Source organism: Paractinoplanes ovalisporus, assembly GCF_016834655.1.
GTDB lineage: Bacteria > Actinomycetota > Actinomycetes > Mycobacteriales > Micromonosporaceae > Actinoplanes > Actinoplanes ovalisporus.
In genome coordinates this window covers 1-57671 of record NZ_JAENHP010000005.1, presented here as the reverse complement: position 1 = coordinate 57671, position 57671 = coordinate 1, and the positions used below count along the sequence as shown (strand labels likewise).

Below are 57671 nucleotides of genomic sequence, written 5' to 3'. Positions count from 1 at the left end.
ACCCGAAGTTGCAGGCCTGCTTGCGGATGAAGTTGAAAGGTTCCTCGTACGCGTTGGGACGGGCCCCCAGCCGGTCGCGCTGCCCCTCGGCGTACGCGTAGGCACTGCTGAACTTGACTTTGATCTCGTTGTCGCCGTCGCGCAGCAGGGGGCTGACGTCGAAGCGGTAGCCGCGGTGCATGTTGGCCGTCGCGCCGACGACCGACCCGTTCAGTTCGATCGCCGCCACCGTGTCGAGGCCGGCGCAGACCAGGTCCGTACGACCGCCGGGGGTGGCCACGAACGACGTCGTGTACTCCCAGTCGGTGCGCCCGATCCAGGCCAGTTTCGTCTCGTTGGCGTCCAGGTACGGATCGTCGATCCGCCCGGCCCGCAGCAGGTCGGTGTGCACGCATCCGGGCACGGTGGCCGGAACACCGGAAATGTCGCCTCCGGTGAGGGTCCAGCCTTCGTGCAGGGGTCGGTACGAGGTCACGGTTCTCCTTCTGCGCGGGCCCGGGCGGGCGGTCAGGACTTGACGGCGCCTTCCATGATCCCCCGGACGATCTGCCGTCCGCCGATCAACAGCAGGACGATCAGCGGAACTGTGGCGATGAACGCACCCGCCAGCACCCGCCGGTAGATCACGTAGTTGCCGCTGGCCAGGTCGGACAGGGCGACCATCGAGGTCGGGAAGTCGGTGCCGTTGAGCTGGATCAGCGGCCACTGGAAGTCGTTCCAGGCCATGACAAAAGTGAGCAGGCCCAGCACGGCGAGCGCCGGCCGGATCGCCGGCAGCACGATGTTCCAGTAGACCCGCATGTTCAGCGCGCCGTCGATACGGGCCGATTCCACCAGTTCATCCGGTACGGCGTGAGCGATGAACTGCCGCATGTAGAAGACACCGAACGCGCTGACCAGGCCGGGGGCGATGACCGCGAGCAGGGTGCCGTTCCAGCCCAGCTTGCCCATCACGATGTAGAGCGCGACGATGCCGAGCTGGCTCGGCACGGTCAGGGTCAGCACGACCACCACCAGCAGCGCGTTGCGGCCCCGGAACCGCAGTTTGGCGAACGCGAAGCCGGCCAGCGAGCAGAAGAACAGCGTGGAGAGGGTGATGACGGCCGACACCAGGACGCTGTTGATCAGTGAGGCCGCGAAGAAGACCTCGTTGAGCGTGAAGACCTCGCTGGCGTTGGTGAGGAACTCCGCGCCCGGGATGACCGACGGCGGGATCTGGGCCACGGCCTCGTCGGTGCTCGTCGAGATGACGAACATCCAGTAGACCGGGAAGGCCGAGAACAGCAGGACGACCCCGAGGCTGACGTACGTGAGCCAGCTCCCCCGGGTGTCCTGCGGCGCGCGATTGACGTACGTCCTGGTCATCGGTCACCTCCGATGCGCCGGGTGAGCAGGGTGTTGATGCCGGCGACGATGAGAATGATCAGGAACAGCGCCCACGACATGGCGGCCGCGTACCCGAGGTCGAGGTCCTTCCAGCCGACCTTGTAGATCAGCTGGGCGATGGTCTGGAACTGGTGGGCCGAGCCGCCGCTGGCCGACTGCGGGTTCTCGTCGAACATCATCGGCTCGTTGAACAGTTGCAGCCCCCCGATGGTCGACAGGATCACGGTGAACACCACGACCGGTTGGATCATGGGTACGGTGATCCGCCACAACTGCCGCCACGGCCCGGCCCCGTCGACCGCCGCCGCTTCGTACACGTCTTTCGGGATCGCCTGCATCGCCGAGAGGTAGAGCAGCGCGTTGTAGCCGATCCACTTCCAGTTGACCATCGTGGCGATGGCGATCCAGGCGCTCCACTTCTGCGCCCGCCAGTCCAGCGGGGTCTCCTCGCCAAAGCCGACCAGCGACAGGAACCAGTTGGCCATGCCGTTGTCGCGGGCGAAGAAGATCGCGAAGACCAGGGTCGAGGCGACGACCGGCGTGAGGTACGGGAGCAGGATGCCGATCCGCCAGAACGTGTTGCCCCGCAGCTTGCGGTTGAGCAGGTTCGCGATGATCAGAGCGATCAGCAGCTGCGGGACGGTGGAGAGGATGAAGATGCCGAACGTGTTGCCCAGCGCGTTCCAGAAGTCCTCGTCGGACAGCAGCCGGGAGAAGTTCGCGAAGCCGGCCCAGCCGGTCAGGGTCGGGTCGTCCAGCCGCCAGTTCCGCAGCGCGACGACCCCGTTGAAGATCAGCGGGAAGACGCCGAAGATCCCGAACAGGATGAAGAACGGCGAGATGAAGATGTACGGGACGGTCTTGTTGTCGAACCGGTAGAGCCAGCTCCTGGTTTTGACGTTCTTCGGCGGCGGGGCTTGGCGATGCGACGCCGGCCGGAGCTCGGTGAGGGACACGGCCACTCCTAGGGAAGAGCGGGGCGGCCGGCGGCCGCCCCGCTTCTCGAAAAAAGGATCAGGCTTTACCGGTCTTGGCGACCTTCTCGGCCTGCTTGACCGCCTCGGCCCAGGCCGCATCCGACTTGAGCCCGCCCTGCTGCACCCGCGTGATCACGTTCTCCACGGCCACCCGGGTCGGGCCGTTCTTCTTGCCCAGGTACTGCGGCTTCAGGCCGGCCGCGGTGGCCGCGAAGATCTGGCCGGTGGGCGCGTTGCTCATGAACTCCTTCTTGTAGTCCAACACCGCCGGGTCCTTGTAGAGGTCGGGCTGCGAGGGCAGGTTGCCGACCGTCTTGAAGACCTCGATCTGCTGCTCCGGCTGGACCATCCACTTCACGAAGTCGACCGCGGCGTCGATGTTCTTGCCCTGCGACGGCACGGTCCACCACGAACCGCCCCAGTTGCCGCCGCCGCCCGGGATCGCGGCGATGTCCCACTTGCCCTTCTGGTCGGGCGCGGTCTCCTGGATGTGGCCGAGCATCCACGCCGGGCAGGCCAGCACGGCGAACTGGTCCTTCTTGAAGCCCTGGTTCCAGTTGGGCTGGAAGCTGGCCAGGTTGGCCGAGATGCCGGCGTCGATCGCCTTCATGCTCACGTCGAACGCGACCTTGGGGCCGCCGTCCATCTGCAGCTGCTCCTGGTCGTTGTAGAAACCGACCGGCTGCTGGGCGAGCACGGGGTTGAACATGTTGGTGCCGGAGTCGACGAACTTCTTGCCGGTCTTGGCCACGTACTTCTTGCCGACCTCGATGAACTGGTCCCAGTTGCTCCAGAGCTTCGAGACCTCCTCGCGGTCGGTGGGCAGGCCGGCCGCCTTGAACAGGTCGGAGCGGTAGCACATGGCCAGGCCGCCGACGTCGGTGCCGAGGCCGATCTGCTTGCCGTCGGCCGACATGGACGCCTTCCACTTCCAGTCCAGGTACTTCGACTCGTAGTCGCCGGCGCCCTTGTCGAGCAGGTTGACGAACTTGTCGGCCTGGTTGCGGAACTGGACGATGAAGCCCTCGTCGACCGCGGAGATGTCCGGGGCGCCGGTGCCGGCGACCAGCTTCTTCTGCAGGTCCTCGTGCTGGGCGTTGAACTCGCCGGTGTTCAGCACGATCTTGACGTTCGGGTGGGCCTTCTCGTACTCGGCCTTGAGGTTGTCGAGGCCCATGTCGCCCCAGAACGCGACCTTGAGCGTGATCTGCTCGCCGCTCGCGCCGTTGCTCTTGTTGTCGCCTTCGAGATCACGCCCGCTACAACCAGCGATGACCAGGGTTGCCGCCAGGCCGGCCGCGACCGCGCCCCATGTCCGTCTCATCGGTGCCTCCATGCCGGAGAGTCTGTGCTTACTGAACGACTTACTGAACCGGGTAAGTTGTGGAGACGCTAAGCCGCCACTCGATGAGTGTCAATACCGTGTTACATCGGTGATCTGTCATCGTTGTCAGTGGACGTTAAGTGGGGCGAAACCGACTTAAGCCCCCATCACTGTTTACAAAGTGCGGTGTGTCGGCCAACACTTAACCGATCAAGACACGCCTCCGACGTCCGCCGATCCCGGCGTGGTTCCGCGTGAGAGCGCTCTACCGATTCCGGCACCGGTAAACTCCGCCGGTAGGCTCGGCAGGAACAGAGGAGACCGAGTGAAGCGGCCCACGATCGCCGACATCGCGCGGCGGGCGGGCGTGTCGAAGGGCGCGGTGTCATACGCGCTGAACGGCCAGCCCGGCGTCTCCGAGGCGACCCGGCAGCGCATCGTCGCCATCGCCCAGGAGATCGGCTTCAACCCCAACAGCGCCGCGCGGGCGCTGTCCGGAGCGAGCGCGCGGGCCGTCGGCCTGACCCTGTCGCGGCCGGCCCGCATCCTGAGCATCGAGCCGTTCTTCATGGGCCTGATCAGTGGGTTCGAGGCCGAGCTGGCCGCCCGGTCCTACGCGCTGACCTTGCAGGTGGTGGCCACCCCCGAGCAGGAGGTCGAGGTCTACCGCCGCTGGTGGGGCGAGCGCCGCATCGACGGTGTGATCGTCACCGACCTCCGCGAGAACGACGTCCGCATCCCGGTGCTGCAGCAGCTGCAACTGCCGGCCGTCGTGATCGGCGGCCCCGGTGACACCGGCAAGATCGCCCAGGTGTGGTCGGACGACGCCGGCGCGATCACCGAGACCGTGCGCTATCTGGTGGCGCTGGGCCATCGGCGGATCGCCCGGGTCAGCGGCCTGCCCGGTCTGCTGCACACCCAGACGCGCACCCGGGCCTTCAACGACGTCTGCGCCTCACTCGGCCTGAACGAGGCCCTGACGGTGCCGTCGGACTACACCGGCGAAGAGGGCGGCCGGGCGACGCGCCGGCTCCTGATCGGCGCCGACCGCCCCACCGCCATCATCTATGACAACGACGTGATGGCCGTCGCCGGGCTGGCCGTCGCGCAGGAGATGGGGCTGGCCGTGCCCGGTGACCTGTCCATCGTGGCCTGGGACGACTCTCCGCTGTGCAGCCTCGTGCACCCGCCGCTGACCGCGCTCTCCCGCGACATCGCCGAATACGGCGCCCACGCCGCCCGTGAGCTGCTGGCCGCCATCGACGGCAAGCAGGTCAGCAACGTCGAGGCCGGCACGGCCCACCTGACGCCCCGTGGGAGCACGGCACCGCCGCGTTAGCTCCGGCTTCGGCGTGTTCCGTCCCCGGCCCTTCGCCGCCGCCCCGCTAGGAGCGGTGGGTCTCCAGGTAGGCCTCGATGCGCTCGGCCGGGGCCGGACGGCCCAGCGCGAAGCCCTGACCATAGAGGCAGCCGGCCTTGGCCGACCGCTCGATCTGTTCCGGAGTCTCCAGCCCCTTGGCGACGATCTCGAGGCCGAGGCGGCGCCCCAGGCTGACCACGACGTCGATCACCGCCGGGCCGCTGCCGGCCGTCGCCTCGGAACCCGAGTTGGACAGCGACGTGTGCAGCTTGAGCATGTCGACCGGCAGGCGGCGCAGGTGCGACAGCGAGGCCTGGCCGGCGCCGAAGTCGTCCAGGGCGGCCCGGACACCGAGTTTGCGCAGGCCGGCCAGGGACGCCACGATGGCCGGCACGTCCTCGGCGACCCACGTCTCGGCCACCTCGACCACCAAGCGCTCGGGGGCCACGCCGTACCGTTTGAGGGTCGTCGCCACCCGGTCGGGGAAGCGGGCGGTCAGCAGCTCGCGGGGTGACACGTTGACCGACAGCCAGAACCCGTTGTCGCCGCCGGCCCAGTTCGACAGATGCTTGCAGGCGGAGTCGAGAACCCACTCGTCGAGCTCGGCCGAGATGCCCACGGCCCGGGCGATCGGCAGCAGCTCGTGCGGCAGGATCGTGCCCAGCTGCGGGTGACGCCACCGCAGCAGCGCCTCGACGCCGACCGGCTGCTCGTCGCGCAGGTCGACCACCGGCTGGAAGACCAGGTCGAGCTCGCCCCGCTCGGCCGCGCCCAGCAGCTCGCGCTCGAGGTCCATGCGGCGGTTGAGCTTCATCTCGACGTCGGGGTCGTACCACTCCACCCGGTCGAGCCCGAGCTGGCGGGCCCGGCGGCGGGCCAGGTCGGCGTGCCGCAGCACCTCGTCGGAGTCGCTGCCGCCGGCCAGCTCGGCCAGGCCGACACTGGTGTGCACCTCGACGATCGTGCCGGGTAGCTGGTGCGGTTCGGCCAGCACGGTCGCGATGCGGGTGGCCAGCGCGTACGCCAGCACCGCGCCGTCGGCCGTGAGCACGGCGAACTCGTCACCACCGAGGCGGGCCGGCACGTCCTCGGCGGCGAGCAGGCTGCGGATGCGGCGGCCCACCTCGATCAGCACGGCGTCGCCGGTCTCGCGGCCCCGGCTGTCGTTGACCTCGGCCAGGCCGTGCAGGTCGATCACCAGCAGCGTGCCCTGCCGGCCCGGGCGGCGGCGGTAGGCCAGCAGGTCACGCATCAGCGCCCGCCGGTTGGCCAGGCCGGTCAGCTGGTCGGTGTAGGAGAGTTTGTGCAGCGTCCGCTCGAGGTGACGCCGCTCCCCGATGTCGCGCACGTGCACCACCAGGGCCGCCACCTCGGGCACCCCGCGCTGGTCGGTGATCGTCGACTCGGTGTCGCGCCACAGCTCGGCGCCGTCGCGCATGCGGGCGGTGACCAGGGCCGGCGGCCCGTCGGCGTGTTCGCCGGCCAGCACCAGGTCGATCACCTCGCCCGCCGCCTCGGCGTCGTCGGGGTGGATCAGCTCGTGGAACGCTCGGCCCACGACCTCGTCGTCGTCGAGACCGAACAGGCGGGACGCGGCCGGGGACTGCCAGGTGATCCGCAGGTTCTCGTCGAGCACGAGGGTGAGGTCGGTGGCGCCGGCGACCAGGGAACGGAAGTGGGCCTCGGCGGTCTGCAGCTGACCCGCGTACCGCCGGATGTCGTGCACGACCAGAAGCTCGCGCATCGCCAGTACGGCCACCATGGCGATGCCGAGGATGATGCTGGTGGGGTCGAACTCGCGGGCCACGATCAGGTGCCAGACCGCGGCCACCACGCCGACCGCGGCCGGCACGGCGAGCAGCGGATAGCTCGCCAGATATTGGTCGGGGTTGCGCGGCTCTAGCGGCACGGCGGGCAGGTCGCGGCGGGAGCCACCCTCGGCCGTCAGCGCCAGGCCCAGCACGATCGGCAGCCCGAAGGCGGCCAGCATCGGGCCGCCGGCGCCCGCGGTGAGCATCGTCGCGATCGCGGCCAGCCCGCAGAGCACCAGGATCGCCCCGACCCCGCAGCGCACCGCCGGGCGGCGGGCCGGCCAGCCGCGCAGCATCGCGACCAGCACGATCGCGATGCCGGTGGAACCGATCAGGGTCACCGGGAGTCCGCCCGGATGTGTCGCCGTTTCCGGAGTGAGCAGATAGCCGGCGAAGGCCAGGCTCACGCCCAGCCCGAGCCCGTCGAAGGCGCGGCGGGAGTGGACGGCCCAGCCTTTGCCCGAGCCCGGCAGCAGCAGCGTGCCGACCGCGTAGCAGGCGGCGGCCAGGCCGAACGCGATGGTCGCCCACACCGCGGCCCCCGGCGGGGAGAGCAGCGTGACCAGGGTCGCGAGGGCGGCCGCGAGCGCTCCCATCCCGACAAAACCGGCGCCGCGGCAGGCCACGAACGTACGGTCGGCGTGGTGGATGGAAAGCGCGGCCCGCACGAGGAAGCCGGACGCCAACAGCGCACTGCCACCAGCCCCGACGACCAGGGCGACCGCCGGCGGCAGCAGCCCGGCCACACCCGCCAGCAGCACGAGGGCCGCCGTCACGGGCACACCCAGGAACCACGCCCGGCCGTGGGGCCGGGCGGCGGGCGTGGGGGGCGTTGCTGCCACGTCGACGGATCCTCTGTGATGCTCGTCGGACAGGGGTGGGGGTCGATGGAGAAGCTGCACCGGACAACGAGCGTCCCCCGAACAGGTTACGGCCGGGTAGTGCACCTGCGCATGCTCGGATCGTCGGCTATGGACACGGCTCGGTCAAACGGAGCCGCCCGCGACCGAGGGCAACACCTGGATCTCGGAGCCGGCCGAGACCGGGGTGTCGAGGCCCGCGCCGCGCCGGGCGTCCTCGCCGTCCACATAGATGTTCACGTAACGGCGGACGGCACCCTGCTCGTCACGCAACCGCCGGGCCAGGCGGGGCCACCGCTCACCGACCTCGGCCAGCACCGCCCCGAGGGTGCCGCCGGCGGCGATCTCGAGCCGCGACCGGCCGCCCGCCTCGGCCCGCAGCACCCCCGGAACCAGCAGCACCGGCATCAGACCGCCACCGCCCGCACCGTGAGCACGTCGGGCAGGTGCGAGACGACGGTCGTCCACGTGTCGCCCTCGTCGTTGGTGGCGAAGACCTCGCCGCACCGCGTGCCGAAGTAGACACCGACGGGATCCCGGTCGTCGGTGCACATCGCGTCGCGCAGCACGACCGGGTAGTACGGCCCGTCGGGCAGCCCCCGGTGCTGCGCCTCCCACTTCTCGCCGGCGTCGGTGGAGCGGTAGACCCGGCACCGCAGCTCGGTGGGGTGCCGCTCGCTGTCGGCGGTGAGCGGGAAGTTCCAGACCGTGCCCGGGCGGCGCGGGTGGGTGACCATCGGGAAGCCGAAGTCGGAGGGCAGGGTGTCCGCGATCGACTGCCAGCTGTCGCCGCCGTCGGCCGAACGGTAGACACCGTGGTGGTTCTGCGCGTAGAGCCGCTCCGGGTCGCCGGCGTCGCGGGCCACCCGGTGCACACACTGGCCGAACTCGGGCCACGGGTCGGGGAAGAAGTAGGCCTTGATGCCCTGGTTGGCCGGGGCCCAGCTCTCGCCGCCGTCCTCGGAGCGGTAGACCCCACCGGTCGACATGGCGACGAGCAGGCGGGACGGGTCGTCGGGGTGGGGCAGGATCGTATGTATCGCCTGACCGCCGAAGCCGGCGCCCCACTGCGGGCGGTGCGGATGGTCCCACAGGCCACGCACCAGCTCGAACGACTGACCGCCGTCGGCCGAGCGGAACAGGGCCGAGGGCTGCGAGCCCGCGTAGACCACGCCGGGCTCGTCGGCGTGGCCGGGCACGATCTGCCAGACCCGCTCGACCGCCGCCCCCGCCTCCTCCGGGAAGGCGATCGGGGCGGTGTCGGGCTCGTGCCAGGTCTCGCCGAGGTCGTCGCTGGTCGCGATGCTCGGGCCGAAGTGGGAGTTGTCGACGGCGGCCAGCAGACGTGGGCGGGGGCCGCGGGTGTCCACGCCGACCGTATAGATCGCCGTGCCAGGGAAATGGGCCGGACCGACTTGCCAGGTCCGGCGTTCGTCGTCGCTCGAGGCCAGGAACAGGCCTTTCTGCGTACCGATGGCCAGCAGGACTGTCATGCGCAAGATTATGCGCCGAGGACGCGTGGGAGGATGGCGGCGTGCGTTCCCAGCCCCTCCTTCGCGTCCGCAGAACCGGCGCCCTCATGGTCGCCGCCGCGATCGCGTTCGTCGGCGGCATCCCGCTCACCGGCGAATCGCCGTGGTTCGCCGTGCTCCTGCTGATTCCGGCCGCCGTCTACGTCTGGGCCTGGCGTGCCGGCACCGACGTCTACCCGGGCGAGCTGCGTGTCCGCGCCCTGTTCGGCAGCACCCCGGTGCCGTGGGACCGGATCAGCGAGCTGGCGCCCGGTCGTCGCGGGCAGATCTCGGCGCTGCTCGACAACGGCAACATCATCCGGCTCACCGCGGTCACGACCGGCAATCTGCCCCGGGTGCTCGCCGCCGGCGGTCAGGAGATCGGCCACTCCGACCAGCCTCCCAGCTGACGTCGCTACCCTGGGGTGCGTCGAGTCTCGAGGAGGTCGAGTGATCGTGCGTTCCCGCCGGGTCCGCGGTGTCTCGGTGGCACTCGCCGCCGTGCTGGGTCTCGCCTCGGCGTGCAGCTTCGGCCCGCCCGATCCCGACCAGCAGGGCGCCCCGCCCAACCTGCCGAAACCCTCGACCGACGCCTCCGACGGGGCGCCGCAACAGGGTGAGGGCAGCCAGGAGGTCGCGGTCACCGTGCTCGCCAAGGGCCTCGACGTGCCCTGGGGCATGGCTTTTCTGCCCGACGGGTCGGCCCTGGTCACCGAGCGCGACACCGCCCGCATCCTCAAGGTCGGCCCCGGCTCCGACGCCGAGGGCCTGACCGTCACCGAGGCCCAGCGGCTCAACGAGGTGCAGGCGGCGGGCGACGGCGGCCTGCTCGGCGTGGCGGTCTCGCCGAAATACCAGACCGACAAGACGATCTACGTCTACTACTCCACCGCCAAGGACAACCGCGTCGGCAAGCTGGTGCTGGGCGGGCGGCTGACGCCGATCCTCACCGGCATCCCCCGCTCGACCGAGTTCAACGGCGGCGCGCTCGCCTTCGGGCCCGACGGTCTGCTCTATGCGGGCACCGGCGACGGCACCCCGACCGGCACGCAGGCGCAGAACCCGAAGAGTCTCGGCGGCAAGATCCTGCGGATGACCACGGCCGGCAAGCCCGCGCCCGGCAACCCGGTGAAAGACAGCCTGGTGTGGAGCTCGGGCCACCACAACGTGCAGGGCATCGCGTGGGACAAGACCAAGCGGATGTACGCCAGTGAGAGCGGCCAGAAGAAGTCGGGCGAGCTCAACGTGATCGCCAAGGGCAAGAACTACGGCTGGCCCAAGGCCGACGGCCCCGGCAGCGACGCCAAGCTGACCAATCCGATGTTCAGCTGGCCGGTCGCCAACTCGGGCTGCGCCGGCGTCGCCACGCTGGAACAGACCGTGGCCACCGCCTGCCTGCTCGGCAAGCGGGCCTACCTGCTCAACGTGACCGGCAACGGCACCGTCCTCGGCGCCCCACAGGAGGTGCTGACCGGCGAGTACGGCCGGCTGCGCAGCATGGTGGCCGCACCCGACGGGTCGCTCTGGGTCGGCACGTCGAACCAGGAGGACGAGGGCGACCCCGCGCCCGACGACGACCGGATCATTCGGCTGGTCTTCTCCGACGGTGGCGCCGGCCGCAGCTGACGGATGCCACGGTGGGAGGGACCACGGTTTGACGGGCGGAAGGGCGGGGCAGGTGAGCCGACGATGACCGAGCAACCGCCCTCGAAGGCGACAAAGTGGCAGCGTGCGGTGTCGGCGGCGCGTGCGGTGCGGCGCAGCCGGTGGACCCGGCGGATCCGGATCGGCGCCGTGATCGGGCTGATCAGCGTGGGCGGCGCCGTCGTCGGCACCATGCTGTTCGCGCACGCCGACGTCAACGTGGGGCCGTTCCGCGCCGAGATGTCGATAAACCCGTCGATCTTCGGCGGCACCGAGGTCGACCTGCCGCCGCTCGGCTCACTGCACCTCGACAGCCACGACGGCCCGATCCACCTCAAGGTCAACCTGGCCGCGCTCGACCAGAACCGCACCGAGGCCCTGATCGACGACCCGGCGGCGATCAGCCGGGCCGGTGAGAACGCGGTCGACGACGTCCGCGAGGGCGTGATCCGGCTCGGCGTGCGCACGCTCGGCATCGCCGTGATCAGCGCGCTCGTGCTCAGCGCCCTGATCTTCCGCAACGTCCGCCGGGTCGCCGCCTCGGGGGTGACGGCCCTGCTGGTGACCGGTGGCAGCCTCGGGCTCGCGGCCACCACCCTGCGCCCCGACTCGATCGCCGAACCCCGCTACGAGGGCCTGCTGGTCAACGCGCCGGCCGTGGTCGGTGACGCGCGCCGGATCGCCGACAACTACGGGCGATACTCCGAGCAGCTGCAGCAGATCGTCAGCAACGTGAGCCGGCTCTACACGACGGTGTCGACGCTGCCCGTCTACGAGCCGGCCGGCAACACCACCCGCATCCTGCACGTCTCCGACCTGCATCTGAGCCCGGCGGCGTACGGGCTGATCCGCACCGTGGTGCAGACGTTCGACATCGACGCCGTGATCGACACGGGCGACCTGGTCGACTGGGGCAGCACGGCCGAGACCGGGTACGCCTCCTCGATCCCGTCGATCGGCGTGCCGTACATCTGGGTGCGGGGCAACCACGACTCGGCGTCGATCCAGGCCGCGGTGGCCCGCCAGCGCAACGCGATCGTGCTCGACAACAAGATCACCACGGTGGCCGGGCTGACCATCGGCGGCATCGGCGACCCGGAGTTCACGCCGGACAAGAGCGAGACACCCGCCGCCGGGGACGCCGACGACCCTTCGGCGTCGCCGCTCTTCCGGGCCGGCACCCAGCTGGCCGACACCATCCGCGCGTCGGACAAGCCGGTCGACATCGCGCTGGTGCACGACCCGGCGATGGCGCAGCCGCTCTCCGGGGTGGTGCCGCTGGTGCTGGCCGGCCATCGGCACCAGCGTTCGGTCGAGTTGCTGCCGGCCCCGACTCCGGCGCCGTCGGCGTCACCCTCGGCCGCGCCCTCCGCGGGTAGCGGCGACGAGGCGGCGATCGCCACCCGGCTGATGATCGAGGGCTCGACCGGCGGGGCCGGGCTGCGCGGGCTCGAGAAGGAGGAGCCGACGCCGCTGAGCCTGTCGGTCCTCTACTTCGACGAGAACCGGCAGCTCAAGGCGTACGACGACATCCGGTTGGGCGGCACCGGCCAGTCCAACGTGGAGATGCAGCGCAACGTGATCGGCGCGGACGTCCAGGAGACGCCCGCGCCGTCGCTCTCGCCGACCTCATAGCGCGAGTCGGCGCGCGCCGCTTTCTCAGCCGCGCGCGCCGTGTTTCTCAGCTCGCGCCGAGGCGCTCCAGGATCAGGTCACGGACCGTCTTGGCGTCGGCCTGCCCGCGCGTGGTCTTCATGACCGCGCCGACCAGCGCACCCGCCGCCGCCACCTTGCCGTCGCGGATCTTGGCGGCGATGTCGGGGTTGGCGGCGATCGCGTCGTCGACCGCCTTGGTCAGCGCGCCCGTGTCGGAGACGACCTCGAGGCCCCGGGCGGTCATGACGGCCGCCGGGTCGCCCTCGCCGGCCACGACGCCCTCGAGCACCTGACGGGCCAGCTTGTCGTTGAGCTTGCCCTCGTCGACCAGCTTCTGCAGCGCGGCGACCTGGGCCGGCGTGGCGCCCACGGCGGAAAGCTCGACACCGGTCTCGTTGGCCCGGCGGGCCAGCTCACCCATCCACCACTTGCGCGCACCGGCGGGCGAGGACCCGGCGGCGATGGTCTCTTCGATCAGCTCGACCGCGCCGGCGTTGGCCACCGATTCCATGTCGGTCTCGCTGATCCCCCACTCCTCGCGGAGCCGGGCCCGCTTGCTGCTCGGCTTCTCGGGCAGGGCGGCCTTGAGCTCGGCGACCCAGGCCGGGTCGGGCGCGATCGGCACCAGGTCGGGCTCGGGGAAGTAGCGGTAGTCGGTCGCCGTCTCCTTCGAGCGCCCGGAGCGGGTGTCGCCGGTCGTCTCCTGGAAGTGGCGGGTCTCCTGGAAGATGCGGGTGCCCTGGTCGAGCAGGCCGGACTGCCGGATGATCTCGGAGCGGACCGCACGCTCGACCGAGCGCAGCGAGTTCACGTTCTTGGTCTCGGTGCGGGTGCCCCACTCCTCGCCGGGCTTGTTGAGCGAGGTGTTCACGTCGCAGCGCAGCGAGCCCTGCTCCATCCGCACGTCGGAGACGCCGAGCGAGCGGATGATGTCGCGCAGCTCGGCGACATAGGCCTTGGCCACCTCGGGGGCGAGCGCGCCCAGGCCCGGCACCGGCTTGGTGACGATCTCGACCAGCGGGATGCCGGCCCGGTTGTAGTCGACCAGGGACTCGGTCGCGCCGTGGATGCGGCCGGTCGCGCCGCCGACGTGCAGGGTCTTGCCGGTGTCTTCCTCGAGGTGCACCCGCTCGATGCCGATGCGGTAGCTCTTGCCGCCGACCTCGACGTCGACATAGCCGTCGACGCACAGGGGTTCGTCGTACTGCGAGGTCTGGAAGTTCTTCGGCATGTCGGGGTAGAAGTAGTTCTTCCGCGCCATGCGGCACCACTCGGCGATGTCGCAGTTGAGCGCCAGGCCGATGCGGATGGTCGCCTCGATGCCCGCGCGGTTGGCCACCGGCAGCGCCCCCGGCAGGCCCAGGCAGACCGGGCAGACCTGGGTGTTGGGCTCGGCGCCGAAGTCGGTGCGGCAGCCGCAGAACATCTTGGTGGCCGTGCCCAGCTCGACGTGCGTCTCGAGGCCGATGACCGGCTCGTAGCGCGAGACGGCGTCCTCGTACGAGGGCAGCGCAGTGGTGGTCATGCCGATGCCTCCAGCGTGGGTGGGGTCAAGGTGCCGACCGCCGACTCGAGGGCGGCGGCGACCCGGTACATGCGGTCGTCGGCCATCGTCGGGGCCATCACCTGGAAGCCGACCGGCAGGCCCTCGGAGAGACCGCACGGCACGGAGATCGCGGGACCGCCGTAGAGGTTGGTCGGGATCGTGAAGAGGTCGGCCAGATACATCTGGTAGGGGTCGCTCGTGCGCGAGCCGAACGGGAACGCGACGAACGGGGTGGTCGGCGAGACCAGCACGTCGGCCTTCTGCCACGCGGCCTCGAAGTCGCGCGTGATCAGCGTGCGGACCTTCTGGGCCTGGCCGTAGTAGGCGTCGTAGTAGCCGCTGGACAACGCGTACGTCCCCAGGATGATGCGCCGCTTGACCTCGGGGCCGAACCCGGCCTCGCGGGTCAGCGACATGACCTCTTCCAGCGAGCGGCTGCCGTCGTCGCCCGTACGCAGGCCGTAGCGCACACCGTCGAAGCGGGCCAGGTTGGAGGACGCCTCGCTGGGGGCGATCAGGTAATAGGCCGGCAGGGCGTACTGGAAGTGGGGGCAGGAGACCTCGACGATCTCGGCGCCCAGCTTGACCAGCGCCTCGAGCGACTCGTGGAACGCGCTCAGCACACCGGGCTCGGAACCGTCGCCGGCGAACTCCTTGACCACGCCGAGCTTGACGCCGCTCAGGTCGCCGCCGGCGCCGAGACGGGCCGCGCCGATCACGTCGGGCACGGGCTGGTCGATCGAGGTGGAGTCGCGCGGGTCGTGACCGGCGATCACCGAGTGCAGCAGGGCCGCGTCTTCGACGTTGCGGGCGCAGGGGCCCGGGGTGTCGAGCGAGGAGGAGAACGCGATCAGGCCGTAGCGGGAGGTTCCCCCGTACGTCGGCTTGGCCCCGACCGTGCCGGTGACCGCGCCCGGCTGGCGGATCGAGCCACCCGTGTCGGTGCCGATGGCCAGCGGAGCCTCGTACGCCGCCAGGGCCGCGGCGCTGCCACCGCCCGAGCCGCCCGGGATGCGGCCGAGATCCCACGGGTTGTTCGTGGGCCCGTACGCGGAATATTCGGTGGAGGAGCCCATCGCGAACTCGTCCATGTTGGTCTTGCCGAGCATCACCGTGCCGGCCACGCGCAGCCGCTCGACGAGCGTCGCGTCGTACGGCGGGCGCCAGCCCTCGAGGATCTTGGAGGCGGCCGTGGTGGGCACGCCCTTGGTGGCGATGACGTCCTTGACAGCGATCGGCACACCGGCCAGCGGGCCGCTGACCTCGCCCGCGTCCACCTTGGCGGCCGCGGCGAGCGCGCCCTCACGGTCGACGTGCAGGAAGGCGTGCACCCGCTCGTCGACGGCGTCGATGCGGTCGAGGTGGGCGGTGGCGACCTCGACGGCCGACGCCTCCTTGTCCGCGATCGCCTTGGCGAGCTGAGCCGCCGACATCTTGGTCAGGTCAGACACGGCGTCAGTCCTCCTCAGCCAGGATCTGCGGAACCCGGAACCGGCCCTCGTACGCGTCGGGGGCGCCGGACAGCGCCTCTTCCTGCGTGAGGCTCGGGACCGGAACGTCGTCGCGGTACACGTTGGTCAGCGGCACCGAGTGTGAGGTGGGCGGGATGTCGTCGGCGGCCACATCACCGATCCGGGCCACGGACTGGAGGATCACGTCGAGCTGCCCCGCGAACCGGTCCAGTTCCTCCTCGGTCACGGCGAGCCGCGACAGGCGCGCGAGATGCGCTACCTCTTCGCGGGAGATGGCGGCCATCCTGCCCTACTTTCTCGAATGCAGTCGCTGACCGTACGAGTCTATTTCGCCCCTCGTCCGCGCCGACGCCCGGGACAGCCGGGTCACCCGGACGTCGCTCGGATGGCGTAATTTACGTTGAATGCACGTTTAGCGGCTCATGCCGATTTGATAACAGCGAGGCCGTTTCATGGTGAATTGCCCATGTGGATCTATCGTGGGAACGGTCGGTTGATCGAGGCCCTGGTGGAGGTCGCATGGACGGCCCTGGTGGAGGTCGCATGGACGCCGCACGCCCCCGCGACCCCGCGCTGAGGGCCCGGCAACGGCGGGCTTTCGCGGTGACCGGGCTGCTCGTGGCGGTGATCGATGCGGCCCTGTGGGCATATTCCGGCGCGCTGCCGGCCGCGTACTGGATGATGGGCGCTTTGGCCGTGGTGGTCGACGCGCGGCCGTACGTGGTGGCCAACCGGCGCGCGAGCTCGGTGATCCTGCCCTCCATCTGCTTCACCTTCGCCATCGCGCTGGCCTGGGGTTACGGCCCGGCGCTGGCGGTCCAGCTGATCGCGGTGACGGTGGCCGGGTGGCGCCTGCGGCATCCGGGTCAGCGCACACTGCACCTGGCCGTGCAGCACGCGGTCGCGCTCGGGGCGGCGTCACTGGTGGTCGAACTGGTCTCGCTGCACATAGGGCCCGGTCTGGACTGGGGTGACGCGCTGCTCACGGTGGCGGCGGCCGGAGCGTGGATCGTTGCCCGCTACGGCTTGGCGGCGCTCGTGGCCCGGTCGAGGGCCGACCGTCCCGGAGCACTCCAGCGCTTGCGCCGCCTGCGACGCTTCGGGGTGGAGTTGCTCGCCACGGCCGCGTTGCTGCTGCTCGGACCGGTCGTGCTGGCCACCGCCCAGGTCGGGCTCGCCTTCGTGCCGCTGGTGCTGCTCGCCCTGCACGCCGTGCACCGCATGGTCCGCTCGTCCGGCGAGTTCGAGCGGGCGGCCCGCGTGGACGCGCTGACCGGCCTGCCCAACCGGCGCGCTCTGCACGCGGCGGTGCAGTCGCAGGCTCAGGGGCGGCGGCTCGCGCTGTTGCTTCTCGACCTCGACCGCTTCCGTACGGTGAACGACGCGCTCGGCCACGGCGTCGGTGACCGCCTGCTGGTCGAGGTCGCGCGGCGGCTGGCCGAGGTGGTGCCCGCGCACGACCTGGTGGTACGCCTCGGCGGCGACGAGTTCGCGGTGCTGGCCACCCGGGTCGACGGCCCCGCGACTGCCCGCCGCATCGCCGATCATCTGGCCGAGGCGGTGAACCGGCCGTTCGCCCTCGACGGCACGCCGGTCGACGTGACCGCTTCGATCGGGATAGCCCTGCAGCGGGAGCCCGGCGGCGACGGCGCGACGCTGTTGCGCGAGGCGGAGGCCGCGATGTACGACGCCAAGCAGCGCGGGGACCAGGTCGCCGTCTACGGTCCCGACGCGCCGCACCACACGCCGGACCGGTTGGCTCTGCTGGCCGACCTGCGGCACGCCCTGAGCGGCGGCCCCGGTTCGGGTTGTGGCGCTGCCCCCTACGACTCGTCCGTCTCGGGTCCAGGCGGCGGCTCCGGCGGCTCCGGCGGCTCCGGCGGCTCCGGCTTGGGTTTCGGCGGCTCCGGCGGCTCCGGCGGCTCCGGCTTGGGTTTCGGCGGCTCTGGCGTCTCCGGCGGCTCCGGCTCGGGTTTCGGCGACGCTGGCGTGTCCGGCTCGGATTTCGGTGGTGCCGGCGTCTCCGGCCCGGTTGGCCGCGGTTCCGGCGGCTCCCGCTCGGACGTCTCCGGCGCCGGCGGGCACGGCTCGGTTGGCCGCGGCTCGGGCTCCTCCGGTTCGTCCGCCTCTTCGGACGGGATCATGCTCTTCTACCAGCCGCAGATCGCCATCGCGACCGGGGCGGTGGTCGGGGTGGAGGCGTTGCTGCGGTGGCGGCATCCCGAGCGCGGCCTGGTCGGTCCCGAGGAGCTGATCCGGGTGGCCGAGCCGACCCCGGTGATGCGTCTGCTCACCGGCCGGGTGCTGCACGACGTGGTGGCCCAGCTGTCCTCGTGGCGCGACGCGGGCCGCCCCCTGCGGGCAGCCGTCAACGTGAGCGTGCGCGACCTGCACGCCGGCGACATCGCCGATCGGGTCGACGACCTGCTGAGCCGGTACGACGTCCCACCCGACCTGCTCCAACTGGAGATCACCGAAAGCGCGCTGATGGCCGACCCGCACCGGGTGCTCAGCACGATCACCCGCCTGGACCGCATGGGCATCGCCATCTCGCTGGACGACTTCGGCACCGGCTACTCGTCGCTCCAGCACCTGCGCCGCCTACCCCTGGCCGAGGTGAAGATCGACCGCTCCTTCGTCCTGGGCATGGCCACCGACCACGGCGACGCCGCCATCGTCCGCTCGGTGATCGACCTGGCCGAGGCCCTGGGCCTGCGCGCGGTAGCCGAGGGCGTAGAGGACGAGCGCACCTGGCGATTGCTCGCCGAGGCCGGCTGCCACGCGGCCCAGGGCTGGTTCCACGCCCGCCCCATGCCGGCCGCCGACCTGACCGATTGGCTGGCCCGCTACCGCCCCCTACGCCCCACAGTCCCCCAGCCCACCCAGTAGCCAATAGCCCACGGTCTCCGCGTCCTCCACGGCGGCGACTTTCAACGGCATCCAGCCACGCAGTAGCTCAAGCGCCGGTCAGCTCTCGGAACCGATCCCAGCGCCCTCGGAGCAGCTCAAGCGCCGGTCAGCTCTCGGAACCCGATCCCAGCGCCCTCGGAACCGACGCGTCCGTCAGCCGTCGGAGCCGATCTCGGCGACCTCGCGGGCGGCGTCCGGGCCGTCGGCGAGCAGGACGGCGAAACCCTCCTCATCGAGCACCGGCACCTTCAGCGACAACGCCTTGTCGTACTTGCTGCCCGGGTTGTCGCCCACCACCACGAACGCGGTCTTCTTCGACACCGACCCGCTCACCTTGCCCCCACGCGACGTCACGGCTTCGGTGGCCTGATCGCGCGAATGCGTCGACAGCGTTCCCGTCACGACGAGCGTGAGACCTTCGAGCGGCCGCGGACCCTCGTCGACCCGCTCGTCGGCCATCTTGACGCCGGCCTCACGCCACTTGCGCACGATGTCGCGGTGCCAGTCCACAGCGAACCACTCGCGCAAACTGTCGGCGATCGTCGGCCCGACACCCTCCACGGTCGCGAGCACGTCAGGTTCGGCCTTGGCCTTCTTCGCCTTGCCCGAGCCGTCCTCCTCATCCCCCGCCGCAGCACCGCCGTCGCTCGCGTCATCGCCGCCGGTCGCGTCGCCAGCCGCAGCACCGCCATCACCCGCAGCACCACCGCCAGCCGCAGCGCCACTGTCAGCCTTGGCGCCGTCGGGACGGTCGCCGCTGGTCTCGGCGTGGTCGGCGTCTGCGGGCGCAGTCTCAGCGGCGGCAAGCGTGCCGGCCGCCGCAGCGACGACCGACGAATCGCGCGCGGCAGCCGAGACCGCAGAGGCCTCTTCCACGCTGCCCGGCGTGGCGGCCACGATCGCCTCAATGGCCTCCATCGACCCGAACTGGCGAGCCAACGCCTGCGCCGCGGTCGGACCCACGTGCCGGATCGACAACGCCACCAGCACACGCCACAGCGGACGGTCCTTGGCCCGTTCGAGATTTTCGAGCAGCTTCACCGCGTTGCTGCCCAGGCTGCCGTCCTGGTTGACGAAGAACGGCGACTGCCGCAGCTGCTCCTCGGTCAGCGAGAACAGGTCGCCCTCGTCGCTGATCACGCCGGAGTCGAGCAGCGCCTGGCCGGCCTTGTAACCCAGCACCTCGATGTCGAACCCACCGCGCCCGGCCAGATGGAACACCCGCTCACGAAGCTGCGCCGGGCACGACCGCGTGTTCGGGCAACGGATGTCGATGTCGCTCTCTTTGGCCGGCGCCAGCTTGGTGCCGCAGGCCGGGCAGTTCGCCGGCATCACGAACTGACGAGCGTCGTCGGGGCGCAGATCGATCACCGGGCCCAGCACCTCGGGGATCACGTCGCCCGCCTTGCGCAGCACGATCGTGTCGCCGATCCACACGCCCTTGCGCTCGACCTCACGCGCGTTGTGCAGCGTGGCCAACGCGACCGTCGACCCGGCCACCTTCACCGGCTCGAGCACCGCGAACGGCGTCACCCGGCCTGTGCGGCCCACGTTCACGTCGATGTCGAGGAGCTTGGTCGTGACCTCCTCGGGCGGGTATTTGAACGCGATGGCCCACCGCGGCGCCCGCGAGGTCGAACCGAGCCGGCCCTGCAGCGCCACCGAATCGATCTTGATCACGACACCGTCGATCTCGTGCTCGACGTCGTGCCGGTGCTCGCCGTAGTAGGCGATGTATTCGCGGACACCCGCCAGGTCGTCGACCAGCTTCCACCGGTCGCTCGTCGGCAGCCCCCACTCCTTCAGAGCCTCGTAGGCATGCGACTGCGACGTCGGCGTGAACCCGACCCGGGCGCCGATGCCGTGCACCACCATGCGCAGCCCGCGCGAGGCGGTGATGCGGGGATCCTTCTGCCGCAGGCTGCCGGCGGCCGCGTTGCGTGGATTGGCGAACGGCGCCTTGCCCTGCTCGACCAGCGACGCGTTGAGGTCGGCGAACGCGGACACCGGGAAGTAGATCTCGCCGCGCACCTCGAGCAGGTCGGGCGGGTTGTCGCCGGCCAGCCGCTCGGGGATCTCACGGATCGTGCGCACGTTGGGCGTGACGTCTTCCCCCGTACGCCCGTCGCCGCGCGTGGCGCCACGGACGAGACGACCTTTCTCGTACGTCAGGTTGATCGCCAGACCGTCGACCTTGAGCTCGCAGATGAACTGGACCGGCCCACCCGCGTCGCGCAGCGTGCGGTCGACCCAGCCTTCGAGCTCCTCGTCGTCGAAGACGTTGTCGAGCGACATCATGCGCTCGGCGTGCTCGACCGGGGTGAACTGCGTCGAGAAAGTGCCGCCGACATTCTGGGTCGGTGACTCGGGCGTGCGCAGCGCCGGGAACTCCTTCTCGATCGCCTCGAGCTCACGCAGCAGCTTGTCGAACTCGGCGTCGGAGATGGTGGGCGAATCGAGCACGTAGTAGCGGTATTGGTGGCCGCGGAGCTCGTCGCTCAGCTCGGCATGGCGGGCGCTCGCCTCGGGCGTCGGATCTTTGCCGGCCGCGGCCTCCTGCTCAGCCGTGGGCGCGCCGGGCGCGTCAGTGGGCTCGACGGGAGCGGACTCAGCCTGGTCAGACACCGGAACCTCCGTGCTCGAAGAACTGAGTGGAACGGTAGTCGCCACCCCTGACATTTTCCGTGCTGGGCGCGCCTGCGGAGCGTTGTCCACATTCCCAAGTTGTCCACAGGCCACCCCGCAAAGATCGCCATCCCACGAAACAATGGGGCCTAGGGTGGAGGCCCCCTGGTAGGGCGGGTAATGCGTTAGGTAACCCCAACAGGGCCCAGCTGACCGGGAGCCGCCACGCCACGAGAACGGGCGGGCGCCGCCTCAAAGGCCGAACAACCAGCTCAAACCTCGGAAAACCGCCGCGCCGCCTCACGGCAAGCGGTCAGCACCGCCCGTACGTAAGCAGGCGAAGCCCCCGCCAACCCGCAAGCCGGCGTGATCACCACCTGGCGCGGCAACTGCGCGGCCGGGAACCCCAACCGCTTCCACAACGTCGAGACCCGCTCGGCGACCCACTTGCCGTCGACCCGGCGGGCGGACGACGACAGGGACGGGGACGGGGACGGCACCGAGGGAGCAGCCCCGGCGAAAAGACCCAACCCGGCCTCCAGCGCCTCCCCCAGCGGATCCAGATCCTTGAGCAGCGACAGATCAAGAGCGACTGCTGCCGCCCGCGCGTCGCGGAAGACCTGGAGCGGCACGGAGGGGGCACAGCAATGGGCGATCACCGGCACACCCACGGCCTCGACCACCGTGCGCAGCGCCGAGGCGGCGTCGGGGCCGGGGACCGAACGGTACGCACCCAGGCCGCTCTCGGTCGGCACCCGGCCCGCCAGCACCGCCGGCAACGACGGCTCGTCGAGCTGCAACAGGATCTCGGCGCGGGGCAGGCGCTTGCGGACGTCGTCCACGTGCCGGCGCAGGCCCTCGGCCAGCGAGTCGGTCAGGTCGCGGACCGCGCCGGCGTCGCGCAGCAGGCGGCCGCCGATCTGCAGGTCGATCGAGGCGGCCAGGGTCCACGGGCCGGCCGACTGGATCTTCAGGGGGCCGGCGTACGTCTCGCCCTGTTCGGTGAGCTGGTCGAGGTCCCGTTCGAGCAGGTCGGCCGTGACCCGCAGGTCTTTGCCGGGGCGCGGGGCGACCTGCCAGCGGCCCGCGTAGAGCTGGACCGGCAGTTCGACCAGGAAGCCGGCGCTGCGGCCGATCATGTCGGCGCCGGGGCCGCGGGCGGGCAGTTCGGCCAGGTGGGGCAGGTCGGGCAGCTCGCCGAAGACGATGCGCTGGGCCTCGGCGATGTCGGTGCCGGGCAGCGACCCGACCCCGGTGGCCGAGCCCGGCGACCAGGGAAAATCAGGCACGTGCGGCCGCCAGGGGCGCCGCCGCGGTGATCGTCGCCGAGCCCAGCACGATGTCGCCCTCGGCCGAGCGCTGGTAGGCCACGATGGCCTGACCGGCCGCCACCCCACGGGCGGGCGTCGCCAGCTGGGCGGTCAGGGTGTCGCCGTCGATCGTGACCGTCGCCGGGTAGACCTCGCCGTGGGCCCGCAGCTGCACGTCGCACTCGACCGCCGGCGAATCGCCGTGCCAGATGACCTTGGAGGCGGTGACGGTGCTCACCTCGAGGTCTTCGCGCGGGCCGACGGTGACCGTGTTGGTCACGGGCGTGATCGACAGGACGTAGCGCGGGCGGCCGTCGGCGGCGGGGACCCGCAGGTCGAGGCCCTTGCGCTGGCCGACCGTGTATGCGTAAGCGCCGTCGTGGCTCCCGAGGCGCTCGCCGGTGCGGCCGTCGACGATGTCGCCCGGCGCGGAGCCCAGCTGCCGCTGCAGGAAGCCCTTGGTGTCGCCGTCGGCGATGAAGCAGATGTCGTGCGAGTCGGGCTTGTCGGCCACCGCCAGGCCCCGCTCGGCCGCCTCTTCGCGCACCTGGGCCTTGGTCGAGTCGCCGAGCGGGAAGACCGCGCGGTCGAGCTGGGCCCGGGTGAGCACGGCCAGCACGTACGACTGGTCCTTGCCCTCGTCGACACTGCGGCGCAGCCGTCCGTCGGCCCCGAGGCGTGCGTGGTGACCGGTCACGACGGCGTCGAAGCCGAGCGCGACGGCCCGGTCGAGCACCGCCTCGAACTTGATCTTCTCGTTGCAGCGCAGGCACGGGTTGGGGGTGCGGCCGGCCGCGTATTCGGCGACGAAGTCGTCGACCACGTTCGCGTGGAACTGCTCGGCCATGTCCCACACGTAGAACGGGATGCCGATCACGTCGGCGGCGCGGCGGGCGTCACGGGAGTCTTCCAGCGTGCAGCAGCCGCGCGCGCCGGTCCGGTAGGTCTGGGGGTTTCGCGCAAGCGCCAGGTGCACCCCGGTGACGTCGTGGCCGGCGGCGTGGGCGCGCGCGGCGGCGACGGCGGAATCGACCCCGCCCGACATGGCCGCAAGAACTCGCATGGTCACAAGACTAACGGGGCGTTTTCCAGGCGGTGGCGCGGCGGGCGCGCTCGACGGCCCCGGGCAGGGCGGCCAGCAGCTCGTCGACGTCGGTCATGGTGCTGGTGTGCCCGAGCGTGAAGCGCAGCGAGGAGCGGGCCCGGTCTTCGTCGGCGCCCATGGCGAGCAGCACGTGGCTGGGCTGGGCGACACCCGCCGAGCAGGCCGAGCCGGTCGAGCAGCAGACGCCCTGCGCGTCGAGGAGCAGCAGCAACGCGTCGCCCTCGCAGCCGGGGAAGCTGAAGTGCGCGTTGCCGGCCAGCCGGTCGGACGGGTCACCGTTGAGGACGGCGTCGGGCACGGCCGCGACGACCCGGCGCACGAGCTCGTCCCGCAGCTCGCCGACCCTTTCCGCGTACGCGGCCTGGCTCTTGACTGTGATCTCGACCGCCGTGGCGAAGGCCGCCACTCCGGCCGTGTCGAGCGTGCCCGACCGCACGTCGCGTTCCTGGCCGCCGCCGTGCAGCAGCGGGGTGCAGGCCACCTCGCGGCCGAGCAGCAGCGCGCCCACGCCGACCGGTCCGCCGACCTTGTGCCCGGTGAGCGTCATCGCGGCGGCACCACTGGCCGTGAAGTCGACCCGCACCTGCCCGACGGCCTGCACGGCGTCGGTGTGGAACGGAACGCCGGCCCGGGCGGCGAGACGCGCGAGCTCGGCCACCGGCTGGATCGTGCCGACCTCGTTGTTGGCCCACTGCACGCTGATGACGGCGATTTCTTCCCCGTACGTCGTCAGGAGCTCGGCCAGCGCATCGGGGTCGACCCGCCCGTGCGCGTCGACCGGCAGCCAGCTGACCTGCGCGCCCTCGTGCGAGCCGAGCCACTCGACGGTGTCCATGACGGCGTGGTGCTCGACCGCCGAGGCGACCACGCGGCTGCGGTTGAGCGAACTCGCCCGGCGGGCCCAGAAGATGCCCTTGACCGCCAGGTTGTCGCTCTCGGTGCCGCCGCTGGTGAAGATCACTTCGGAGGGCCGGGCGCCGAGGGCGGCCGCGATGCGCTCGCGCGACTCCTCGACCACCCGCCGGGCGCGGCGTCCGGCCGCGTGCAGGGACGATGGATTGCCGACCTCGCGGGCCGCCGCAACATATGCCGCCAGCGCCTCGTCGAGCATCGGCGTGGTCGCAGCGTGATCCAAGTAGGCCGTCACGGCCAAAGCTTATGCCTCGCTCCAGACAGCGAACGGCCCGGCGCTAAGCACCGGGCCGGTCGATCGATACTTACTTCACTTACTTACGCTTGCGGATCTCGTCGGCCGCCTGGGGCACGACCTTGAACAGGTCACCCACCACGCCGTAGTCGGCGAGCTCGAAGATCGGCGCCTCGGGGTCCTTGTTGACCGCGACGATCGTCTTCGAGGTCTGCATGCCGGCCCGGTGCTGGATCGCGCCGGAGATGCCCAGCGCCACGTACAGCTGCGGGGAGACCGTCTTGCCGGTCTGGCCGACCTGGAACTGGTGCGGGTAGAAGCCGGAGTCGACGGCCGCGCGGGACGCGCCGACCGCGCCGCCGAGCAGGTCGGCCAGCTCTTCGACCAGCTTGAAGTTGTCGGCGTTGCCCACGCCACGGCCACCGGAGACGACGATGCCGGCCTCGGAGAGCTCGGGGCGCGAGCCCTTCTGCTCGACGACCCGCTCGACGACCTTGGTCAGCTTGTCGGCGTCGCTCACGGCCACCGTCAGCTGCTCGACGGCGGGCGTCGCGGCCTGGGCCGACGGGGTCACCGAGTTGGGGCGGATCGTCACGATCGGCAGGCCCTTGGTGACCTTAGACTTGACGATGCCCGAGCCGGCGAAGACGGCCTGCGTGGCGGTGCCGTCGGCGGCCAGCTCGACCGCGTCGGTGAGCAGACCGTTGTCGAGCTTGACGGCGAGCCGGCCGGCGATCTCCTTGCCCTCCTGGGTCGAGGCCAGCAGCACGGCGGCCGGCGACACCGACTTCACGAGCTCGGCGACGACGGTCGCTTTGGGCGCGACCAGATAACCATCGACATCGTCACCAGAAGCGACGTAGATCTTCTCGGCGCCGTACTCACCCAGCTTCGCCGTGTCGGCCTCACCGAAAACGACCGCCGACACCGAACCCAGCCCGCGGGCGATGGTCAGCATCTCGAGCGTGACCTTCTTGACGCCGGACTCGACTACAACAAGAACCTCAGCCATGACCGACCCCTCTCAGACGAACTTCTCGGTGGCGAGGTACGAGACCAGCTGCGTGCCGCCGTCGCCCTCGTCGGTGACCTTGGTGCCGGCCGAGCGCGGCGGGCGGGGCGCGAACTCCAGCACCTGGCTGGTCGCGCCGGCCGAGCCGACCTCGGAGGCGTCGATGCCCAGGTCGGCCAGGGTGAGCGCCTGCACCGGCTTCTTCTTGGCGGCCATGATGCCCTTGAAGGAGGGGTAGCGCGGCTCGTTGATGGTGTCCCACACGCTGACGACGGCCGGGGTGGCCGCGGTGACGACCTCGTAGCCCTCGTCGGTCTGCCGCTCGGCGGTCAGCTGTGAGCCGTCCACGGTGAGCTTGCGCGCGCCGGTCAGCGCCGCGATGCCCAGGCGCTCGGCCAGCATGTGCGGCATGACCTGCACCCGGCCGTCGGTCGACTCGGCGCCGGCGATGATCAGGTCGGCGTTGAGCGTCTTGAGCGCCTCGGCCAGCACCTTGGAGGTCGCGACGGCGCACGAGCCGTGCAGCGCGTCGTCGGAGACGTGGACGGCCTTGTCGGGGCCCATCGACAGCGCCTTGCGGATCGACTCGGTCGCACCGGCGGGACCCATCGTGAGGATGGTGACCTCGCCGCCGTGCGCCTCCTTGATCTTCAGGGCTTCCTCGATGGCGTACTCGTCCATCTCGTTGATGACATTGTTCGCCGACGCGCGTTCCACCGAGAAATCAGCGCTCAGCGTGCGCTCGGCACCGGAGTCGGGCACCTGCTTGACCAGTACGACGATGTTCATCGCGCTCCTACGACCTCCTGTTGTGAACGCACCGTTGCGGCCGGACGCCTCCCGACAGGTTACCCGCCGGTAGCTTAGGCGTCGTCGGCCACGAAGAGTGACTCACCTCACCCGTCCCGCCTGCTCAGTGGCTACAGTCGGTGCAGGGAGGTGTACGAAATGTCCGGCCTTACCACTCCGCTGGCCGACGGGTTGCTTCCGTCCGCCTCACATCGTCTACCACGCGGCCCGGCGATGGTGCTGGACACCCATGGCCGTGTGGCGCCCGACTCCCCGTGGTGCCGCTGCGGGCGCCCCCGCGAGGCCTGCGTGAGTGACCAAGTCCGCAGCCTCTGGACGCCGTCGCGCCTTCTTGACCCATCCGGTCAATAATCAGCGGGTGCGCCTGCGGAGCTGGATCGACCCGGAAAAGACACCCACGGTCGGCCGCACCCCGGACTACCGTTTCTCGCTCGCCAACGAGCGCACGTTCCTGGCCTGGATCCGCACCGGCCTGGCGCTGGTCGCCGGCGGTCTCGGCTGCGCCCAGTTCCTGCCGCCGCTGCCGATCGCCTATCTGCGCGAGATCATCGCGGTGTCGCTGCTCGTGCTGGGCGGCATCGTGGCGCTGCGGGCCGTCGACCACTGGGCGCGCACCGAGCGGGCCATGCGGCTGGGCGAGGAGCTGCCCGGCTCGAAGTTCCCCGCGATCCTGGCCGTCGTCGTGGCGCTGGGCGCGCTGCTGCTGATCGTCGCGGTGCTGCTGCAGTCGCCACGATGACCGAGCAGGAGTGGACGCCGGATCACGGCGCCTCGGCCGAGCGCACCCGGCTCGCCTGGCGGCGGACGGGCCTGTCGGCCACCGTGGTCGGTCTGCTCGCCCTGCGCCCGGCCTTCCACCCGGACGCCGGCGCCGCGCAGTGGATCCTGGCGGCGCTCAGCGGCCTCGGCTGGACGTTCCTGATCGCGTTGGCCTACCGCCGGGCCCGGGCTCTGCGACGGCGTCCGCCCCACCCCGGACGACGCGCGATCACGGCGTACGCGCTCCTCGTGGTAGCCCTCGCCGCGCTCGCGGGTCTGGTTGTCATGCTCTGATCGTCGCCGGAATCGCCAGGGCGCGTCATCATTGCCTCATGGTCCGGTTGTTCATCTTCTTGGCTGCCGTGCAGCTGGTGCTCTTCGTGCTGGCGTTGATCAGCTGCCTCTCGGCTTCTCGCGTCCGCAACGCTCCCCGCGTGGTGTGGGTGCTGGTGATCCTTCTCATCCCCCTGCTGGGCCCGCTCGCGTACTTCGCATGGGGTCGTCCTCGGCCCGCCCCCGTCGAGGGCGGGATCGTGCGACGGCGTTCCGCGCCGGCCTCACCCGACGACGACCCCGACTTCCTCCGATCGGTCGACACCGATCAGTCCCGCCGCGACCGCGAAATGCTCGCCCAGTGGGAAAAGGAACTAAACAACCGCGAAGAGGACAAGCCGTAGGTCAGGCCAGGTTCGAGGAGCGAGGGTAGGCGTCGCCGGGGTCGGTCAGCACGTTGACCAGATAGGGCACCCCGGCGGCAAAGGCACGTTCGAGGGCCGGGCCGATCTCCGCCGCCTTCTCGACCGTCTCGCCCGCGCCGCCCAGCGCCTTGACCACGTCGTCGTAGCGCAGGCCGGGCTGCAGGTCGGCCGCGACGTCGTAGCCGTACATGGCCTGCATGGGGTGCTTCTCGAGACCCCAGATGCCGTTGTTGCCGACCACCATGACGACCGGAAGCCCCTGCCGGACCAGGGACTCGGCGTCCATCAGGGAGAAGCCGGCGGCCCCGTCGCCCATCAGCACGCAGATCTGGCGGTCGGGATAGGTGACCCGGGCCCCCATCGCATAACCCATTCCGGTGCCGAGACACCCGTACGGACCCGGGTCGAGCCAGGTGCCGGGCTGCGAGGGCTCCAAGAACCTTCCCGCGTACGAGACGAAGTCGCCCCCGTCCCCGATGGTGACCGCGTCGGGCGCCAGCACCTTGCGCAGCTCGCCATAGATGCGGGCCGGCTTGATCAGGTCGGTCTCGGCCGTCATCGCCTCGGCGTCGCGCGCCTTGCCGGCGTCCTCGGCCGAGCGCAGCCCCGAGATCCACTCCGCGTGGTCGGTGCGGTCGCCCGTGTGGTCGGCGATCGCGGCCAGGATGCGCCGCAGGTCACCGGCGGGTGAGACGGCCGGTTCGACGTGGGTGGCCCGTTGAGTGGGCGCGTCGACGATGTGCACGACCTGGGCCGCCGCGAACTCGCCGAACCCGAGCCGGAAGTCGAGCGGGGTGCCGATCACGCAGACCACGTCGGCCTCGTTGAGCGCGGGGCGGCGGGCCTTGGCGAAGGCGAGCGGGTGCGACGGCGGGAGCGCGCCCCGGCCCATGCCGTTGGTGAAGACCGGCACCTGCAACGCCTCGGCAGCCGCCCGCAGCTCGGCGATCGCGTTGCCGCCCCACACGTCGGACCCGGCGATGATCACCGGGCGCTGGGCCGTGGCCAGCAGCGACGCCGCCCGGGCGACCTCGTCGGGGTCGGCCTCGATCACCGGCACGGCCGGCTCACCGGGGGCCGCCGCCTCGCCGCTGGAGAAGACGACCTCGAGCGGGATGTCGAGGAAGGCCGGGCCGCGGTGGGCGGTGAGCGCCTCGGTCAGGGCGGCCCGGACCTCGCCGGCGATCGAGTCGGTGTCGCCGACCGTGGCCGCGTACTTGGTGATCGGGGCGATCAGCGGCACGTGGTCGAACTCCTGCAGGCTGCCCGAGCCCCAGCGGAACGCGGGCGCCCGGCCGCCCAGCACGAGCACCGGTGAGGCGTTGAAGAACGCGCTGGTCAGGCCGGAGATGCCGTTGGTGACACCGGGGCCGGCGGTGAGCACCGCGAGGCCGGGACGCCGCTGCAACTTGGCGACCGCCTCGGCCGCGAAGACCGCGGTCTGCTCGTGGCGTACGTCGTAGATCGGGAAGTCGGTCTTGTGCGCGGCGTCGTAGAGCGGGAACACGTGCCCGCCCGACAGCGTGAACATCTCGTTCACCCCGAACGCCCGCGCCGCGGCCAGCGCCAGTTCGCCGCCGTGCCCCTCGATCACTTCTGCCATACCCGTAGCCCCCTCAGCCTCAGCCTCGTCGCCGGTGTAGGCACGTTACCCGTGAGTCACCTCAGAAACCGAGAAGGTTTCGGATATCCCGGATCAGGTTTTCCGCGTCGACCGTGAGCGACTCGCCGTTTCCATAGCCGTACGCCACCAGGAGCGCCCCCAACGGCACCACGATCATGATCAGGACGCTGAACAGCACCTGCACCGCCCGCAGGAAGCCGCTGCGCTTCTTCGTCCGGCGTACGGCCTGCGAGACCTGGGGCTGCGGGCGCGGGCGCGAGATCGGCGGGCGGGGCGGCGAGACCGGCCGGGACGAGATCGGGCGGGCCGGGCCGACCGGGGCCATGCCGTGCGGAGGCGAGGCTTGAGCGATGCCGTGCGGCGGCGAGGCCGAGGAGACCGGCGGGGACGAGGTCGGCGGCGTCGAGATCGGGGTCTCGAACTTCGGCTTGGGCGTCGGCACGGTCGCGTGCGGGTCGGGCACCCAGCCGTGGTCGGCGTCGGGCCACGGGTCGACCGCGGGCTGCAGACCGGTCGTGCCCGGCACCTTCACGTGGGCGGCCACGACCCGCACGGTGGCCGTCTCCGCCCGCCCGGTCGAGACCAGCCGCAGCTCGGAGGTCAGGCCCGGCGCGGCCGCCCCGGTCGCCAGCATCGCCGCGTCGGCCAGGATGCTGCCCTCGGCCACCACCAGCTCGGGCTGCTCGATCACCACCGGCGCCTCGCCCAGCTCGCGGTGCAGCAGCGTGGCCACCAGCGGGATGCGGCTCGCCCCGCCGACCAGGAAGACCCCGGCCAGGCGGCCCTCGGGCAGGTCGGCCCAGTCGAGCAGGCCCTTGGTGACGCGGACGGTCTGTTCCAGCACCGGCCGGGCCAGCTTCTCGAGCTCGTCGCGGGTGAGGTGCACCTCGGTGTCGAGCAGCGGCACCACGAAGTCGGCCGACTGGGTGCGGGACAGGCGCTCCTTGGCGATCCGCACCTCTTCCCACAGCTGCCGCTGGGCGCGCCTCTCCTGGGCCGTGGTCGGCTCGAGCAGCCGCTCCCACTCGCTGGTGCGCAGATGTTCGACGATGGCGGCGTCGATGTCGAGGCCGCCGATGTCGTCGCGGCCGTCGACCGCCATGACCTCGAAGCCGGAGGCGGTGCGGGCGACCACGCTGGCGTCGAACGTGCCGGCGCCGAAGTCGTGCACCACCACGACCGAGCCGATCGGCACGTCCCGGCCCAGCACCTCGGCGAAGTAGGTCGCGGCGGCGACCGGCTCGGCGACCAGGCGGGCGTTGGTGAGCCCGGCCCGGGCGGCGGCGTCGGCCAGCAGCGAGCGGCGGGTCGCGCCCCAGGTGGCCGGGCAGGTCAGCGTGGTGTCGGGCAGCACCGGGCCGACCGCGCGGTGCCACTCCTCGGCGACCCGGGCCAGCACGCCGGCGATCAGGTCGACGACCGGGTATTCCTGTTCACCCAGCAGCACCAGGCCGTCGTCGATGCGGCGTTTGGGGTTGGGCTCGAAGCGCACCGGGTCGAGCCGGGCGCTGTGCACCGCGTCGCGGCCGACCACGAGGCTGCCGCCGGGCTCGGCGTAGACCGCGGAGGGCAGCAGCGGCGAGCCGTCGACCAGGATCGGGCGCGCGCGACCGTCGGGCCAGCGCGCCACCGCGACGGTGTTCGAGGTGCCGAAGTCCACGCCGAGGGCATGCCTTTTCGGCTCACCTTGGTCGATGGCCATCCCCTGAGTCTAGGGGGTCCCCGCCGTCACACGATCTTCCAGCGGGGGCCGTGACGCCAGTCGCGCACACAACGCACGAGCTCCCCCTCGGCGGTTCGCCCAAAAGAGCCCACAGGATCGCATTCGTCCCCCACGCGGACCGGCTCCTGCACCGCGCCCGACGGGCTCGGCGTGGTTTGTGGGCTGGGCGTGAGCTGGTCGGGCGGCGAAGTTCGGGGCGGCGACGGGGCGGGCGGAGTCGGCGGAGTCGGCGGAGTCGGCACCACCGGGGGATCTTCCGGTGGCGCCGAGATCGGCTCGGGCCGGTCGGGCTCGGGAACCACCGGCCGCGGAACGGCGTCGGCCGTCGAGCGGCGGGGCGACGGGCGGGCCGGGGCGGGCTTGCGGGTCTGCGCCGTCGACGAGATCGCGCTGCGCGAGGCGGCCGGAACCGGGCCGGTCAGGGGTGGCGCCGCGAGCTGGTCGACCACCGCCGAACCGGGCGGGCGTGAGGGCTCGGACCGGTGGCGGCCGAGGGTCAGCCAGCCGATCAGCGCACAGAGCATCGCCTGACCGACCACCAGAGCGACGGCCATGCGCACGGTGCGGCGCACCCTGCGCGTGACCGGAACCGGTTCCACAGTGTCGGACTTTATGGCAAGCGATCGATGTGGTCGAGAGCTAACGCCCTGTAAATGTAGGTTTACGCTTCTCGATGAACGCCGTGGTGCCCTCGACGCGGTCCTCGGTGGCGAACAGACCGGCGAAGAGCTGGGACTCCAGGGCCAGGCCGGAGGCCAGGTCGGTGTTCAGCCCGCCGTCGACCGCCAGCTTCGCGGCCCGCAGGGCCAGGGACGGACCGGACACGTACGGCTGAACGAGCGCGACGGCCGTCGACAGCACCTCGCTCGCCGGGGCGACCCGGTCGGCCAGCCCGATGCGCAGCGCCTCCTCGGCGTCGACCATGCGGCCCGAGAAGATCAGATCTTTGGCCCGGGCCGGACCGATCAGCCGGGCCAGCCGCTGGGTGCCGCCGGCGCCGGGGATGATGCCGAGTTTGATCTCGGGCTGCCCGAGCTTGGCGTCGTCCGCCACCACCCGCCAGTCGCAGGCCAGTGCCAGCTCGCAGCCGCCGCCCAGGGAGTAACCGGTGATCGCGGCCACGACCGGCTTGGGGATGCGGGCCACGGCGTCGAACGCGCTCGACAGCGCGGCCGCCCGGACGGCCATCTCGGGGTAGCCGACCTTGGTGAACTCGGTGATGTCGGCGCCCGCGGCGAAGACCTTCTCACCGCCGTACACGATGACGGCCTTGACCTGGTCGTCCGCGGAGGCGGAATGCGCGGCCGCCCGCAGCTCTTCCTGAAGCTGGGTGTTGAGAGCGTTCATCGGGGGACGATCCAACCGGATCGTGCCGATGCCGTCGGTAGTCTCCAACGTCACGAACTCGCCCACGCACGCCTCCCTGAGTGTTGGTTCAGGTCAGCCTACGACGGGTAACCCTCATGAAGATGACTACCTACTACCGGGATCCGGACGTGTGGATCACCTCCACCGGCGTCCGGATGAACGGACGCGATCTGCGCCTGGAGGAACTGCTCCAGGTGTGGCACGCGAGTGGGCGGCGCCGGTGGAGCACGATCGCCGGCCGGGGCGCGGTCGGCCTGGCCATCCTCACCCCGATCGTCGTGGGCCTGCTCGCGGTCGCGGTCGCCCTGGTCATCGACGCCTCCACCGCCACCACGATCGCGCTGGCCGGCGGTGGCGTGCTGGTCGGCCTGGCCACCGCGCCGCTGGCCGACGTGCTGCTCGAACGGGTCGACCGGTCGTACGACCGCGGCAGCCGGGTCCGCGAGATCTGGGCCCGCACCGCCGCCGGTGACGTGCTGCTGCTGAGCACGCCCGACGCCGCCCGGTTCGGCCGCATCTACCGGGCCCTGCAGCGCGCGCTGGAGCCGGCTACCCGCCGGTAGGATCCGCCGGATGAAGAAGGACGCGGTCGCCCTCGCCTCGTTGCTCGCCACCACCGGGCTGCTGCACTTCGCCGTGCCCCGCCCGTTCGACTCGATCGTGCCGCGCTCGTTGCCCGGCAAACCACGCACGTGGACCTACCTGAGCGGCGCGGCCGAGCTCGCCGTGGCGGCCGCGATCGCCCACCCCCGCACGCGCAAGCTCGGGGGAATCGCCGCCGCGGGACTGTTCGTCGGCGTCTTCCCGGCCAACGTCAAGATGGCCGTGGACTGGCGCAACGCCTCCCCGGCCCGGCGTGCGATCGCCTTCGGACGGCTGCCGCTGCAGGTTCCGCTCGTGCTCTGGGCCCGCCGCGTCGCCCGCTGACCGGCCGGTCCGGCTTTTCGGCGAAACCCGGGGTACGCCCGCCGCTCGTCGGTGACCATTCAAAGATCATGAAAGCGACTCAGGCGCGTCCGACCGGTGTGGAACGCACCTTCGGGCCGGACGAGATCATCGTCACCAAGACCGATCCGCGGGGCATCATCACGTACGCCAATGAGGTCTTTCTGCGCACCTCGGCGCTCACCGAACCGGAGGCGGTCGGACTGCCGCACAACGTGATCCGGCACCCGGACATGCCGCGGGCGGTGTTCAAACTGCTGTGGGACACGCTCGGCCGGCGCGAGGAGATCTTCGCGTACGTGCTGAACCTGGCCGCCGACGGCGCCCACTACTGGGTCTTCGCCCACGTCACGCCGTCACTGTCGGCCGACGGCCGGGTCGTCGGCTACCACTCCAACCGGCGGCTGCCCCAGCCCGCCGCGGTGGCCGAGGTGCGCCGCCTCTACGACCGGATCCGGGCCGCGGAGCAACGACAGCCGTCCACACCGGCCGCGGTCGAGGCGGGCACACAGGCGCTCGCCGACGAGCTCGGTGACCAGACCTACGACGAATACGTCTGGGGCCTGACCAACGGAGCGGGGGCGTGACCGGCGACGTCCTGGCGCTGATCACCGATGTCTGCCGCCGGGCCGCCGCCGGGGACCTCGAGGCGCGCCTGCCCTCGATCGGCGACTCGCCCGAGGCCGTGGCCGCCCGGTCCGCCCTGAACAGCCTGCTCGACACGAGCGACGCGTTCCTGCGCGAAGCCGGCGCCGCCTCGGCCGCGGCCGCCGAGGGCCGTTTCCACCGGCGCATCCTCACCCGCGGTCTGCAGGGCGCCTTCCGGGACGCCGCCGGCGAGATGTCCTCGTCCTTCCGGGCCATGAGCGTCAGCGCCGACCAGGTGGCCGCGGCCGCCACCGCCCGGGTCGCGCTGGCCGACGAGCTCGAATCGGCCGTGCTGACCGTCTCGGAACAGGTGGCCACGGCGGCGACCGAGATGGGGGCCTCGGCGAACGGGCTGGCCGACTTCGCCCGCGAGGCGGTGTCCGAGGCCGAGCGGGGACTGACCACGGTCACCTCGCTGCGGAGCGCGTCGGACGAGATCCGTACGGCGGTGGATCTGATCAACCAGGTGGCGAAGCAGACCCGGATGCTCGCGCTCAACGCGACGATCGAGTCGGCCCGCGCCGGGGAGGCGGGACTCGGCTTCAGCGTCGTCGCCGATGAGGTCAAGACGCTGGCCACCGAGACGGGTTCGTCCAGTGCCGAGATCCTGGGTCAGGTCAACACCGTGCAGGAAGTGGCGCTGGACGCGGTGGCCGTGCTGGAGACGGTGACCAACAGCATCCGCGAGATGAGCGGGCTGGTGAACGGCATCGCCATCGCGGTCGACGGCGGCGGCGCACCCGGAACGGCCGGGTTGTCCCAGCTGGCCGAGGTGCTGCGTTCCGAGGTGAGCCGGTTCGTGACGACGGCCCGCGCTTCCTAGCCGGCCTGGAAGACCTCGTCGATCTCCGCACGCGTGGGCAGTGCGTTCGAGGCGCCCATCCGGCGTACGCAGGCCGCTCCGGCCGCATTGGCCCAGTGCACCGCCTCGACCAGGTCACGGCCCTCGCCCCAGGCCACGGCGAGCGCCCCGGTGAACGCGTCGCCGGCCGCCGTGGTGTCGGTGACCTCGACGTGGAACGCGGGCACGGCCTCGTCACGCCCCTCGCGGTCGGCATATCGCGAGCCCCCGCCGCCCAGGGTCAGCACCACCCGGGGCACCAGGGCGAGCAGGCCCGGTACGTCGATCTGGTCGCCCCCGGTCACGGCCAGCGCCTCGACCTCGTTGACGACCAGCAGGTCGATGGTGGCCAGCAGTTCCTCGGGCAGCGCGCGGGCGGGCGCCGCGTTCAGGATCATCCGGGTGCCGCCGTTGCGGGCCGCGCGGGCCGCCGCGACCACGGTCTCGACCGGGATCTCCTGCTGGCAGAGCAGCACGTCACCGGCGGCGATGGCGGACTCCTCGGCCGCGGTCAGCCCGACGAACGTGTTGTTGGCGCCCGGCGCGACCAGGATCGAATTTTCCCCCTGGTGGTCGACCATGATGACCGCGACCCCGGACGCGCCGTAGCTGGTGCGGACGTGCTGCATGTCGACGCCGGCGCCGTTGAGCCGGGCGTTCAGGTTGACCCCGAACGCGTCGGAGCCGATCGCGCCCAGGAACACGGTGTGGCCCCCGGCCCGGGTCGCGGCGATCGCCTGGTTGGCGCCCTTGCCGCCGGGCATCATCAGGAAGTCGTCGCCGAGCACGGTCTCGCCCGGCCGGGGCAGGCGCGGCGCCAGCCCGACCAGGTCCATGTTGGCGCTGCCGGCGACCACGATCCGCGGGGCCATGCCGGTCAGGCCGCCCGCGCCGCGTACCGGTCGCCGAACCGGTCGACGACCAGCGGCAGCCCGAACGTCTTGCTCAGGTTGTCGGCGGTCATCACCTCGCCCAGCAGCCCGGCCGCGACGATCGTGCCCTCGCGCAGCAGCAGGCCGTGGGTGAAGCCGGGCGGGATCTCCTCGACGTGATGCGTGACCAGCACCATGGCCGGCGAGTCGGGGTCGAGGGCGAGCTCGGTGAGCCGGGCGATGAGGTCTTCACGGCCGCCCAGGTCGAGGCCGGCGCCCGGCTCGTCGAGCAGCATCAGCTCGGGGTCGGTCATCAGCGACCGGGCGATCAGGGTGCGCTTGCGCTCGCCCTCGGAGAGCGTGCCGAACTCGCGCTCGGCCAGCGTGCCCATGCCGAGCTGATCGAGCAACTGGCGGGCGCGGGCCTCGTCCTGCGGGTCGTACTGCTCGCGCCAGCGGCCGACCACCGACCAGGCGGCCGTGACCACGACGTCGAGCACCCGCTCGCTCGGCGGCACACTCTCGGCGAACTGGCCGGTGGCCAGGCCGATGCGGGTGCGCAGCTCGTTGATGTCGGTGCGGCCGAGGCGCTCGCCGAGCACCCACGCCGCGCCGCGCGACGGGTGCAGCCGGCCCGAGGCGAGGTTGAGCGCCGTGGTCTTGCCGGCGCCGTTCGGACCCAGGATCACCCACCGCTCGTCCAGCTCGACCTGCCAGGTCAAGCCGCGGACCAGATGATTTCCGCCCCGGATCACACTGACCTGGTCGAAGGCAATGACGGTGTCTTCGTCGGGCTCTCGCACGCGTCCATCCAACCACGCACGCCGCGGTCGTCTCAGGCGGTGGTCGAACCGAACACCTCATCGCGTACGGCGCCGAGCGCGGTGTGCAGAGCGCCGTGCAGGACGGGCTCGGCCTCGACCCCGGTGATCACCACTTTGGGGTTGACCAGGGTGATCGACGCCACCTCGTTCTCGACCCGCGCGGCCAGCGCCGGGCCACCGGCCTGGGACACCTCGCCGGCCAGCACGACCAGCGGCGGGTCGAGGACCACGCAGGTCGCGGCCACGCCGAGCGCGAGCCGGCCGGCCAGCTCGTCGAGCACCGGCTCACCGGCCGGTCCGGCCTCGACGGCGTCGCGCACCACGTCGGCCGCCTCCACGCCCCGGAAGCCGTACTTCTTGCCGATCGCCTTGACCGCGTCGGCGCCGGCGATGCTCTGGAATGCGCCCCGCACGCCGCCCTTGGTCGCCTTGCGGCCCAGATGCCGGGGCACCTCGGCGCCGGCCACCGGCAGGAAGCCGATCTCGCCCGCCGCGCCCGTGCTGCCCTGGTGCAGGCGGCCGTCGATGACGCTGGCCAGACCGACGCCACGGCCGGCCCAGATCAGCACGAAGTCCTTGACGCCCGCGGCCGCGCCGGTGGTCGACTCGGCCACGGCGGCCATGTTGACGTCGTTGCCGAAGACCACCGTCGTGCTCAGGTCGCGGCGCAGGTCGTCGAGCAGGCCGCGGTGCCAGCGGGGCAGGTCCCAGGCGAACGAGATCTCGCCGCTCCCGGGGTCGACCAGACCCGGGGTGCCCAGCACGACCCGGCGTACGGAGGTCATGTCGGTGCCGGCGTCGGTCGCGGCCTGCACCACGGCGTCGTGCACCACGCCGACCGGGTCGTCGGTGTCCTTGGTGGACCGCTCGACCCGGCCGATGATCGAGCCGGTGATGTCGGCGCAGGCCGCGACCACCCGATCGGGGCCCACGTCGACGCCGATGACATGCGCGCTGCCGGGTGTCACCGCGTACAGCTGGGCATTGGGACCGCGGCCGCCGGCCTGCTCGCCGACCCGGCGCACGAGACCGCGCTGCTCGAGACGCTCCACCAGCTGGGACGCGGTGACCTTGCTCAGACCGGTCATCTCGCCGAGCTGGGCCCGGGTGAGCGGACCGCGGTTGAGCAGCAGTTCCAGCGCCGCGCGGTCGTTGAGCGCGCGCAGCAGCCGGGGCGTGCCCGGAAGGCGGGTGGAGGCCATGGCAGGATCCTCTACTTTTTAGGATAGTTTCCTATTAGATTAGCTGCGCCCCGTAATCGGGGCCGACACCGAGCGATCATGGCAGCTCGCGGGGTGTACAGACCAGACTTGCGTCACCGGAAGGACATCATGGCGATCGACCCCGCACTCCGCCGCCTCGCCCTCGGCACCCTGCTGGCGGCCTTCAAGGGTGGGAACGCTCCCGACTGGGCGGTCACCCTCCTGGGCGAAGGATTGGCAGGCCACACCCTCTTCGGCACCAACGTCGCGGACCCGGCCCAGGTGGCCGCGCTGACCGCCCGGCTGCGCGAAGGACGCCCCGACGCGCTGATCGCGATCGACGAAGAAGGTGGCGATGTCACCCGCCTCGCGCACCGCACCGGAAGCCCCTATCCGGGCAACGCGGCCCTCGGCGCGGTCGACGACGAGGAACTCACCCGGGCGGTGTACGCGGCGATCGGCGCCGACCTGGTGGCCGCCGGCGTCAACCTCGACCTGGCCCCCACCGTCGACGTGAACACGGCCGACGACAACCCGATCATCGGCACCCGCTCCTTCGGCGCCGACCCGCTGCTGGTGGCCCGGCACGCGCGGGCCGCCGTCGAAGGCCTGCAGTCGGTGGGCGTGGCGGCCTGCGCCAAACACTTCCCCGGCCACGGCGCGACGGTCACCGACTCGCACCTGTCCCTGCCGACGGTCGACGTCAGCCGCGAGATCCTCGAGACCCGCGACCTGCCCCCGTTCGCCGCGGTGGCCGGCGCGGCCCGGGCGGTGATGTCGGCCCACATCCGCGTGCCGGTGCTGACCGGCGATGACCCGGCCACCTTCAGCCGGGTCGCCCTGCAGGACCTGCTGCGCTCGACGCTCGGCTTCGACGGCGTGATCGTCACGGACGCCCTGGAGATGGCGGGCGCCGCGGCCGCCGCCGGTGGCATCCCGCAGGCGGCGGTCCGGGCCCTCGCGGCCGGCGCCGACCTGCTCTGCATCGGCGCCGAGGTCGACCACGAGCTGGTCGAGGCCGTCGTCGCCGCGATCGTCGAGGGCGTGCCGGCCGCGCGCCTGGAGGAGGCGGTCACCCGCAATACCGCGATGGCGTCGTGGACGGCCTCCCCGCGTACGGCATTGTCCGTCGCCGACGACCTCGGTTACGCCGCGGCCCGCCGGGCGGTGCGGGTCGAGGGTTCGCTGACCGAGCTGGGTTCGCCGCTGGTGGTGCAGCTGGCGTCGGGTTACTCGATCGCCGAGGGCCGGGTGCCGTGGGGCCTGGCGCCGCACCTGAACGGTGTGGAGCAGCTGGAGGTCGTGGCCGACTCGGCGTCGGCGGCCCAGTTGACGGCGCACGCGGGCTCGAGGCCGATCGTGGTGGTGGGCCGGCACAGCCACCGCCGGGAGTCGCACCGCGCGCTGATCGAGCAGCTGGCGGCGGCGCACACGGTGGGCGTGGTCGAGATGGGCTGGCCGTCGACGTGGCGGCCGACGCGGGCGCGGGCCTTTGTGACCACACATGGCGCGAGCCTGGCCAATGGGCGGGCCGCCGCCGAGGCGCTGGGCCTGGCCGCGCTGTAGCTGCCGATCTCGAAGTAGGCCAGGACCCGTCAGCCGATCACCAGCTGATCATCGAGGGGTTACTGGTAGTAGACACAGTCCCCGCCCTCCCAGGGGGCTCACCGCCTCGGCGGAATTGTCCCGCGTTTGGGCGATCTTCGGAGTCCCGGGCGAGCGGGGTTGTGGACAACGTCCGGGCTGTGGACGACGCGCGCGGCGCAGGGATCGCTCCTGCGCCGCGCCTTTGCGTTTGAGGCGCCGGTTTCACGATGCCGACCGCGCCGCATGCCCGGCCGGCGCCGCATCCACCTGGTGCCGCACTGCCGCCCCAACGACACCGCACACCGGCGCGGATGACTCACGCGTCACATCACTTGAACATGTTCAAGTCACGGGCTTAGTCTGTGGACGCAAAGTTGAACATGTTCGAGAAAGGCGGTCCGCGATGGACCCGAAGGTCTGGATGTACCTGGTCTACCTGCTCGTGAGCGTCGGCCTGACGATCTGGGTCGCCACCACGCTCTCGCGCAACGGCCTGGTCTTCCTGGTTGACGTGTTCGACGACGAGCGGCTGGCCAAGGCGATCAACCAGCTGCTGGTCATGGGGTTCTACCTGCTGAACCTCGGCTACGTGACCGTCACCATGCGGTCGGGCCAGACGATCACCGACACCAGCGAGGCCCTGGAGACGCTGTCGAGCAAGGTCGGCCTGGTGCTGCTCGTGCTGGGGGTTCTGCACTTCCTCAACGTGTTCTTCCTCGGCCGCTACCGCCGGGGCCGTCTCCGCCAGCAGCAGGCCGTCCCGCCGCTGCCCCCGGCCGGCCGCCTGCCGATGCACCCGCCGATGCCGCCCCAGGCCCCGCCGGCCCGGGCATGACAACACCGAGCACGGGCCCGGCCGAACGAGGGGGCGGCCGGGCCCTCCCCGCCGCGCCTGGCGGCCGGCGGATCGAGCGGTTCACCGTCCTCTACGACGCGGGCTGCCCGATCTGCCGGACCGCGCGCATGTGGCTCCAGGGGCGGGCCCAGCTCGTACCGCTGGAATTTGTGCCGGCCGGATCGGACGAGGCCCGGCGGCGGTTCCCGGGGCTCGACCATCAGGCCACGCTCCGGGACGTGACCGTCATCGGGAACGAGGGCTCGGTCTACACCGGCGAGGGAGCGTGGGCGGCCTGCCTCTGGGCCCTCGCCGATTACCGGGGCCTCTCGGAGCGGATGGGCTCGGGCGCGGCGAAGCGGTTCATCGCGGCGGCGTCGGCGGTCCGGGAGCGTACGCGAACGCAGGTGTTCGACGCGGTGGGCACGGAGGTGGGGTACTACGGTGACGGGTGTGACGACCGCTGCCGCTGAACCGGACCCCGCGGACAAACCCCGGCGGGCGCGGGGCGAGCAGACGCGTCAGCTGATCCTCGAGACGGCGCTGCGGCTGTTCCGCGAGCGGGGATACGCCGAGACGACCATGCGCGCGATCGCCAAGGAGGCCGGGGTCGCGGTCGGCAACGCGTACTACTACTTCGACTCCAAGGAACACCTGATCCAGGGGTTCTACGACCGGAACCAGGTCGCCCACCGGGCCGCCGCCCAGGAGGTGCTGGCGGCGGAGAAGGAACTGGCGCCCCGGCTGCGGGGGGTGCTGCACGCGGGCATCGACGTAAACGAGCCGTACCACTCGTTCGCCGCCACCTTCTTCAAGACGGCGGCCGAGCCGACCTCGCCGCTCAGCCCGTTCTCGAGCCAGTCGTCGCCGGCGCGCGAGGCCGCCATCGCGATCTTCCGGGACGTGGTCGAGGGCTCCAACGCCAAGCTCGACCCCGAGCTGCGCAAGGAGCTGCCGGAGCTGCTCTGGCTGGGCTGGATGGGCGTGATCCTCTTCTGGGTTTACGACAATTCGCCCGGCCAGCGGCGCACACGGCGCCTGATCGACGGCGCGGTCCCGCTGATCGACCGGCTGGTCTCGCTCTCCCGGCTGCGCGTGCTGCGACCGGCCCTGCGCCAGGTGCTGGCCCTGATCGAAACGGTCCGTAAAGACGACTGATCACCCTCGGTAACGCATGGCCGTCTTCACGGTGAGTAACTGACAAAAGGACTTTAAACCCTGCTGTCCAGAGATATCCGGATCTGTCGCCCGATCCGTGTTGTCCGAACGGCCATTTCGCGTACGGGATGCTTCCGGCGTCCGCCCGCCGGCACGTAGCGTTATGTCCGCAGGTGGGTCTGGGGACGTCGCGAATCGACTCGGCCTTCGGGACCAGATCGAGTCATCGCGACGCAGACGGTGAGCCGGGCGCGGCATGTGGATTTCGGGAGCAATCCGCCGCGACCCGGCTCACGCTGTCTCCACCGGCTTGAACCCTCGCAAGCGCAGGCTGTTCAGCACCACGAACACCGAGCTGAACGCCATCGCGGCACCAGCGATCATGGGGTTGAGCAGGCCGGCGGCGGCCAACGGAAGACCGGCGACGTTGTAGGCGAACGCCCAGAACAGATTGCCGCGGATGATGCCCAGGGTGCGCCGGGACAGCCGCACGGCATCCACGGCGGCGGTCAGATCCCCCCGTACGAGGGTGAGGTCCGACGCCTGGATGGCCACGTCGGTGCCCGCGCCCATCGCCAGCCCGAGATCGGCCTGGGCCAGCGCGGCCGCGTCGTTCACGCCGTCGCCGACCATGGCCACCGAGCGTCCCTGGGCCTGCAGCTGCTTCACTACGTCGACCTTGCCCGAGGGCAGCACCCCGGCCTCGACCTCGGTGATCCCGACCTCGGCCGCCACCGCCGACGCTACGGCCGGCGAATCACCCGTGACCAGCATCGGCGTCAGCCCCAGCCGGCGCATCCCGGCCACGGCGGCGGCACTCGTCGGCCGGACGGCGTCAGCCAGCGCGACCCACCCGAGGGGTTCCCCGTCCGCGGTGACCTCGACCCATGTGGCCGCCTCATCCCCCGAGCCCGCGGGCTTTCCGGCGGCCACCGCGATCTCACGACCTTCAACCTTTCCCCGTACGCCCACCCCGGCCGTCGCGTGGAATCCGGTGACCCCCGGCAGCGGCCCGGCGTCACGCGCCTTCTCGGTGATGGCCCGCCCGATCGGGTGCTCCGAGGCGGCCTCGACCGCTCCCGCCAGCCGCAACACCTCGCCGGGCTCATCGCCCGCAACGGAGGCCACCGACATCCGCCCGGTCGTGACCGTGCCCGTCTTGTCGAGGACGATCGTGTCCACGCGCCGGGTCGACTCCAGGGCTTCGACCCCGCGGATGAGGATCCCCATCTGGGCGCCGCGACCCGTGCCGACCAGCAGCGCGGTCGGCGTGGCCAGGCCCAGCGCGCACGGGCAGGCGATGATCAGCACGGCCACCGCGGCGGTGAAGGCGGCCGTCGCGCCCCGGCCGGTGCCCAGCCAGTAGCCGAGCGTCCCAACCGCCAGCGCGATCACCACCGGCACGAACACGCCCGAGATCCGGTCGGCCAGCCGCTGCACGGCCGCCTTGCCGTTCTGCGCCTCCTCGACCAGGCGGGCCATCTGGGCCAGCTGGGTGTCGGCGCCGACCCGGGTCGCCCGCACCACCAGCCGGCCGCCCGCGTTGATCGTCGCGCCGGTCACCGGGTCGCCCGCGCGCACCTCGACCGGAACCGACTCACCGGTCAGCAGGCTGACGTCGAGGGCCGACGACCCCTCCTCGACCACGCCGTCGGTGGCGACCTTCTCCCCCGGCCGTACGAGGAAAAGCGCACCCACCGTGAGATCGGCGGCCGGGACGACCCGCTCCTGGCCGTTCTCGAGGATCGTGACGTTCTTGGCGCCGAGCGAGAGCAGGGCCCGCAGGGCGTCGCCCGCATGCCGCTTGGCCCGCGCCTCCAGATAGCGCCCGGCCAGCAGGAACGTCGTCACACCGGCGGCCGCTTCGAGATAGATCGCGTCGCCCTCCCGCGCGGTGAGCGAGAACGGGTGGGACATGCCCGGCATGCCGGCGTCGCCCAGGAACAGCGCCCAGACCGACCAGGCGAACGCCGCCAGCGTGCCCATCGAGACGAGCGTGTCCATGCTGGCCGCGCCGTGCCGCAGATTGACGGCCGCGGACCGGTGGAACGGCCAGCCGCCGTACACCACAACCGGGGCGGCCAGGGTGAGCGACAACCACTGCCAGTAGTCGAACTGCCAGGCCGGAACCATCGCGAGCACGATGACCGGAACACTCAGCGCAGCCGAGATCACCAGCCGGTCGCGCAGCGTGTCCCTCGCGACCGCCGGTTCGGCCGCCTCAACGGGCTGCGGCTCGGCCGCGGTGTAGCCGGTCTTCTCGACCACGGCGATCAGGTCGGCCGCATCGAGCGAGGCGGGCACGGTCGCGCGCGCCTTCTCGGTCGCGTAGTTGACCGTCGCGGTGACGCCATCCATCCGATTCAGCTTCTTCTCGATGCGGTTGGCGCACGCGGCGCACGTCATCCCGCCGATCTCGAGCTCAATCACCCGCTCCATGCCACTACCCTATACCCCTTGGGGGTACCTGTAGCCGGAAGGGACCCGCCTCACACGGCGAAGGGGCCGCCCGAGGGCGACCCCTTCACGAGAACGGCGACGTCAGGACGCGGACGTCTTGACCAGGGTGCGGATCTGGCGGAGCAGGACCGACAGGGCCGCCAGCTCGGCGGGCGTGTCGGCGACGTTGCCCATGGCGTTGGACGCCCGGGCGATCGAGGCGGCGTTCACGCGCTCCCACTCGGAGATGCGCTCGTCGGCCGTCTCCTCCGACGACGTCGACTGCAGGACCTGGGCCGTCAGGGCGGCCAGGGCCGCGTACAGGTCGTAGCGCAACGCCATGCGGGCCAGCGTCTGCCAGCGGTCACCCCGCGGCAGGCGCGAGATGTGGGACAGCAGCTGGTCGATGTGGAAGCGCTCGGACAGGGCGAAGTAGATCCCGGCCACCTCGACCGGCGGCTTTCCGGTGCCGGCGCCGGTCTCGAGGATGTCGAGCAGGCCGAAACCGTAGTTGCACCAGGTCACCCGCTCGGCCAGGTCCATCGGCACGCCCTTGTCGACCAGCGTGGCGATGTGCTCGTCCATCGAGCGTCGTTCGATGCCGAGCAGCACCGACGGCATCTGCGGCAGCAGCGACTGCACGCCGGCGCCCAGCTTGGCGATCTCGCCGGCCACGTCGATCGGCGAGCGGCGCGTGCTCACCAGCCAGCGCACGGCCCGGTCGAGCAGCCGCCGTGACTCCAGGAAGACCAGCGTCTGCGCCTCGGTCGGCACCTGGTTGTCCAGCGCCTCGGCCTCGGCCCAGATGCCGGCCAGCCCGTACGCCTCCCGCACCACCGTGAACGCCCGGATCACGTCGGCCGCCGAGGCCCCGCTCTCCTCCATCGCCCGATAGACGAACGACGTGCCGCCGCGGTTGACCACCTCGTTGACCAGGACGGTCGCGATGATCTCGCGGCGCAGCCGGTGACCCGCCATCCGGCCCGCGCACCGCTCGCGCAACGGGGTCGGAAAGTAGCGGGACAGCACGTTGTTCGTCCACGCCTCGTCCACGATCTCGTCGGCCAGCACCTCCCGTTCGAGGCTGATCTTCACGTACGCCAGCAGCACCGCGAACTCCGGAGCCGTCAGCCCCTCACCGGCGTCGTCGCGGGCGGCCAGCTCGGCGTCGGTCGGCAGCGCCTCCAGCTCGCGGTTGAGCTGGCCGCTCGCCTCGAGGTCGTTGAGCATCCGCTGGTGCACCGGCAGCAGCGAGTGGGCCTGCGCCCGTGCGTTGCCCAGGGCGGTCGCCTGCTCGTAGTTGTCGCGCAGGACGAGCGCGGCCACCTCGTCGGTCATCTGGGCCAGCAGGTCGTCGCGCTCGGGCAGGGTCATCTCCCCGTCCGTCACCGCGCCGCCCAGCAGGATCTTGATGTTGACCTCGTGGTCGGAGCAGTCCACGCCGGCCGTGTTGTCGATGAAGTCGGTGTAGATGCGCCCGCCCGCCCGCGCGAACTCGATGCGCCCGCGCTGGGTGAGCCCCAGGTTGCCACCTTCGCCGACGACCCGTACGCGCAGATCGCCGCCGTTGATCCGGATCGCGTCGTTGGTCTTGTCACCCACGTCGGAGTGCGTCTCGGTGACCGCCTTGACGTAGGTGCCGATGCCGCCGTTCCACAGCAGGTCGACCGGCGCGCGCAGGATGGCCCGCATCAGCTCGACCGGGCTGATGGTGGCCGCGTCGCCGAGGTCCAGAGCCGCGCGCACCTCGGGTGAGACGGGGATCGATTTCGCCGTACGGGGATAGATCCCCCCGCCGGCCGAGAGCAGCGAGCGGTCGTAGTCGTCCCACGACGAGCGCGGCAGGTCGAACAGCCGCTGCCGCTCGGCGTGCGAGCTCGCCGCGTCGGGGGACGGGTCGAGGAAGATGTGCCGGTGGTCGAACGCGGCCACCAGCCGGATGTGCTCGCTGAGCAGCATCCCGTTGCCGAACACGTCGCCCGACATGTCGCCGACCCCGACCACCGTGAAGTCTTCCCGCTGGGTGTCGACGCCGAGGTCGCGGAAGTGCTTCTTGACCGACTCCCACGCGCCCCGGGCCGTGATGCCCATCTTCTTGTGGTCGTAGCCGGCCGAGCCGCCGCTGGCGAACGCGTCGCCCAGCCAGAACTCCTTCGACACCGAGATCTCGTTGGCGATGTCGCTGAACGTGGCCGTGCCCTTGTCGGCCGCCACCACCAGATAGGGGTCGTCGCCGTCGTGGCGAACCACGTCCCGGGGCGGGATGATCTTGCCGCTGAGGATGTTGTCGGTGACGTCGAGCAGAGCCGTGATGAACCGCTTGTAGCACTCCACCGCCTCGTCGCGGTCGCCCGGCTTCTGCTTGAGCACGAAGCCGCCCTTGGCGCCGACCGGCACGATCACCGCGTTCTTCACCATCTGCGCCTTGACCAGGCCCAGCACCTCCGTACGGAAGTCTTCCCGGCGGTCCGACCAGCGCAGGCCACCGCGGGCCACGGCGCCGAACCGCAGGTGCACACCCTCGAAGCGCGGCGAGTACACGAAGATCTCGTACTTGGGCCGGGGCTGCGGCAGGTCGGGAATGGCCTGCGGGTCGAGCTTGAAGGCCACGTACGACTTGGGCCGCCCGTCGGCACCCCGCTGGAAGAAGCTCGTGCGCAGCGTGGCCTGGATGAGCGTCAGATACGAGCGCAGGATCCGGTCCTGATCGAGGCTCTCCACGTCGTCGAGCAGCGAGGTGATCCGCTCGACCAGTTCGTCGGCCAGCCGGCCACGCTGGGCCTCGCCGGCCTCGAGCCGGGGCGAGAAACGGGTCTCGAACAGCCGGACGAGCAGGCGCGCGATCTCGGGGTAGGCGATGAACGTCGACTCCAGATAGCGCTGCGAGAACACCGACCCGGCCTGGCGCTGATATTTCGCGTATGCCCGCAGCACCACCACCTGCCGCCAGGTGAGCCCGGCCCGCAGCACCAGCTCGTTGAATCCGTCGACCTCGGCCTCGCCCCGCCAGGCGGCCGCGAACGCGTTCTCGACCTGCGGACGCACCTCGGCCAGCTCACGGTGCGCGGCCGGCGGGGTCAGTCCGAAGTCGTAGAGGTAGATCGTGCCGTCGGTGCGCCGGATCTCGTACGGGCGCTCGTCGACCACCTGGACACCGAGCGAGTGCAGCACCGGCAGCACGGCCGAGAGCATCATCGGTTCGCCGTAGCGGTAGACCTTGAACCGGATGTCGTGGTCGTCGGCCTCCAGCGCGCCGTCGCGGCCCGGTCGCCGCTTGCGGTAGAGGTGCATCTCGAGCTGCCCCTCCTCCTCCAGCAGCTCGAGTTTGGCGAGATCCTGCATTCCCTCGTACGGGGTATGACCGTCCTTGTAGCTCTCGGGGTAGGCCGTGGCGTAGCGCGAGAAGAGGTCGCGCGCCGCTTCTTCGCCCAGCTTGCGCTCGAGCACCAGCGAGAAGTCGTCGTCCCACATGCGGGTGGCGTCGGCCAGCATCTCGGCCAGCGTGTTGGGGTCGGTCTGGCCGGGCGGGTCGGCCGGGTCCGTACGCACGATGAAGTGCACCCGGGCCAGCATCCGCTCGGTCACCCGGGTCGTGTAGTCGACGCCCACACCGTTCAGCTCGCGGAGCAGGATCTCCTGCATGCGCAGCCGGTTGCCGGTGGTGAACCGGTCGCGCGGCAGATAGATCAGGCACGAGATGAAGCGGCCGTAGCCGTCGCGCCGCAGGAACAGGCGCAACTGCCGGCGTCCGGCCATGCGCAGGACACCGATCACCGCCTCGTACAGGTCATCGGTCTTGATCTGGAAGAGCTCGTCGCGCGGATACGTCTCCAGTATCTGCACGAGGTCCTTGCCGGAGTGGCCGCGCGGCGACAGGCCGGAGCGGTCGAGCACCTCGCGGACCTTGCGCTTGACCACCGGCAGTTCACGCACGCTGGTGCGGTAGGCCGACGACGAGAACAGGCCCAGGAACCGGCGCTCGCCGATCACCTCTCCGGCCTCGTCGAAGACCTTGACGCCGATGTAGTCGAGGTAGGCCGAGCGGTGCACGGTGGCCCGCGAGTTCGCCTTCGTGATCACCAGCAGGCGCTTCTCGAGGGCCCGCTGGAACGCCTCGTCGGCCATCGTGGAGAGCTTGCGCGGCTTGCTGTCGCCGCGCAGGATGCCCAGGCCGGTGCCTTCAACGGCGTTCAGCTCGTCGCCGTCCAGGTGGTACTCGCGGTAGCCGAGGAACGTGAAGTGGTCGTGGGCCAGCCACTTGAGCAGCTCGATCGAGTCGGTGACGTCCTTGTCGGGCACCGGCAGCTTGCGGTCGGAGCCCCGCGCGGCGGCCAGCTCGTCGGCGATCACCACCGCCCGCTGCCGCATCTTCTGCCAGTCCTCGACCGCGTCCCGGACGTCGGTCAAGACCCGCCGCACCTCGTTGAGCAGCTGGTCACGGGCCTCGGTGTTGCGGACCGGGTCGATCTCGATGCGGATCCAGCTCTCCACCAGATCGCCGTCGATCGCGTCGTCGGGCTCGACGTCGGCGCACAGCTCGTCGAGCGCGCCCAGCGGCTCGCGGCGCACCACGATCAACGGGTGCACCAGCAGATGCACCTGTTGCTGGTGGGCCGAGAGCAGGGCGATCACCGAGTCGACCAGGAACGGCATGTCGTCGGTGACGACCTGGAGGATCGTGTGGCATTGCGACCCGCCCGGCGGCGTGATCGCGAGTTTCAGCTCACCCGGGAGGCGCGTCGCGGCCAGCTCACGGTGGCTGATCGCGGCGTCGTACATCTCCTGCGGGGTGAGCCCCACCAGCTCTTCGTCCGGCGCGAACCGCCAATATCGTCCCACCAGGGAGGCGGTGGCATGGTCGTCGCCGGCCACCTCCACTGCCTGGGCGATGAGTCGTTCCCCGTTGGGCAACGTCTCGTCCAGCTCGCCCTCTTCGGCGCTGGCGCCGAGTCGGCCGGTCAGGGCCAGGCCCGGTCCGGCGATGAGATCGTGTTCGGCATCGGATTCAGTCGCTGCCTCGTCGGCGACAGCCATGGCCTGGTGCTCCCCTCACCCACGACACTGTGGGTTCGAACGTGTCGAAGGACAGCCTAAAGCCCCCCGCCGGGCCCTTGGACGGGCGCGGTGCGAACGGTCCGATGGGCGGGAGATTTGACCTATCTCACCGGAGGGGGGTCAGCGGAACGTGCATCGGTTCACTACCGTCACCAACGATCAGGGCGATACCCGGCGAAAGGGGTTCCCATGCACAGCGGTCCGTACCTTTCCGTACGCCGCGCGGTCGGGGCCGCCGTCACCTTGGCACTGGTGGCGGGCGGGCTGGCCGGGTGCTCGAAGGACGGCCCCGAGGGAACCCTCGACGACTTCGTGGCCGGGTGGCGCTCCGGCGACCTGAGCAAGGTGGGATTCGTCGGCGCCGACGGTGGCAAGATCGCGGCGCCGACCGTGCTCGAACAGATCAAGGCGGTCTCCGGCGACCTGGCCAAGCAGCCGCTCACGGTCACCGCCGCGGGCGAACCGAAGACCACCGGCGACAACGCGACCAGCACGCTCAAGCTCGACTGGACGCTGCCGGGCGACGTCAAGTGGTCGTACGAAAGCACCCTGCGACTGACCAAGCAGAACAGCGACGGCTGGCGGGTGGTGTGGGAACCGACGGTCCTGCACAGCGACCTCACCAGCGGCGACAAGTTCCAGGTGGCGCGTCTGAAGGCCGACCGCGCGAGCATCCTCGACGCCGCCGGCAAACCCATCGTCACCCCGCGCCCGGTCGTCATGATCGGGGTCGAGCCGCAGCGGGTCACCGACCTGGCCGCCCTGCGCACCGGGCTGGCCGCCGAGTTCAAGAAGATCGGCGTCACAGTCGACACGGCCAACCTCGGCGACCGCATCAAGAACGCTGACCCGGGCGCCTTCGTCGACCTCATCACGCTGCGCGAACCCGACTACACCAAGATCCGGCCCGGGCTGCGGGCGCTGAACGGCACGGTCTTCATCAAGGAAGATCGCGACCTCGCGCCGACCAGGGTCTTCGCCCGCGCACTGCTCGGCACGGTCGACGCCGCGACCGCCGAAGACATCGAGAAGAACCCGCAGACGCTCGTCCAGGGCGACACGGTGGGTCACGGCGGGCTCCAGCAGAAGTACGACACCCAGCTGCGCGGCACGGCCGGGGTGTCGGTGGCGATCAGCGGCGGCACCGACACCGAAGGGGACGCTCCCCGGGCTCTCTTCACCACCGATCCGGCGGCCGGCAAACCGGTCAGGACCACGATTGACGTACGCACCCAGGTCGCGGCCGATCAGGCGCTGTCCACTCAGAAGCAGCCCAGTTCCCTCGTCGCGATCAAGGTGAGCGACGGCTCGGTGCTCGCGGTGGCCAACGGCCCCGACGGCGGCACGGTCAACACGGCGCTGACCGGGCAGGTGGCGCCCGGCTCGACGTTCAAGGCGGTCTCGGCCTACGGGATCCTGCAGAAGAAGGTGGCGACGGCCGACACCACCGTGGCCTGCCCCAAGAACGCGGTCGTGAGCGGGCGCTCGTTCAAGAACTCCCACGACGAGGCGCTGGGCAACGTGCCGTTCCACGTCGACTTCGCCAAGTCGTGCAACACGGCGTTCGTGGGCCTGGCCCCCAAGCTGGGCGCCGACGGGCTGAAGGCGGCCTCCGAGGCGCTGGGCCTGGGCGGCAAGTGGGACCTGGGCGTCGACGCGTTCAGCGGCAAGCTCTCCCCCGCCGACAGCCCGACCGAACTGGCCGCGGCCGCCTTCGGACAGGGTGCGACCGCGGTCAGCCCGCTGGCCATGGCCGGCGCGACCGCGGCGATCGCACGCGGCCAGTTCAAGCAGCCGGCGCTGGTGCTCGAACCGGCCCCCGCCGCCCCCGCGGCCGACGGCGCCGCCCTCGACCCGGCGTCGGTGACGGCGTTGCGCAAGATGATGCGCGAGGTGGTCACGGCCGGCACCGGGACGGCCCTGCGCGACACCCCGGGCGGCGCGGTCTATGGCAAGACCGGCACGGCCGAGTTCGCCGAGGGCACGGAAGACACGCACTCGTGGTTCATCGGCTGGCAGGGCGACGTGGCGTTCGCGGTGATGGTCCAGAAGGGCGGGGCCGGCTCGGAGGCCGCCGTCCCGATCGTCGAGACCTTCCTCCGCAACCTGGCCAAGTAGCCCGTCCAACCGGCCCGGCCGTTATCCACAGTCCAGAGTTGTCCACAGCGGCCGGGCAGCCGCCTCCCGGAGATCGCCCGATGGCGCCACAATCGTGGGCGCAGGGGTTCTTCGGGGAGAGTGAGTCCAGCCAGAGGCGCTGGACTGCTGGGTGGCGCAGGCGTTGGCCGGCTTGTTGCTCAGGCGATGTCGGCTGGGGTGCCCGTGCCGAGGTCGAAAGCGGGGCGCTGAGCCGGCAGCGAGAACGGCTCGTCCTCCGGAGTGCGCGGACGCAGCATGCCGGGGCGGGTCGCGGGCAGCGGCTCGGAGTCGAGAAGCGGCGCCTGACCGAGAGGCCGGGGCACGAGCCGTCGCGCGGCCTCCTCGGCAGCGCCGGCTTTGTCGCCCGGTTCGCCGCTGTCCAGCTCGGGGTCGCCCTCCAGTTCGCCGCTACCGAGCGGCCCGTCATTGCCGTCCAGCTCGTCGCCGGCCTGCGGCCCGCCGTCGTCGCCCAGCTCGCCACTGACAACCGGCCCGCCGTCGTCATCCAGCTCGCCACTGACAACCGGCCCGTTGTCGTCGCCCAGCTCATCGCTTACAACCGGCCAGCCATCGTCATCCAGCTCGCCACTGACAACTGGCCCGCCATCGTCGCCCAGTTCACCGCTCACGACCGGCCCGCCGTCGTCGCCCAGCTCGCCACTGACGACCGGCCCGCTGTCGTCGTCCAACGCATCACTGGCGACCGCTTCGTTCCCGGCGGCTTCTTCGGCCGATTCGCCGTGTGCTGACTCGCTGCTGTTGGCCGGGGTGTTGTCGTCAATCGGGTCGCTGCCGGCGGCCCAGTGGTCCGTCGGCTCGGCCGAACCTGACTCGGCGTCGGCCGCTTCCTCGGACGCGTTCTCCGGCGCGGAGGCCTCCGAACCCTCGGACGTGAACTCGTCCGCCTCCTCGACCCCCATCAGGGTCGAAGCGGGGACGGCCACCTCCTCGGGCGCCTCGGGAAGCCCCTCCGACATTCCGGCCGCGGCCAACGGCACGCTCTCGGCCGCTGCGGAGGCCCGGCGCTGCTCACGCTCGTGCTCGTCGTCCACGGAGGCGGAGGCGGCCGGACGCCGCAACCCGCCGGGTCGCAGCCCAGCACGATTGAGACCGGCTATCAACGATTCGTCCCGCCCGACTCGCGGCGGCCCGGACCGCGGCCGGATCACACCGGCCACACCAGACTCGTCGCGGTCGAGACCACCCCGGTCGAGACCACCCCGGTTCAGGCCCGCAAGCAGCGCATCCGCCCGGCCGAAGCCCGAACCAAGTCGTCCCGGCCGAGCCACATCAGAGTCAGCGTCATCCGCCGCCCGACCAAAACCCGAGCCCAACCGCCCCGACCGAGCCACATCAGAATCAGCATCATCCGCCGCCCGACCAAGGCCCGAGCCCAACCGCCCCGGCCGAGCCACATCAGAATCAGCGTCATCCGCCGCCCAGCCAAGGCCCGAACCCAACCGCCCCGACCGAGCCACATCAGAATCAGCATCGTCCGCCGCCCAGCCAAGGCCCGAACCCAACCGCCCCGACCGCGCCACATCAGAATCAGCATCATCGGCCGCCCGGCCAAGGCCTGGACCAAGTCGTCCCGGCCGTGCCACGTCAGAGTCAGCATCGTCATCGGGATGACCAGCACCCGGCCCCAGTCGCCCGGGCCGCGCCATGTCGGTGTCGGCATCGTCTGAGCCCGCCGGGCGCAGCCGGCCCGCTTCTACGGCGCCGGCGACGGAATCCTGGGCCGCCCGGTCGAACACGGGCGGCGTCGGCCCCAACCGGCCCGGCACGGCGCCATCAGGATCGGAGACGGCGACGTCGGAAGCGGCGGGGGCGTTCAGGTCGGCGCGGGCCGCGATCAGGTCGGGGCGTGGGGTCACCGTGTGGGCGTTGGCCAGGCCGGCGGTGACGGCGCTGACGATCTCGGCCGCGTACGTGCCGTCGGGGTCGTAGTCGGGGTCGAAGACGGTGATCTCGACGCCCAGGCAGTGCGGCGACTCGACGAGCCCGGCCAGCAGAATCTCGAGCTCGGGAAAGGCTATCCCCCCGGGCGAAGGGGCGTCGACGGCCGGCATCACCGCGGGGTCGAGGACGTCGACGTCGATGTGCACCCAGTAGCCCGCGCAGTCGACCAGCTGGTCGCGGGCCCACTGGGCGCTGCGCGCGGCGCCCTCGACGCGCAGCGCCGGCACCGGGCGGGTCACGATGCCCGCGGCCTGCAGGTCGAGGCGGTATTCGTCCTGGGCGCGGATGCCCATCACCACGACGTCGACGTCGCGGAAATATGGCCGCCGGCCCTCGATCGCGGCCAGGTCGGCCTGGCCGCGGCCGGTCACCAGGGCGAGGTCTTCCCCGGCGGCCGCACCCACATAGGAGGCGTTGCCGGGGTGCCGGAAGTCGGAGTGGCCGTCGACGAAGATCAGGCCGATGCGCCCGCCCACCGACTCGCCGAGCCGGTGCATGGCCAGGCCGGAGCCGAGCACGATCGAGCAGTCGCCGCCGAGGACCACCGGGAACTCGCCCGCGTCGAGGATCGCCCCGATGCGGTCGGCGAGCCGGCGCGAATACGTCGCGATCTGCTGCGCGTGGGCCACCCCGTCGCCCGGCCGCCAGTCGCCCGCGTCGTAGCGGGGCGGGGTCAGGCAGCCGGCGTCACGGGCGTTGAGCTTGCTGATCAGACCGTGGTCGCGGAGCGCTCCGGGCGCCTTGGCGCAGCCCGGCACCGATGTCGCGGTCGGCGGGCGCAGACCGAGATTGGACGGTGCGTCAAGGACGGCGATGCGGCGCACGGAGCGGCTCCCTGGCTAGAAGAGGGCGCTGGCCAGGGCCCGTCGGGCGCCGGCCACCGCGGGATCGTCGGGGCCGGCCACGCTGAACAGCGAGAGCAGGTGCTTGCGTACGGCGTCACGGTCGTCCCCGGAGGTGCGCCTGACGAGCGCGACGAGCCGAGCGTAGGCCTTGTCCGCCTCCCCGCTCAGCACCTCGATGTCGGCGGCGAGCCGTTGAGCGTCGATGTCGTCGGGCGACGCGTCGGCCTTGGCCACGGCGGTCGCCGGGTCGGCTCCGGTGATGCGGCGGTAGAGCTCGACCTGGGCCAGTCCCGACTCGGCGGCCGCGTCGGCCGGGTGCTCGGCCAGGATCTTGCGGTAGGCCGCCTCGGCCTCGTCGAGGTCGCCACCCATGAGAGCGTCGTCGGCCGCGTCGAGCCGCGGGTCGGCCGGGGCCTCGACGGAGACGCCGCCGGCCTTGAGCACCGCGTCGATGTACTGCTTGACCTGAGCCTCGGGCAGCACCCCGGTGAAGCCCTCGACGAGCTGGCCGTTGACGACCGCGACCACCATCGGGATGCCCTGCACCCGCAGCGCCTGGGCGAGGCGGGGGTTGGCGTCCACATCGACCTTGCCGAGCACCCAGGAGCCGCCGCCCGCGTGGGCCAGCCGCTCGAGGATCGGCGACAGCTGCTTGCAGGGCTCGCACCAGTCGGCCCAGAAGTCGAGGACGACCGGGGTGCTCAGGGACCGCTCGAGCACGGTGCTCTGGAAGTTGGCCTCGGTGACGTCGATGATCGTCTCGGGGGCCAGGCCGCCGGGCAGGCCGCCCGGGATGGTGCCGGACGGGCCGTCGTCGGCCGTGCGCGGGGCACCCTCGGCGGGCGCGGGATTCTTCGCCGGCGCGGGGGCCGGGGCGCGCAGCGCGCTGAGATCGACCGCGCCGCGGGTGAAGATCGACGGAGTGGTCCGTGGGTCGCTCATGGTTACCTAGTCTCGCACGCAGACAAGGCGCTCCGCCGCGCCGATATCGGACGTCACAGGAGCGTGTTTCCGCCGATCCTCGGCCCTGCCGGACGGTTACGCAAGATCCGCCCGACCGGCGAGGCTTTTGTCCGATTCGATCTAGAACCGCGCCGGCTCCCGGTAGATGCCCCACTCGTCCTTCAGCACCCCGCAGATCTCCCCCAGGGTCGCCTCGGCGCGCGCCGCCTCGAGCATGGCCGGGATCATGTTCTCCCCCGTGCGGGCCACTTCCACCATGCGGTCGAGAGAGGCCTTTACCCGTACGGGATCACGCTCTGACCGCCGTGACCCGAGCGCGCGGTTCTGCTCGATCTCGACCTCGTGGGACACCCGCAGGATCTCGAGCTCCTTGGCGACCGTGGCGGTGTGCACGTTGACCCCGACCGTCCGCTTGTCGCCTTTCTCGACGGCCTGCTGATAGGCGAACGCCGCCTCGGCGATGTGGGCCGTGAACCAGCCGTCCTCGATGCCGCGCAGAATGCCCGCGGTGATGCTGCCGTCGTCGCCCAGTTCCCGGATGCGGGCGAAGATCTCTTCCGCCTCGGCCTCGATCCGGTCGGTCAGCTCTTCCAGATACCAGGAGCCGCCGAGCGGGTCGGCCACGTTGACCACACCGGTCTCTTCCATGATCACCTGCTGCGTCCGCAGGGCGATCTCGGCCGACTCGTCAGTGGGCAATGCCAGCGTCTCGTCGAGCGCGTTGGTGTGCAGCGAATTGGTGCCACCCAGCACGGCGGCGAGCGCTTCCACCGCCGTACGGACGACGTTGTTGACCGGCTGCTGCGCGGTGAGCGAAACCCCCGCCGTCTGCGTGTGGAACTTCAGCCACAACGCCTTCTCGCTGGTCGCACCGTAGTCGTCGCGCAGATGGCGGGCCCAGATGCGACGCGCGGCCCGGAACTTGGCGATCTCTTCGAAGAAGTCGACGTGGGCGTCGAAGAAGAAGCTGAGCCCCGGCGCGAACTGGTTGACGTCGAGCCCCCGCGACAGCCCCAGCTCGACATAGCCGAAGCCGTCGGCCAGCGTGTACGCCAGTTCCTGCGCGGCGGTCGAGCCGGCCTCGCGGATGTGGTAGCCGCTGACCGACAGCGGCTTGTACTTCGGGATCTCCCGAGCGCAGTACTCCATGAGGTCGCCGATCAGGCGCAGATGCGGCTCGGGCTGGAACAGCCACTCCTTCTGCGCGATGTACTCCTTGAAGATGTCGGTCTGCAGCGTGCCGTCCAGCTTGTGCAGGTCGGCGCCTTGCCGCTCGGCCGCCACCAGATACATCACGAAGACCGGCACAGCCGGCCCCGAGATCGTCATGCTGGTCGTGGTCTTCTCGAGGTCGATGCCGTCGAAGAGCACGTCCATGTCGGCCGCCGAGTCGATCGCGACCCCGCAGTGCCCGACCTCACCCAGCGACTGCGGGTCGTCGGAGTCACGCCCCATCAGCGTCGGCATGTCGAACGCGACGCTCAGCCCACCCCCACCGGCGGCCAGAAGCATCTTGTAGCGCTCGTTGGTCTGCCGCGCGTTGCCGAAGCCCGAGAACTGGCGAATGGTCCAGGTGCGCCCGCGATATCCGGTCGGATAGAGCCCCCGCGTGTACGGAAATTCCCCCGGCCACCCGATGCGGTCGAACCCCGGCCAGTCCACCCCGGCGGGCGGCCCATAGACCGGTTCGACCGTCGCACCGGAGAGCGTCGTGAAGTCGGCGTCCCGCTTGCGAGCGGCGTCATAGCGCCGTTGCCAGCGCTCCCGTCCCGCAGCGATCTCGGCAGAGTCCATGCCCGCCATCCTAGAGCGAAACCTGAACGATCGCTAAGGCCAATCCTCGCCAAGATCGCCCGTACGGCCATCCCAAACCCCCACCCGCATGGAGGATGTTTGGTGAGCACCACCGGTCGTGGGTTCGACCCGCCCGCCCGCTTACTTCGGGTCCTGGATGGGATCTGTCGGCCCTGGTCCGGAGGTGCTCGTCGCATTCACCGGTCGTGGCGTGTGACTTCATAGGAGCCTGGCCAGAGGCCCCAAGTCTGTCGTGTCCGCGTTGCCCGGCTGGCGCGTGCCGCCCTGCCCCTACAGCCGGAAACGACCGGACGATGGCTTGCATTACACCCGAGATCTCCGCGTTCGACGTCGCTGGTGGCGTCGACACCCACACCGCCGCCGTGATCGACCAGGTCGGCCGGGTACTGGGCACCGATCAGCTCCCCGCCGACGCCGCGGGATACGCGGCCCTGCTGGCCTGGATGCGCAGCTTCGGCCGACTGGGACCGGTCGGGGTCGCTTGAAAACGCTTTCCGCGGCGACAGGACAGGACGGCGGACGGCCCGCCAGGCGTGCGGCGTCGCTGGTATCGGTGACTGCCGCTGCCTGCGGTGGTGCTTGCCGGCTGCGCGGCTCGCCAGGCGCGCGGCGTCGCGGTCACGGGTCACTGCCGCCCTTGCGGTGCGTGCCTGGTTGCCAGGCGCGCGGCGTCGTGGTTGCGGTCACTGCCGCCCCTCGCCGTGCGTGCCTGGTTGCGCGGCTTGCCAGGCGCGCGGCGTCGTGGCCACGGTCACTGCCGCCCCTCACGGTCCGTACCTGGTTGCGCGGCTTGCCAGGCGCGCGGCGTCGTGGCCACGGTCACTGCCGCCCCTCACGGTCCGTACCTGGTTGCGCGGCTTGCCAGGCGCGCGGCGTCGTGGCCACGGTCACTGCCGCCCCTCA

44 protein-coding genes and 2 pseudogenes (1 of these 46 running past the window's edge) are annotated in these 57671 nt (G+C 71.2%); 18 read left to right on the top strand and 28 right to left on the bottom strand.

Going from position 1 to position 57671, the window contains the following annotated elements:
* The 4 genes in view from JIG36_RS18160 to JIG36_RS18145 are tightly spaced (at most 58 nt apart) and all read right to left on the bottom strand, a layout consistent with a single transcriptional unit that may run on beyond the window.
* Positions 1–475 carry the start of a glycoside hydrolase family 2 protein gene (locus JIG36_RS18160; RefSeq protein ID WP_203377522.1) on the bottom strand. It extends 1970 nt beyond the left edge of the window, so 475 of the gene's 2445 nt are visible here — the first part of the coding sequence; its start codon is at positions 473–475; its stop codon lies beyond the left edge, outside the window.
* Positions 476–507: 32 nt separating this feature from the next.
* A complete protein-coding gene (locus JIG36_RS18155) occupies positions 508–1365 on the bottom strand; it encodes a carbohydrate ABC transporter permease (protein WP_203377521.1) in 858 nt (285 codons plus the stop codon).
* On the bottom strand, positions 1362–2342 hold the full coding sequence (locus JIG36_RS18150) for a carbohydrate ABC transporter permease (RefSeq protein ID WP_203377520.1): 981 nt from the start codon (positions 2340–2342) through the stop codon (positions 1362–1364). Before JIG36_RS18150 ends, JIG36_RS18155 begins: the two co-directional genes overlap by 4 nt.
* Before the next feature lie 58 nt (positions 2343–2400).
* On the bottom strand, positions 2401–3687 hold the full coding sequence (locus tag JIG36_RS18145; RefSeq protein WP_203377519.1) for an ABC transporter substrate-binding protein: 1287 nt from the start codon (positions 3685–3687) through the stop codon (positions 2401–2403).
* A 325-nt stretch (positions 3688–4012) separates the two neighbouring features.
* Here JIG36_RS18145 and JIG36_RS18140 point away from each other — a divergent pair, with 325 nt between their 5' ends.
* The gene (locus JIG36_RS18140; RefSeq protein WP_203377518.1) at positions 4013–5026 is read left to right on the top strand and encodes a LacI family DNA-binding transcriptional regulator; all 1014 of its coding nucleotides are present in this window, start codon (positions 4013–4015) and stop codon (positions 5024–5026) included.
* Between the two features lie 46 nt (positions 5027–5072).
* Here the strand turns inward: JIG36_RS18140 and JIG36_RS18135 are convergent, their stop codons facing one another.
* The 3 genes from JIG36_RS18135 to JIG36_RS18125 form a co-directional block, all read right to left on the bottom strand.
* Positions 5073–7700 (bottom strand): putative bifunctional diguanylate cyclase/phosphodiesterase, encoded by a 2628-nt coding sequence (locus JIG36_RS18135; RefSeq protein ID WP_203377517.1) that lies wholly within the window; start codon positions 7698–7700, stop codon positions 5073–5075.
* 144 nt (positions 7701–7844) lie between these two features.
* Complete coding sequence (locus tag JIG36_RS18130) at positions 7845–8126, bottom strand: MoaD/ThiS family protein (RefSeq protein ID WP_203377516.1); 282 nt, start codon at positions 8124–8126, stop codon at positions 7845–7847.
* A complete protein-coding gene (locus JIG36_RS18125) occupies positions 8126–9211 on the bottom strand; it encodes a WD40/YVTN/BNR-like repeat-containing protein (RefSeq protein WP_203377515.1) in 1086 nt (361 codons plus the stop codon). Before JIG36_RS18125 ends, JIG36_RS18130 begins: the two co-directional genes overlap by 1 nt.
* Positions 9212–9252: 41 nt before the next feature.
* Here JIG36_RS18125 and JIG36_RS18120 point away from each other — a divergent pair, with 41 nt between their 5' ends.
* The 3 genes from JIG36_RS18120 to JIG36_RS18110 all read left to right on the top strand — a co-directional run bounded on the left by JIG36_RS18120 (position 9253) and on the right by JIG36_RS18110 (position 12508).
* Positions 9253–9639: a PH domain-containing protein gene (locus tag JIG36_RS18120; RefSeq protein WP_203377514.1), complete on the top strand. Its 387-nt coding sequence runs from the start codon at positions 9253–9255 to the stop codon at positions 9637–9639.
* A gap of 40 nt (positions 9640–9679) precedes the next feature.
* A complete protein-coding gene (locus tag JIG36_RS18115) occupies positions 9680–10855 on the top strand; it encodes a PQQ-dependent sugar dehydrogenase (RefSeq protein WP_307872779.1) in 1176 nt (391 codons plus the stop codon).
* A gap of 63 nt (positions 10856–10918) precedes the next feature.
* Positions 10919–12508 (top strand): metallophosphoesterase family protein, encoded by a 1590-nt coding sequence (locus JIG36_RS18110; protein ID WP_203377513.1) that lies wholly within the window; start codon positions 10919–10921, stop codon positions 12506–12508.
* A gap of 46 nt (positions 12509–12554) precedes the next feature.
* Here the strand turns inward: JIG36_RS18110 and gatB are convergent, their stop codons facing one another.
* From gatB to gatC, 3 genes are read right to left on the bottom strand one after another with little or no spacing between them, the layout of a single operon-like run.
* The gene (gatB, locus tag JIG36_RS18105; protein ID WP_203377512.1) at positions 12555–14054 is read right to left on the bottom strand and encodes an Asp-tRNA(Asn)/Glu-tRNA(Gln) amidotransferase subunit GatB; all 1500 of its coding nucleotides are present in this window, start codon (positions 14052–14054) and stop codon (positions 12555–12557) included.
* On the bottom strand, positions 14051–15526 hold the full coding sequence (gene gatA / locus JIG36_RS18100; protein ID WP_203377511.1) for an Asp-tRNA(Asn)/Glu-tRNA(Gln) amidotransferase subunit GatA: 1476 nt from the start codon (positions 15524–15526) through the stop codon (positions 14051–14053). Before gatA ends, gatB begins: the two co-directional genes overlap by 4 nt.
* 4 nt (positions 15527–15530) lie before the next feature.
* The gene (gene gatC, locus JIG36_RS18095; RefSeq protein WP_184955305.1) at positions 15531–15830 is read right to left on the bottom strand and encodes an Asp-tRNA(Asn)/Glu-tRNA(Gln) amidotransferase subunit GatC; all 300 of its coding nucleotides are present in this window, start codon (positions 15828–15830) and stop codon (positions 15531–15533) included.
* Positions 15831–16090: 260 nt separating this feature from the next.
* Between gatC and JIG36_RS18090 the strand changes: the two genes are divergently transcribed.
* Entirely contained in the window at positions 16091–18436 is a 2346-nt protein-coding gene (locus JIG36_RS18090) for a putative bifunctional diguanylate cyclase/phosphodiesterase (protein ID WP_203377510.1), read from the top strand.
* 180 nt (positions 18437–18616) lie between these two features.
* Here JIG36_RS18090 and ligA read toward each other — a convergent pair.
* From ligA to JIG36_RS18060, 6 genes and pseudogenes are all read right to left on the bottom strand, one after another.
* Positions 18617–21136: pseudogene (ligA, locus tag JIG36_RS18085) on the bottom strand (NAD-dependent DNA ligase LigA); the annotation flags it as partial.
* A gap of 218 nt (positions 21137–21354) precedes the next feature.
* Positions 21355–22371, bottom strand: coding sequence for a uroporphyrinogen decarboxylase/cobalamine-independent methonine synthase family protein (locus JIG36_RS18080; RefSeq protein WP_203377509.1), 1017 nt, complete (start codon positions 22369–22371; stop codon positions 21355–21357).
* Positions 22364–23455: a tRNA 2-thiouridine(34) synthase MnmA gene (gene mnmA, locus JIG36_RS18075; protein ID WP_203377508.1), complete on the bottom strand. Its 1092-nt coding sequence runs from the start codon at positions 23453–23455 to the stop codon at positions 22364–22366. The genes JIG36_RS18080 and mnmA overlap by 8 nt, the downstream gene beginning before the upstream one ends.
* A 10-nt stretch (positions 23456–23465) precedes the next feature.
* Positions 23466–24650 carry a cysteine desulfurase family protein gene (locus JIG36_RS18070; RefSeq protein WP_203377507.1) on the bottom strand — a complete coding sequence of 395 codons (1185 nt, stop codon included), beginning with the start codon at positions 24648–24650 and terminating at the stop codon, positions 23466–23468.
* A 73-nt stretch (positions 24651–24723) separates the two neighbouring features.
* Complete coding sequence (locus JIG36_RS18065) at positions 24724–25656, bottom strand: electron transfer flavoprotein subunit alpha/FixB family protein (protein ID WP_203377506.1); 933 nt, start codon at positions 25654–25656, stop codon at positions 24724–24726.
* A 12-nt stretch (positions 25657–25668) separates the two neighbouring features.
* Complete coding sequence (locus JIG36_RS18060; RefSeq protein ID WP_203377505.1) at positions 25669–26445, bottom strand: electron transfer flavoprotein subunit beta/FixA family protein; 777 nt, start codon at positions 26443–26445, stop codon at positions 25669–25671.
* Between the two features lie 379 nt (positions 26446–26824).
* Here JIG36_RS18060 and JIG36_RS18055 point away from each other — a divergent pair, with 379 nt between their 5' ends.
* Genes JIG36_RS18055 through JIG36_RS18045 form a run of 3 tightly spaced genes read left to right on the top strand, consistent with a single transcriptional unit; the run spans position 26825 to position 27902 of the window.
* Positions 26825–27205 carry a YidH family protein gene (locus JIG36_RS18055; protein ID WP_203377504.1) on the top strand — a complete coding sequence of 127 codons (381 nt, stop codon included), beginning with the start codon at positions 26825–26827 and terminating at the stop codon, positions 27203–27205.
* Positions 27202–27519, top strand: coding sequence for a DUF202 domain-containing protein (locus JIG36_RS18050; RefSeq protein WP_203377503.1), 318 nt, complete (start codon positions 27202–27204; stop codon positions 27517–27519). The genes JIG36_RS18055 and JIG36_RS18050 overlap by 4 nt, the downstream gene beginning before the upstream one ends.
* Before the next feature lie 38 nt (positions 27520–27557).
* A complete protein-coding gene (locus JIG36_RS18045) occupies positions 27558–27902 on the top strand; it encodes a PLDc N-terminal domain-containing protein (RefSeq protein WP_203377502.1) in 345 nt (114 codons plus the stop codon).
* Position 27903: 1 nt separating this feature from the next.
* Here JIG36_RS18045 and JIG36_RS18040 read toward each other — a convergent pair whose 3' ends face one another.
* The 4 genes from JIG36_RS18040 to JIG36_RS18025 form a co-directional block, all read right to left on the bottom strand.
* Positions 27904–29526, bottom strand: a complete 1623-nt coding sequence (locus JIG36_RS18040; RefSeq protein WP_203377501.1) for an acetolactate synthase — start codon at positions 29524–29526, stop codon at positions 27904–27906.
* Between the two features lie 61 nt (positions 29527–29587).
* On the bottom strand, positions 29588–31249 hold the full coding sequence (locus JIG36_RS18035) for an Hsp70 family protein (RefSeq protein ID WP_203377500.1): 1662 nt from the start codon (positions 31247–31249) through the stop codon (positions 29588–29590).
* A 26-nt stretch (positions 31250–31275) separates the two neighbouring features.
* Positions 31276–31869 (bottom strand): hypothetical protein, encoded by a 594-nt coding sequence (locus tag JIG36_RS18030; protein WP_203377499.1) that lies wholly within the window; start codon positions 31867–31869, stop codon positions 31276–31278.
* A gap of 40 nt (positions 31870–31909) precedes the next feature.
* On the bottom strand, positions 31910–32683 hold the full coding sequence (locus JIG36_RS18025) for an enoyl-CoA hydratase/isomerase family protein (protein WP_203377498.1): 774 nt from the start codon (positions 32681–32683) through the stop codon (positions 31910–31912).
* 56 nt (positions 32684–32739) lie between these two features.
* Between JIG36_RS18025 and JIG36_RS18020 the strand changes: the two genes are divergently transcribed.
* The 4 genes from JIG36_RS18020 (at position 32740) to JIG36_RS54065 (ending at position 35054) form a co-directional block, all read left to right on the top strand.
* A complete protein-coding gene (locus JIG36_RS18020) occupies positions 32740–33201 on the top strand; it encodes a DUF6232 family protein (RefSeq protein WP_203377497.1) in 462 nt (153 codons plus the stop codon).
* 10 nt (positions 33202–33211) lie between these two features.
* Positions 33212–33565, top strand: a complete 354-nt coding sequence (locus tag JIG36_RS18015; protein WP_203377496.1) for a DoxX family protein — start codon at positions 33212–33214, stop codon at positions 33563–33565.
* Positions 33566–33633: 68 nt separating this feature from the next.
* Entirely contained in the window at positions 33634–34170 is a 537-nt protein-coding gene (locus JIG36_RS18010; RefSeq protein ID WP_203377495.1) for a PAS domain-containing protein, read from the top strand.
* Positions 34167–35054 carry a methyl-accepting chemotaxis protein gene (locus tag JIG36_RS54065; protein ID WP_203377494.1) on the top strand — a complete coding sequence of 296 codons (888 nt, stop codon included), beginning with the start codon at positions 34167–34169 and terminating at the stop codon, positions 35052–35054. Before JIG36_RS18010 ends, JIG36_RS54065 begins: the two co-directional genes overlap by 4 nt.
* Here the strand turns inward: JIG36_RS54065 and JIG36_RS18000 are convergent.
* Genes JIG36_RS18000 through JIG36_RS17990 form a run of 3 tightly spaced genes read right to left on the bottom strand, consistent with a single transcriptional unit; the run spans position 35051 to position 37970 of the window.
* Positions 35051–35944 (bottom strand): ribokinase, encoded by an 894-nt coding sequence (locus tag JIG36_RS18000; RefSeq protein WP_203377493.1) that lies wholly within the window; start codon positions 35942–35944, stop codon positions 35051–35053. The genes JIG36_RS54065 and JIG36_RS18000 overlap by 4 nt on opposite strands.
* 5 nt (positions 35945–35949) lie before the next feature.
* Positions 35950–36747, bottom strand: a complete 798-nt coding sequence (locus JIG36_RS17995) for an ABC transporter ATP-binding protein (RefSeq protein WP_203377492.1) — start codon at positions 36745–36747, stop codon at positions 35950–35952.
* Between the two features lie 32 nt (positions 36748–36779).
* Positions 36780–37970: an ROK family transcriptional regulator gene (locus JIG36_RS17990; RefSeq protein ID WP_203377491.1), complete on the bottom strand. Its 1191-nt coding sequence runs from the start codon at positions 37968–37970 to the stop codon at positions 36780–36782.
* A gap of 129 nt (positions 37971–38099) precedes the next feature.
* On the opposite strand from JIG36_RS17990, the gene JIG36_RS17985 reads away from it, so the two are divergent.
* From JIG36_RS17985 to JIG36_RS17970, 4 genes are all read left to right on the top strand, one after another.
* Positions 38100–39536, top strand: coding sequence for a glycoside hydrolase family 3 N-terminal domain-containing protein (locus tag JIG36_RS17985; protein WP_203377846.1), 1437 nt, complete (start codon positions 38100–38102; stop codon positions 39534–39536).
* Positions 39537–39960: 424 nt separating this feature from the next.
* Positions 39961–40392, top strand: coding sequence for a hypothetical protein (locus JIG36_RS17980; protein WP_203377490.1), 432 nt, complete (start codon positions 39961–39963; stop codon positions 40390–40392).
* Entirely contained in the window at positions 40389–40865 is a 477-nt protein-coding gene (locus JIG36_RS17975) for a thiol-disulfide oxidoreductase DCC family protein (protein WP_203377489.1), read from the top strand. The genes JIG36_RS17980 and JIG36_RS17975 overlap by 4 nt, the downstream gene beginning before the upstream one ends.
* Complete coding sequence (locus JIG36_RS17970; RefSeq protein WP_203377488.1) at positions 40846–41550, top strand: TetR/AcrR family transcriptional regulator; 705 nt, start codon at positions 40846–40848, stop codon at positions 41548–41550. Before JIG36_RS17975 ends, JIG36_RS17970 begins: the two co-directional genes overlap by 20 nt.
* A gap of 291 nt (positions 41551–41841) precedes the next feature.
* Here the strand turns inward: JIG36_RS17970 and JIG36_RS17965 are convergent, their stop codons facing one another.
* Together JIG36_RS17965 and JIG36_RS17960 are read right to left on the bottom strand one after the other, a co-directional pair.
* Entirely contained in the window at positions 41842–43989 is a 2148-nt protein-coding gene (locus JIG36_RS17965) for a heavy metal translocating P-type ATPase (protein WP_203377487.1), read from the bottom strand.
* 102 nt (positions 43990–44091) lie between these two features.
* On the bottom strand, positions 44092–49023 hold the full coding sequence (locus JIG36_RS17960) for an NAD-glutamate dehydrogenase (RefSeq protein ID WP_203377486.1): 4932 nt from the start codon (positions 49021–49023) through the stop codon (positions 44092–44094).
* Between the two features lie 210 nt (positions 49024–49233).
* Here JIG36_RS17960 and JIG36_RS17955 point away from each other — a divergent pair, with 210 nt between their 5' ends.
* A complete protein-coding gene (locus tag JIG36_RS17955) occupies positions 49234–51162 on the top strand; it encodes a penicillin-binding transpeptidase domain-containing protein (protein WP_203377485.1) in 1929 nt (642 codons plus the stop codon).
* A 1676-nt stretch (positions 51163–52838) separates the two neighbouring features.
* Here JIG36_RS17955 and JIG36_RS17950 read toward each other — a convergent pair.
* The 3 genes and pseudogenes from JIG36_RS17950 to icmA all read right to left on the bottom strand — a co-directional run.
* Positions 52839–53969 (bottom strand): annotated as a pseudogene (locus JIG36_RS17950) (arginase family protein); the annotation flags it as partial.
* A 15-nt stretch (positions 53970–53984) separates the two neighbouring features.
* Positions 53985–54932: a tetratricopeptide repeat protein gene (locus tag JIG36_RS17945; protein WP_203377484.1), complete on the bottom strand. Its 948-nt coding sequence runs from the start codon at positions 54930–54932 to the stop codon at positions 53985–53987.
* 141 nt (positions 54933–55073) lie between these two features.
* Positions 55074–56747: a coenzyme B12-dependent isobutyryl-CoA mutase large subunit gene (icmA, locus tag JIG36_RS17940; protein ID WP_203377483.1), complete on the bottom strand. Its 1674-nt coding sequence runs from the start codon at positions 56745–56747 to the stop codon at positions 55074–55076.
* A 314-nt stretch (positions 56748–57061) separates the two neighbouring features.
* Between icmA and JIG36_RS17935 the strand changes: the two genes are divergently transcribed.
* Positions 57062–57253, top strand: a complete 192-nt coding sequence (locus JIG36_RS17935) for a hypothetical protein (protein ID WP_203377482.1) — start codon at positions 57062–57064, stop codon at positions 57251–57253.
* The last annotated feature ends 418 nt before the right edge of the window (positions 57254–57671 follow it).

What these genes read in the sequence shown, in the direction of transcription:
- JIG36_RS17955 (WP_203377485.1), top strand. Translation starts at nt 49,234, where the DNA reads ATGCACAGCGGTCCGTACCTTTCCGTACGCCGCGCGGTCGGGGCCGCC.
- JIG36_RS17985 (WP_203377846.1), top strand. Translation starts at nt 38,100, where the DNA reads ATGGCGATCGACCCCGCACTCCGCCGCCTCGCCCTCGGCACCCTGCTG.
- gatB (WP_203377512.1), bottom strand. Translation starts at nt 14,054, where the DNA reads ATGACCACCACTGCGCTGCCCTCGTACGAGGACGCCGTCTCGCGCTAC.
- JIG36_RS18015 (WP_203377496.1), top strand. Translation starts at nt 33,212, where the DNA reads ATGAAGAAGGACGCGGTCGCCCTCGCCTCGTTGCTCGCCACCACCGGG.
- JIG36_RS18010 (WP_203377495.1), top strand. Translation starts at nt 33,634, where the DNA reads ATGAAAGCGACTCAGGCGCGTCCGACCGGTGTGGAACGCACCTTCGGG.
- JIG36_RS18060 (WP_203377505.1), bottom strand. Translation starts at nt 26,445, where the DNA reads ATGAACATCGTCGTACTGGTCAAGCAGGTGCCCGACTCCGGTGCCGAG.
- JIG36_RS18110 (WP_203377513.1), top strand. Translation starts at nt 10,919, where the DNA reads ATGACCGAGCAACCGCCCTCGAAGGCGACAAAGTGGCAGCGTGCGGTG.
- icmA (WP_203377483.1), bottom strand. Translation starts at nt 56,747, where the DNA reads ATGGACTCTGCCGAGATCGCTGCGGGACGGGAGCGCTGGCAACGGCGC.
- JIG36_RS18000 (WP_203377493.1), bottom strand. Translation starts at nt 35,944, where the DNA reads ATGGCCCCGCGGATCGTGGTCGCCGGCAGCGCCAACATGGACCTGGTC.
- JIG36_RS17935 (WP_203377482.1), top strand. Translation starts at nt 57,062, where the DNA reads ATGGCTTGCATTACACCCGAGATCTCCGCGTTCGACGTCGCTGGTGGC.
- JIG36_RS18045 (WP_203377502.1), top strand. Translation starts at nt 27,558, where the DNA reads ATGGTCCGGTTGTTCATCTTCTTGGCTGCCGTGCAGCTGGTGCTCTTC.
- JIG36_RS17945 (WP_203377484.1), bottom strand. Translation starts at nt 54,932, where the DNA reads ATGAGCGACCCACGGACCACTCCGTCGATCTTCACCCGCGGCGCGGTC.
- JIG36_RS18145 (WP_203377519.1), bottom strand. Translation starts at nt 3,687, where the DNA reads ATGAGACGGACATGGGGCGCGGTCGCGGCCGGCCTGGCGGCAACCCTG.
- gatC (WP_184955305.1), bottom strand. Translation starts at nt 15,830, where the DNA reads ATGGCCGCCATCTCCCGCGAAGAGGTAGCGCATCTCGCGCGCCTGTCG.
- JIG36_RS18090 (WP_203377510.1), top strand. Translation starts at nt 16,091, where the DNA reads ATGGACGCCGCACGCCCCCGCGACCCCGCGCTGAGGGCCCGGCAACGG.
- JIG36_RS18050 (WP_203377503.1), top strand. Translation starts at nt 27,202, where the DNA reads ATGACCGAGCAGGAGTGGACGCCGGATCACGGCGCCTCGGCCGAGCGC.
- mnmA (WP_203377508.1), bottom strand. Translation starts at nt 23,455, where the DNA reads ATGCGAGTTCTTGCGGCCATGTCGGGCGGGGTCGATTCCGCCGTCGCC.
- JIG36_RS17960 (WP_203377486.1), bottom strand. Translation starts at nt 49,023, where the DNA reads ATGGCTGTCGCCGACGAGGCAGCGACTGAATCCGATGCCGAACACGAT.
- JIG36_RS18040 (WP_203377501.1), bottom strand. Translation starts at nt 29,526, where the DNA reads ATGGCAGAAGTGATCGAGGGGCACGGCGGCGAACTGGCGCTGGCCGCG.
- JIG36_RS18035 (WP_203377500.1), bottom strand. Translation starts at nt 31,249, where the DNA reads ATGGCCATCGACCAAGGTGAGCCGAAAAGGCATGCCCTCGGCGTGGAC.
- JIG36_RS17990 (WP_203377491.1), bottom strand. Translation starts at nt 37,970, where the DNA reads ATGGCCTCCACCCGCCTTCCGGGCACGCCCCGGCTGCTGCGCGCGCTC.
- JIG36_RS17975 (WP_203377489.1), top strand. Translation starts at nt 40,389, where the DNA reads ATGACAACACCGAGCACGGGCCCGGCCGAACGAGGGGGCGGCCGGGCC.
- JIG36_RS17965 (WP_203377487.1), bottom strand. Translation starts at nt 43,989, where the DNA reads ATGGAGCGGGTGATTGAGCTCGAGATCGGCGGGATGACGTGCGCCGCG.
- JIG36_RS18155 (WP_203377521.1), bottom strand. Translation starts at nt 1,365, where the DNA reads ATGACCAGGACGTACGTCAATCGCGCGCCGCAGGACACCCGGGGGAGC.
- JIG36_RS18020 (WP_203377497.1), top strand. Translation starts at nt 32,740, where the DNA reads ATGACTACCTACTACCGGGATCCGGACGTGTGGATCACCTCCACCGGC.
- JIG36_RS18065 (WP_203377506.1), bottom strand. Translation starts at nt 25,656, where the DNA reads ATGGCTGAGGTTCTTGTTGTAGTCGAGTCCGGCGTCAAGAAGGTCACG.
- JIG36_RS18130 (WP_203377516.1), bottom strand. Translation starts at nt 8,126, where the DNA reads ATGCCGGTGCTGCTGGTTCCGGGGGTGCTGCGGGCCGAGGCGGGCGGC.
- JIG36_RS17980 (WP_203377490.1), top strand. Translation starts at nt 39,961, where the DNA reads ATGGACCCGAAGGTCTGGATGTACCTGGTCTACCTGCTCGTGAGCGTC.
- JIG36_RS18125 (WP_203377515.1), bottom strand. Translation starts at nt 9,211, where the DNA reads ATGACAGTCCTGCTGGCCATCGGTACGCAGAAAGGCCTGTTCCTGGCC.